This is a genomic window from Acinetobacter sp. YH12255, from assembly GCF_013417355.1.
GTDB classification, from domain to species: Bacteria; Pseudomonadota; Gammaproteobacteria; order Pseudomonadales; family Moraxellaceae; genus Acinetobacter; species Acinetobacter pseudolwoffii.
This window is the reverse complement of record NZ_VPEC01000008.1, coordinates 57,672-103,571: the sequence shown is the minus strand read 5'-3', so window position 1 is coordinate 103,571 and position 45,900 is coordinate 57,672. Positions and strand designations below refer to the sequence as shown.

Genomic DNA, 45,900 nt, shown 5'->3' with positions numbered 1-45,900 from the left:
GAAAGTTGGGTGTATTTCTTCATTGTGTGCTTTCCAATTGCGAGTTGAAAAAGTCCAATGATTCTACGAATACACCTAACTTTTTCAACTAACTACAAATGTGTCGCACTTGAGATTTGAATCTGCGTATTACAAAACTTACAAAATACAACATTTAACAGATTTGAAATATTTCCTTAATCTTACTGTCTTATTTGTAATCGATACTTGGCACCAATAGAGCGGTACATGTTTCAACACATGACTGAAACTTGTTTTAAGACGATGAATAAAAAGTCTTTATTGGAGCAACACATGAAAAAAACGTTATCTGCATTAGCAATTGGGGCAACAATTTTAACACCAGTCATGGCAGCTGCTGCTGATGTTAAAGTGTATGGTCGTGCACATGTATCTTTAGACTATCTTGATGATGGTGCAGATTATAACGAAGTAGGTCTTTCTTCAAACTCTTCACGCCTAGGCTTTAAAGCTGAACAAAAATTAGAAAATGGCATGACCGTTTTTGGTCAAATCGAACAAGAAATTAACTTCTCAAGTGGTGAAAAAGGCGATAAAGCTGATTTTGCGACTCGTGATACCTTCGTTGGTTTAAAAGGTAATTTTGGTCAAGTTAAAGTAGGTCGTTTTGACAGCCCATTCAAAGTGGCACGCGGTCCAGTGAATTTCTTTGGTGACCAAGTCGGTGACCTGCGTAATGTTACACGTGTAGGTGAGCAGAAGTTCGATGAGCGTAATGACAATACCATTGAATATAAATCACCAAAATTTGGCGGTGGTTTCCAAGCTGCTGCAGCGCTTTCACTACACCCAGGTACAAAAGTAGATAAAGTAGATGGCGAAGGCAAAGAAGATACCAAGGCATATGATGTTGCTTTAACGTATAAAGAAGGCCCTATAGATGTTGCAGTTGCCTACGAAAATTATGAAGAAAGTGCTGCAAACTCAAAGTTTGAACGTGATGCAATCCGTTTAGCAGGTGCATACAAGTTAACAGATGCCTTAAACGTAGGTGCATTCTTCCAAATGGCTGAAATCGACCAAGCATCTGATTTAGATTCTAAAGTTTATGGTATCGCAGCAGATTATAAACTTACACCGAAAACAACGCTCCGTGGCCAATTTTTTGAACGCGATGTAGATGCTGCTGAGAGCAATTCAACATTAGTAGCGCTAGGTGTAGAACACCGCTTAGATAAAGTGGTACGTGTTTACGCTAACTTGGCAACCGTTTTAAATGATGAAAAAGTGGCGTTAACACCTTGGCAGCAAGCTCGTTCAAATAACGTAGCAGGTGCACCAGGTGAAAATGCAACGGGTCTTTCTTTAGGCTTCCGTTACGACTTCTAAGCTTTACCCTCCTCCAAAAGCTTAAAAAGAACATGCTTCATGCATGTTCTTTTTTTTTGCGTGTTTTTATTGAAAAAATAGTAAAAAGATTGCGATACAAAGCTACAACCCCCTTCTAACAACAGGCTTACACAGTTTGACTGATTTATCCTTATATTTTAAAACCAAGCATTTCTATCAGATTAAAAAATATAAAACCACACAAATCAGAATAAAAATAATTTACATTTAAATAGATAAATATAACTGTTTTAGTCGGATTTAAAATCTGAAAATTTACAAAAAATAATAAAAAATATTTAGAATATTTTTTGTTTAATTTAATTATATTTCATTTATTTTCAATATCTTATAAATATATTCTTATTTAAACTGTATCGTCTATTTATTTTTTAGTTACAATAGATTAATAATATACAACAAGTCACAGACAGGCTTAGTCGAATGAGCTTAGTTCCCAAAAATCTAAACCAGAGAGTAGTTAGAGAAATAACTGCCATTTTAATTATCAAAGTTATTTTACTGATGATCATTAAAAACATCTGGTTTGATGCACCTACGATTCCTAAAAATTTTGACAACCAAGTCGCCGAGCGTATCGCCGGCAATCCTTCCCAAATCCAGGAGACACGTTGATGATTTCTGAAAGCGTGGTCGATCTCTCGCGGTTCCAGTTCGCCATGACCGCGATGTATCACTTTATTTTTGTTCCACTGACTTTAGGCCTGGCTTTTCTGCTTGCCATTATGGAAACCACCTATGTGATTTCCGGCAAAGAAATCTATAAAGACATGACCAAGTTCTGGGGAAAACTGTTTGGTATTAACTTTGCCTTAGGGGTAACCACAGGCCTGACCATGGAGTTCCAGTTCGGAACCAACTGGGCTTATTACTCGCATTATGTCGGTGATATTTTTGGTGCACCGCTGGCGATTGAAGGTTTGATGGCCTTCTTCCTTGAATCGACCTTTATTGGCTTGTTCTTCTTTGGCTGGGATCGCCTGTCCAAAGTGCAACATCTGGCAGTTACCTGGCTGGTAGCTTTAGGTTCGAACATGTCTGCGCTGTGGATTCTGATCGCCAATGGCTGGATGCAAAACCCGGTTGGTTCTGTATTCAACTACGAAACCATGCGTATGGAAATGGTGGACTTTGCCGCACTGATCTTTAACCCGGTTGCTCAGGTAAAATTCGTACATACAGTGTCTGCAGGTTATGTCACAGGTGCTATTTTTGTACTGGCCATTTCAAGTTATTACATGCTGAAAAAACGTGACTTGCCGTTTGCACGCCGTTCTTTTGCCATTGCAGCCATCTTCGGGCTTGCGTCTACACTTTCAGTGATTTTACTGGGTGATGAATCAGGTTATGAGCTGGGCGATGTCCAAAAAACCAAACTTGCGGCGATTGAAGCAGAATGGGATACGCATCCTGCACCAGCAGCATTCACCTTATTTGGGATTCCAAATGCAGAAACCCAAACCACTGACTATGCGATCAAGATTCCTTATGTGATGGGTCTGATTGCAACCCGCTCCACCACTGAACAAGTGACTGGAATTAAAGATCTGATTGCTCAGCACGAACAGCGGATCCGTAACGGTATGGTGGCGTATGAACAGTTAGAGCTGCTCCGTGCAGGAGATAAATCACCTGAGCTTAAAGCGGCTTTTGATGAATCACAAAAAGACCTCGGTTATGGCTTGCTGCTGAAAAAATACACACCAAATGTTGTTGATGCCTCTGATGAGCAAATCAAAGCAGCGGCTAAAGACACTATTCCACACGTACCAAGTCTGTTCTGGGCCTTCCGTGCCATGGTCGGTTCTGGCTTCTTGATGCTGCTTCTCTTTGTTCTGGCTACCTTTGCGGTTGCGAAACGCAATGCTGAAAACAAACCTTGGTTATTAAAATTTGCCTTATTTGCACTGCCTTTACCTTGGGTGGCTGCACAAACCGGCTGGTATGTAGCAGAAGTCGGTCGTCAGCCTTGGACGATTGGTGAAGTCTTACCAACTCATCTTTCAGCCTCCAGCTTAAGTACTGGCGATGTATGGGGTTCAATCCTGGCATTGGCAGCCTTCTACACGGTGTTATTGATTATCGAGATGTATCTGATGATCAAATTCTCACGCCTTGGTCCAAGTTCCCTGCATACCGGTAAATACCACTTTGAAAAGCTTGCAGCAGAAAAGGCAAATGGGGAGACTCAAGCATGATCGAATATGAATTACTCAAAATAATTTGGTGGGTGCTGGTCGGCGTATTGCTGATTGGCTTCGCCCTCACCGATGGCTTCGATATGGGCTCTATGGCGATCATGCCATTTGTGGGCAAAAATGATAACGAGCGCCGTGCTGCAATCAATACCATTGCCCCGCATTGGGATGGTAACCAGGTCTGGTTCATTACTGCCGGGGGGGCTTTATTTGCTGCCTGGCCAATGGTTTATGCAACAGCCTTCTCTGGCATGTACTGGGCATTATTACTGGTACTGTTTGCCTTATTCTTACGTCCGGTCGGCTTCGATTACCGCTCTAAACTGGAAAATACCAAATGGCGTACTTCCTGGGACTGGGGCTTGGCGATTGGTGGTGCAGTTCCGGCATTAGTCTTTGGTGTAGCGTTTGGTAATATGTTCCTCGGTGTGCCTTTTACCCTGGATGAAACCGTACGTTCTACCTACACAGGAAGTTTCTTTGCCCTGCTGAATCCATTTGCGATTGTGTGTGGTCTGGTCAGTTTATCGATGTTATGCGCACATGGTGGTGCATGGCTGATGCTGCGTACTGATGGCGACCTGCGTCAACGTTCTGCCAAAGCGACACAAATCATGGGTCTGGTCTACTTGGCGACTTTCCTTGCTGCGGGTGCATGGTTGTATTTTGGAAACATCCAGGGTTATAGCCTGGTGATGCCTTTTGACACCAATGGTGTTGCCAACCCATTAGCAAAAGAAGTACTGACCAATGCCAATCCGGGCTGGATGAACAACTATTCAACTTATCCAATTACAATGGCAGCTCCAATTGCCGGCATTCTAGGGGGATTCATCATTGTACTGGCTGCAGGTAAAAACAAGGCTGGCTTGAGCTTCCTGGGTTCTTCTCTGGCAGTCGTCGGTGCAATCTTGACTGCCGGTTTTGCCCTGTTCCCGTTCCTGATGCCATCCAGCTTAAATCCGACTGTCAGTCTGACGATGTGGGATGCGGTATCCAGTAAAAACACCTTAACTGTCATGACAGTTGCAGCTTGTATTTTTGTTCCATTGATCCTGATCTATACCACTTGGTGTTATTACAAGATGTGGGGCGTGATTACCAACAAACATATTGAAGACAATTCACACAGCCTGTATTAAGGCTGTGCACTAAGGAGACAAAATTATGTGGTATTTTGCCTGGATTCTGGGTGTACTGATGGCGTGTTTTGCCAGTGTGATTGCTGCAATTTATATGGAACAACACCAAGACCTGGATGAGGAATAAAATATGACCGAAGCTGCGCTTGAGAAAACCGTTGTAGACAAGAAACCAAACAAATTTGCGATGATGATTTCCTGCCTGCTGGCTTTTCCTCTCGCCGCAGTGTTATTGGTTCATCCCTCTGCAATGCTGGATGCCAACGGTGAATATAGCCATAGTGCCATGATGTATATCATGATTGGTATTTCTGGAGGCTTTGTACATGGTGTCGGTTTCGTACCTCGCCACTGGTTCTGGAAATGGCTATTTAGTCCATTTTTGGCTTGGCCTTTGATGATCTGGGGCTATTACACCTGGTTTTTCAGTTAAATTTTAAGACTAAAGAGGCCCTCGATTGAGGGCTTCTTTATATCGTTTATCCATTTCTGCTTTTTGTTGTATGGTTATATCACTCTGCATTTGGAAGCAATTTCCACATTGAGCATGAATATAATGAAGATACTTTTCTTTACCCGCATATCTTAACAATATTTGTAAAACCGGAACACATCCGACTTTTAGAATAATTTATCGATGGGTATGAATCGACATCACAATTCCCATACCTGCGAGCATTGAGATCACCGCCGTTCCGCCATAACTCATGAGCGGCAATGGGTCTCCAGTCACCGGTAAGATACCACTCACCATGCCCGAGTTTAAAAATACAAAGAAGAAAAAGGTCAGTCCAATAGCTCCGGCATATAAACGTCCAAAATTATGAAAACTGTTTAAGCCAATCATCAAACAACGAATAATAATCGCAGTAAATAAACTAAATAGCAGAAACACACCAATAAAACCGAATTCTTCGGCATAGGTCGACATAATAAAGTCGGTATGATGCTCGGGCAGATAACCCAAATGCGATTGTGTCCCTTCAGTATAACCTTTGCCTGTGGAACCACCTGAACCAATGGCGATTTTGGACTGAATGATATTCCAGCCTGCACCCAATGCATCCGACTCCGGATCAAACATCGTGGTGATACGTTTCTTTTGATACTCTTGTAGTACAAACATCCATAAAACCGGTGCTGCTACAGCCAGTGCTGCTGCCGCACCAACAATCAGACGCCACGACATCCCACTTAAAAACAAGACAAAAACACCCGGAACCACCAAACCAATATTCAAGTCAGGTTGGAGTGCAACCAAAACAAATGGTATAGCCAGTAAAATTAATGCACCGACAATATGTACAAATTTGGGAGGAAATGGCTTACGTGCAAAATACCAGGCCATCATCAAAGGCATGGCAAATTTCATTACCTCACTCGGTTGCATACTCCCAATACCAGGCAAAGTAATCCAACGCGTTGCACCCAGGCGTTTTTCACCAATCACAAACACCAAAAGCAGCATGAATATGCCAAAGGCATACAGGTAGGGACTGATCGCCTGATAGACTTTCGGTGGAATCTGCGCACAGATAAACAGCAGCACAAAACCAATCCCGAAACTGATCGCCTGACGAACAACCATCCCGGAATCTTCAGAGGTCGCGCTATACACCACCATCAACCCCAGGATTGCATTGAGAACCAGAAAGCACAACAACCAGGGATCAAGGTGCAACTTGGTCCACCGGGAGGAATCTTGCGGGTTAATACTACGTCCATCACGCAAAGAATGACGTAAAAACCGATACTGCTGTGAAGGTATCATTGGCCAAAAGGTGAAAAAGAATGATGGCAAAATTATAAGTGAAAGCTATAGGGAATAGATCGCTATAGCCAGATTTATTCTGCTTTTATTTAAATTTTATCGAATATATTTTTAAGCCTGAGCTTGTAAAATCAGCTTGGCCAGTTCCAGATCATCCGGATAGGTAATTTTAATATTATCGGAACGCCCTTGCACCACACTCACCTGCTCACCGATATGTTCCAGTGCGCTGGCTTCATCGGTAATGTTAGCACCATCCTGCAAAGCCTGTTCAATCGCCCGTTTTAATGTGCCCAGCTTGGCCATTTGCGGCGTTTGTGCCTGCCAGAGCATGGAGCGATCCACCGTTTCCTCAATATCAGAACCGGTGACTACACGCTTAAGTGTATCTCGTACCGGAATCGCCAGAATCGCAGCCCGATCCTGTGCAATTGCCGTATTGACCAACTGTTGAAGACAATCCAGACTGACACAAGGGCGTGCCGCATCATGCACCATGATCCAGTCATCTTCAGAGGCCATTGCAGATAAATAATTTAATGCATTCAGCACCGAATTCACTCGCTCTGCGCCGCCCAAACAAAAATGTGCTTTTTCCAGATCGGAAAATGGCAGAGTTTTTGCGACATTGTCCTGTGTACCAATCGCCAATACATAACCAGTCAAAGGCAATTGATTCAGACGTGCAACGGTATGTTCAAGAACAGTTCGTTGTTGAAGCGTCTGATATTGCTTGAGTTCTGTTTTAGAAAAACGGCTACCTGAACCTGCAGCAGGAAGAATGACCCATAATTTACGGGGTATTTGTTGGCTCAGGTGACTCATTGGTTCGCAGATCTACTTTAGAATTTGGATTAAGATAGATGGGTTTATATTGAGTACTGATCGTGCTCATTTGAATAAAAGTTTCACGTGGCTTAATCAGGCCAAGATCTAAACGCGCATGTTCTTCGATGGCTTCAATACCATTCTTTAAATCGTAGACTTCTGCCGCCAGAACGCGATTACGTTCTTTCAGCTCATCATTCAATTCCATTTGCTGCTGGATTTTCTGGGTCAGCTGCTGATGATCATGATAACCACCTTCACCAAACCAGTATAAATATTGAAACCCTGCGATCAAAATGATCGCAAGGCCCAACAGTACTTTACTCGCAGTCGAGTCGAATACATTTAACATTGACATAAGTCGCTTAGTTCAAACCTTTAAACTCAGCTTTACCGCGATATGCAGCATTAGTCAATTCTTCAATACGAAGTAACTGATTATATTTCGCTACACGGTCAGAACGGCAAAGTGAACCGGTTTTGATTTGACCTGCTGCTGTACCTACTGCAAGATCCGCAATGGTTGAATCTTCAGTTTCACCTGAACGGTGTGAAATCACAGTAGAGTAACCATTTTCTTTGGCAAGATAGATCGCATCTAAAGTTTCAGTCAAGGTACCGATCTGGTTATATTTGATCAGGATCGAGTTAGCTACTTTTTCGTTGATACCACGTTGCAGGATTTTAGGATTCGTTACGAACAGGTCATCACCTACCAACTGGATCTTGTCGCCAAGAATCGAAGTCAGGTAAGACCAGCCTTCCCAATCCGACTCATCCAAACCATCTTCAATTGAAATAATTGGGTATTGGTTTACAAGGCCAGCCAAATAGTCAGAGAACTGGTTGCTGGTGAACGCTTTGTTGCCTTCGCCCGCAAGAATGTACTGACCATTTTTGTAGAATTCTGAAGATGCACAATCCAGCGCCAGCATAATGTCAGAACCTGCTTTGTAGCCAGTTTGACCAATTGCTTCAAGAATAACCGTGATTGCTTCTTCGTTAGAACGAAGGTTTGGTGCGAAACCACCTTCATCACCCACAGCAGTGTTTAAACCTTTTTTGTTTAAAACTGATTTTAAAGAATGAAAGATTTCAGCGCCAGCGCGTAAAGCTTCAGAGAATGAAGTGAAGCCCACTGGCTCAATCATGAATTCTTGAATATCAACGTTATTGTCTGCATGTGAACCACCATTGATGATGTTCATCATTGGTACAGGCATGGTCAAAATCGAGTTGTTGCGAAGGTCTGCAATATATTGAAAAAGAGGAATTTTCTTTTCATCAGCAGCAGCGCGTGCAGCAGCCAAAGATACAGCTAAAGTTGCGTTTGCACCCAGTTTTTCTTTGTTTTCAGTACCGTCTAAAGCAATCATCGTGTTATCGATGTCTTTTTGTTCGAATACAGATTTACCAAGCAAAGCATCACGGATTAAGGTGTTTACATTATTTACCGCAGTTTTAACACCTTTACCTAAGTAACGTGCTTTATCGCCATCACGAAGTTCTAAAGCTTCACGAGAACCAGTTGAAGCACCAGATGGTGCACATGCACGGCCAACTACGCCAGATGCTAAGATTACGTCTGCTTCGATGGTAGGGTTACCACGAGAGTCCAAAATTTCACGTGCACGAATGTCAACGATTTGGCTCATGAACTATTCCTCAGTTGATTAATATGAGCTGCCTTTAGGGCAGCGCAAGAGTGATAAACTCAGTGTGTATCTAACTTTTCGAAACCTTTGACCAAGGTATCCAATTCTTTTAGCTGTGCCAAGAAAGGCTCAAGTTGAGACATGCGCAATGCACATGGGCCATCACACTTGGCTTTCTCTGGATCAGGATGTGCTTCCAGGAACAAACCTGCAAGACCGGTTGCCATACCTGCACGCGCCAATGTGGTAATCTGGGCGCGGCGTCCGCCAGCAGAATCGGCACGGCCACCTGGAGTTTGCAAGGCATGGGTGACATCAAAGAACACAGGCACATTCATTTCTTTCATGATATCGAAGCCCAGCATGTCTACAACCAGATTGTTATAGCCAAATGCTGAACCACGCTCACAAATGATCAGTTTGTCATTTCCTGCTTCCAGACACTTATGCAAAATATGACGCATTTCGTGTGGTGCAAGGAATTGTGCTTTTTTGATGTTGATGATGGCATCGGTTTTTGCCATGGCTTCCACCAGATCCGTCTGACGACTCAAGAAAGCCGGCAGCTGGATAATGTCCGCCACTTCTGCAACAGGCGCCGCCTGGTACGGCTCGTGTACATCAGTGATGATTGGTACATTAAAGTGTTTTTTAATGTCAGCTAACCACTCGAGACCTTTGTCGAGGCCTGGGCCACGGAACGAGTTCAAGCTTGAACGGTTGGCTTTATCAAAGCTGGCCTTGAACACATAGGGAATACCCAAACGTGTACAAATATCGACATAAGTCTCAGCGATCTCAAAAGCCAAGTCTTTAGATTCAAGTACATTCATTCCGCCGAATAATACAAATGGCAAATGATTTGCCATTTGTATATCGCCCAAACGTACAATTTCTTGTGGTTTTAATTGCGACATTTAAACTTCCTAGTTGTGTCCTACACACCGATTATTGAGTTTTTTGGTACTGCTTTTTCGCAGCATCAATGAAACCGGCAAATAATGGATGACCTTCACGTGGTGAGCTGGTAAATTCCGGGTGGAATTGTACCGCAATAAACCAAGGATGTTGAGGAATTTCAACTGTTTCTACCAGATGCTGTACCGGTGAATAACCAGAAATCTTCATGCCTTTTTCTTCAAGCAATGGGATATAACGGTTGTTCATTTCGTAACGGTGACGGTGACGCTCAATGATTTCTTCAGAACCATAGATTTCAGCTGTTTTTGTGCCTGCAACCAGTTCAGATTTTTGAGCCCCTAGACGCATGGTGCCACCCAAATCAGAGTCAGCAGAACGTTGCTGAACTTCACCGCGCTCATCTAACCATTCAGTGATCAAGCCAATCAATGGAGATTTGGTCGAACGGTTAAATTCAGTCGACGTTGCATCGCTAATGCCCACAACATTACGTGCATATTCGATTACAGCCAACTGCATACCTAAGCAAATACCAAGGAAAGGTACACCGTTTTCACGTGCGAATTGAATCGCCTGCATTTTGCCTTCAGTACCACGTTCACCAAAACCACCTGGAACCAGAATCGCATCGGCATCTTTCAATACTTCGTTCACGTCCTGGCTTTCAAGTTCTTCTGCATTGACATAGTCAATTTGGACTTTAACGCGGTTTTTCACCCCGGCATGTAAAAGTGCTTCGTTCACAGATTTATACGCATCTGGAAGTTCTACATATTTACCGACCATCGCTACACGAACGGTGTATTCTGGGTTCAATAATGCTTCTACCACGTTATCCCAATCGGTTAAATCCGCTTCAGGAAGGTCGTTATAACCAAAACGTTCGCAGATTAAATCATCAACATTCTGTTCGTAGAAAGTACGTGGAATCTGATAGATCGAACGTGCATCTTTACATACCACAACGGCACGTGCTTCAACGTTGGTAAATAATGCAATTTTACGGATAGTATCTGCATCTACATCGTACTCGGTACGGCAGATGAGAATGTCTGGCTGAATACCAATCGACAGAAGTTCTTTAACAGAGTGCTGTGTTGGTTTGGTTTTTAATTCTGCTGCAGACTTAATGTATGGGAGTAACGTTAAGTGCATTAACATGGTACGTTTATGACCAAGTTCAACCATTAGCTGACGTACAGATTCCATGAATGGGAGAGATTCAATGTCACCTACTGTACCGCCGATCTCTACAATCGCAACATCATAGCCTTCGCCTGCACGCAGGACACGCTCTTTGATATTGTCAGTAATGTGTGGAATAACTTGCACAGTACCACCCAGATAGTCACCACGGCGTTCTTTGTTCAGAACATCTTGGTAAACACGACCTGATGTGAAGTTATTCAGTTTGGTCATTTTCGCACGACGCAAGAAACGTTCGTAGTAACCCAAATCTAAGTCTGTTTCAGCACCGTCTTCTGTAACAAAAACTTCACCATGTTGGAATGGGCTCATCGTCCCTGGATCGACATTAATGTATGGATCCATTTTTACCATGGTCACTTTTAAACCACGAGCTTCTAAAAGTGCAGCAACAGAAGCAGCTGAAATACCTTTACCTAGTGATGAAACTACACCACCAGTAACGAAAATAAAATGGGTCATTGGGTTTCTCGTACAATCGAGCCTAAATCGGCCTGCAATGTTGCGCAATTTTACTTTACCTTGTACCTAGAAAGCAAAGTCAATCCGCATCAATTCAAAGAACAATAAACAATTGACTATTCTAACAGCAATTCCAATAAAAAATTACTGTAAGTTCATATGATTTCTATCTTGTAATTTGCTGCTATAATAGTGTAATCCCCTCCACACTTTTCTGTTTGATGCAATGATGATGAAGAAATTTTTACTCTGTACCGTAATCCTGACTGGCCTGAGCTTGACTGCGTGTGTAAAAAAAGAAGCACCTAAAGAAGAAGAACAAGTTGAGGTTAATCCAGCACCTGAAGTTGTAACGCCTGAACCAGCACAATTTGAACCGCTTGAGCCGGTAGAAGAAGCGGTAATTGAAGAAGTTCCAGAGACAACTGTGGAAATTCAACGTGAACAGACAGCTAACACGACGACTGAAATTCGTCGTGAAGTGAAGAAGCCTGAACCTGTTGAAGCTACACCAGCTCCAACAAGAACGCCGTCAGAAAACAATCCAGCTCCAGAGCCTTCAAAACCTGCAGCAACGCCTAAATCAAACTCTGATTCAAACAAATCTGAAGAAGACGCTGTGGCTGATGCCATTGCAGCAGCGATGCCAGCGCTTGATTAATCAAGAGAATTCATCAAAAAAACCCAGCTTTTGCTGGGTTTTTTTATTACTCTTTTTTAAGCAGATGTCGGTGCAGAATTACGAGACAAGTGCATCAAATAGTCTGCCATTAATCGCGTAGCCCACGATTCTGTTTGCATCAGACCTTGATAAAATCCGCAATGACTGCCTTTTTTGGTGGTAATCACCATGATATTCGACATTGCCCGAATTTTTTCTTTATAAGGTTCCAGATTCTGGATATGACACACCGGATCATCTTCCGCATTTAAAATCATTAATGGAACTTTAATGTTTTCAAATACATAAATTGGATTCGTGGCCTTACTATAACTCTCATAGTCTGAAAAACCGGCCAGTTGATAATAACGCTGTTCAAACTCCGATAAGTCTTTTACCTCCAGCAATTGCTTCCAGGAAGGATAAATTTGCCAGGTTTCCTGATAAGGATGAATAAAGCGTTTGATTAGTTTTTTGGCCATGACTTTGCTATAAAACGGATGTACATGGGCAAATCCGGTTTCGGTGTTATAGCCTGGACATAAGGCAAAAGCCGCTTTTAACGGTGTTTGTGATCCCTCTTCTCCGAGATAACGCACCAGCAAGCCTGTACCCGCAGAAGATCCGACCCCATACAGCTCAGACTGAGGAAATCTATCCTGTATATACAGCAGTTGTTCACGTAGATCTTGGGTCGAGCCGAACAGGTTCATTTTAGCTACAGGCATGGGCAGGTCTGCATGCCCACGGCGCAAACACAAGGCCACTCGCCAACCGGTATGTTTATGCAGATCCTGTACCAGTTCACGCATCGACTCTGGAGAGCCGGTGATGGTATGTAACAAGACAATGGTCGGTGTATTTGCTGGTAAATCCAGCCCATACCAGGCAATACCGGTAATCCCGCCATCCGACATTTTTAGCTGTTCAAGTACATCATATTTAAGTTTAATCGTATGTTTTTTAATAAGATCCAAATATAGAATATGTGCGTGTGCATTGGCTAACCACGGCGTAGGACGATATTTTTGTTGCAGCTGCGGTAAGCGTTCAATGAGTCCTGAAAAAACACCATTTGGATGGTAATACAGGGTCGGTTCATCTGCGCCACTGAAGCGATCCAGATATTCGCTGGACAGCTGACCCAATTTTTTAAGCAACATTTTCATCTGTCATCCTCTCTAGTTCGACTAGCTGTGATTTACAAACTTCATGCCGACTTGAATCAATAATTCGAATTAAGTTTTAACTTGGAATGACTGCATCCGTTGGCCCATTTGTACCGCTAAGGCTTCAAGTCCAGACTTAGGCCGGATCATCACTTCAAAATCAATGATCTGACCTTCTTCATTAAACTGAATCATGTCAACTCCCTTGAGTTTTTTATCGCTTACCTGAGCAGAAAACTCAAGTACGACATTGTTACCATCTTCACTTATAAATTCACGGTGATAAGTGAAGTTTTCAAAGACTTGGATCACATTGCTCAGAATAAAAAAGACCACCTGTTTGCCAGGATAAGGATGAAAAGCCACAGGTGAGCGAAATACAACATCCTCAGCAAGTAACTCATTCAAGATAGACATATCGCGGGTTGCTAACATCTCATGCCAACGATCAATGGATTTTTTTGTAGTTTCGATGCTCATTTGAGGTTCCTTTTTTGTTTTGATATTTTAAATACAGAGCGCTCCCCCTTTATTAAAGGTAAGAACTACTGCTTCACAAGAGAGATTCTTTCTTATAAATCCTCTCCTTTAATAAAGAAGAGGAAAAAAAGCAGGTTTTAATATTTTTAGATCACCGCTGCCAATTCAGCCCCCTGACGAATGGCACGTTTAGCATCTAACTCACCCGCTTCTTTGGCGCCACCAATCAGGTGTACACTTTTACCAGCAGATTTTAACTCATCAAACATGGCGGTATAAGATTCCTGACCAGCACAAATAATGACATTATCCACTTCCAACACCATTTGCTTATCATTGACGGTGATATGCAAGCCCTGATCATCAATCCTGTCATAGCTGGCACCCGCAATCATTTTCACGTCACGATGTTTAAGCCCTGTGCGGTGAATCCAGCCCGTGGTTTTACCCAGACTAGAACCCACAGAAGCAGCTTTTCGTTGCAATAAGTAAATTTCACGGGATGATTTTTCCAGAACTGGAGTTTTTAAACCACCGACCTGATCATATTTGGTATCGATGCCCCATTCATCATAGAATTTTTCTGGATTGATACTGCCACTTTCCCCTTCATGGCTCAGAAGTTCCGCGGTATCAAAACCAATACCTCCCGCACCAATAATCGCCACACGCTGTCCCACAGCTTTACGCTCTTTTAACACCTCGAGATAAGATAAGACTTTTGGATGATCAATCCCCGGAATATCCAGTTGACGCGGGGTTACCCCTGTTGCCACGACAATCTCATCAAATGCTGACGCTTCAAGTTCTGCAAAACTGGCAGTATGATTTAACTTTAACTTGATGCGTGGCTGCAACTCGATTTGACGTTTAAAGTAGCGCAAGGTTTCATAAAATTCTTCCTTGCCCGGAATGGTTTTGGCAATATTAAATTGTCCCCCAATCTGTGCAGCCGCATCAAATACCGTGACCTGATGACCACGATTCGCTGCATAGACTGCAAAACTTAAACCGGCAGGACCTGCCCCAATCACGGCAATATTTTTCGCTTCGCCAACGTCTTTGAAGATGAGTTCGGTTTCATAACAGGCCCGTGGATTGACCAGACAGGTGGCAATTTTCATCGAGAAAATATGATCCAGACAGGCCTGATTACAACCGATACACGTATTGATCTCATCGCTACGACCCTGTTCAGCTTTAAGCACAAACTCAGAGTCAGCCAGCATTGGACGCGCCATGGAAATCATATCGGCATCACCAGAAGCCAGTACATACTCAGCCATCTCAGGTGTATTGATGCGGTTAGAAGTAATGAGAGGAACTTTTACCAGACCTTTGAGCTTGCGGGTAACCCAGGTAAAGGCTGCACGAGGAACCTTGGTGGCAATTGTCGGAATACGTGCTTCATGCCAGCCGATGCCGGTATTGATAATCGTGGCACCGGCTTTTTCAATGGCTTTAGCCAGTTGTACCACTTCATCTAAAGTTGAGCCACCTTCCACCAGATCCAGCATAGACAGACGATAGATAATAATAAAGTTTTCACCGACCATTTCACGGGTACGGCGCACGATCTCGATCGGGAAACGAATGCGGTTTTCATAGCTGCCGCCCCATTCATCATCACGATGATTGGTTCGCGCTGCAATAAACTCGTTAATCAAATAACCTTCCGACCCCATAATTTCTACGCCATCATAACCGGCATACTGTGCCAGCTTGGCACAATTGGCGAAGTCATCAATAGTTTGCTGAACCTCAGCTGAACTCAAGGCATGCGGCTTGACCGGGTTAATGGGTGCCTGAATCGGAGAGGGTGCAACATTTTCTGCCTGATAGGAATAACGGCCCGTGTGCAAAATTTGCAGGGCAATTTTCCCGCCTGCATCATGCACCGCTTGGGTAATCACTTTATGCTTTTCAGCTTCTTCGACACTGTCAAGCTTGGAGCCGCCCTGAAACGTCACCCCATGATCATTGGGTGAAATACCACCCGTCACGATTAAGGCTACGCCACCTTTGGCACGCTCTGCATAAAAAGCTGCCATCCGCTCATATCCGCCGGGTGCTTCTTCAAGCCCCACGTGCATTGACCCCATCAGCACCCGGTTTTTGAGTGTGGTAAACCCTAAATCAAGCGGGGCAAGTAAATTCGGATATTTAGACATTTCAACTCCTTAGCGTGCTGATGTGCTGGCTATTTTTATTCAGCTGATCAGATATTGCATTTATCGATCAGAATTATGCAACTTGTTGCACTAATATATAAATCAGAATTGATTTTTATGCAACATGTTGCATAATAATCCCGAGTCATTTTTTTGAGACGTTTATGTCTTTATCGCATGTGCTACTGACCAGCCTGATTGAAAAACCCAGTACCGGAATAGAACTGGCGCGGCGCTTTGACCGCTCAATGGGATTCTTCTGGAATGCGACCCACCAGCAAATCTATCGAGAGCTAAATGCCATGTCAAAACAGGGCTGGATTTCAACACTCGAAGAAGAAGATGCACATTCACGTAAAAAAACCTATCAGGTTGAACTGCCCGGTCGTGAAGAATTGGCTCACTGGATGATACAGCAAAGTCCACCGGCACAGTTGCGCGAAGAATTGATGGTACGCTTACGTGCCGAAGCGCAGCTTGGTGGCAACAACACATTAGCGGAACTGGAACGGCATTTAGTCCTGCACAAAGAAAAACTCAACACCTATCAGCAAATTTTTGCCAAAGACTTTGCCCAAGCTGATGAAAATGATCGCACCCTGTATATTCATAAAATGATTTTACAACTCGGCATTGATCAAGAACTTGGCTGGATTCACTGGCTGGAAACCGTTATTCCGCGACTCAAACAGTTTAAATAAACGATCGGGATAAAAATAAGGAGAATATTCATGCCCTTTTATCGCATGCCAGACGGCGAACAGCTGTTTGTACGTGAATACGGTCAGGGTCAACCGGTTTTAGTGTTGTCTGGTCTGGGCATGTTGAGCTGGCAATGGGCGGCCTTTTTATATCCGCATAAAAACAGGTTTCGTTTTATTATTCCAGAATGGCGTGGTTTCGGTGCATCCAAAGACTGTAAAATTCCAGCAAATCTGGATGCAATTAACTGTCATTGGCAGGATGTGTGCTCAGTGGTAGATCAGCTCAAGTTCGATCGAGTCATAGTCATTGCCTACTCTATGGGGGCAACCACACTTATGCATGGTCTGCACTCTGATCATTTCGCTAAACGGATCACGGCTTATTTGCATATTGATCAGACACCCAAAATACCGGTAGATGATACTTGGGCTTTTGGTCTGTTTGGACCAAAACATGACGAATTTAGGGGGATTTTGCAGCAACTGTCTGTTCTCCTCGCTGCACATCCGCAAATTCAATTTATTCGCGATCTAGATCAAACAGTACGCCAACAGATTGGCGCATTATGGCTGCGCTTTATCCAGCTGCAAAACAGTCATCCCTATAGTCTTAAAGCATTTGAGTTTTTACTGCATCAACCTCGCTTTCAAAGTTTATTACTGCCATCCAGCCGTGTGGACTACATGGCCTGGTATATCAACAATTATCTGTATCATCGAGAAGATTACCGTGAAGCATTAACCAAACTTCAATGTCCGGTGACTTTCTTTAGCGGCGCGCAATCCCGGCTCTATCCTTTTGAAGGACAGCGCCTGATTGCAGAAAGCCTGCCTCAAGCCAAACAGGTGATTTTTAAAAAATCCGGTCATACGCCCTTGCTGACTGAACCGCTAAAATTTTCCAGAGAACTCGGTGTCTTCTTGAAAGAGAATTCACAATCGAGTACTTCAGCAGTTTAAATATTCAGGAGAAAAATAATGAAAAAACTGGTGGTCTTTTCAGGTGCGGGTATGAGCGCAGAAAGTGGCATCAATACCTTCCGTGACAGCGATGGTCTTTGGGAACAGTATCGGATTGAAGATGTCGCCACTCCGCAGGCCTGGGCCAGAGATCCGCAACTGGTGCAGTGCTTTTACAATGCACGCCGAAAAAATATTCTGGAGGCAGAGCCAAATACTGCACATCTCCAGATTGCGCAACTGCAACAAGATTATGATGTGCATGTCATTACCCAGAATATCGATGATCTGCATGAACGTGCCGGCAGCAGCAAAGTGATTCATCTTCATGGCAATATCCGACTGGCTAAAACCTCAGGTCCAGATGCACAAAGTACGACCCAATTCTATCCGGTTGAAGAAACTGAATTAGATTTAAACAAGCACTTTTGCACAGCAGGTTATCCACTGCGTCCACACGTGGTCTGGTTTGGCGAAGCCGTTCCTGCCTACGCAGAAGCCCAAAGTTGTGTACAAGATGCCGATATTTTTGTGGTGATTGGCACCAGTCTGCAAGTTTATCCAGTGGCGGGATTGATTCATGACATTCCGGCATCTTGCCAGGCCTATTATATTGACCCCAAAGCAGACCAACAACAATTGCCGGTACAATTTCACAAGATCACCCAAACGGCCACTCACGGTATGCAACAGTTGATCCAGCTCCTAGAAAAATAATTTCATCACAAGACATATGCTGTGTCATGTTCAATGATGATTATTCAGGTATTTAGAAAACGTAGCGACACTTAATCATATTGGTTACAGCCTAAATACATCTAACTCTTACTGTCTATAGCATACACCTCGTGATTTTCTAAAGTGAAATAACCGTATCTAAGGCGCCACACTTAAACCAAATTTCTTCAAATTTGGATATTCATATGGGGCATCTTCAGCTGGATAACGTAATGACTCGAGCCCATAAATTTGTGCAATATTCCATAAAATACTTTCACCCGCAGGTAGAGTTTGTGGCTGAATTTTATAAATTGAATCCTGATAAGCGCTATCACTATCAACAAATTTCCAGCCCTGTTGCTTAAACGAGTCAATAATGTCTTCTAGCCAAGCCGCATTAATGGCTCTTACATGAAGTAAAAGCACATGCTTGGGTGAACGTCCTAATGTTTGTTGTGCTAAATTATCGTAATACTGTGCTCGATCAAGCAAATGAAACAGATAAGCTTGTTTTAATTTATTCAGGCTTTCTTGATCTTGTGCTTGCTGATACTGCAAAAACAGTTGATTGTAATACCAATCACTCGCATCGATGCTAACAGCTCCCGATTGATAATGATGGGTTATCAGCCATTGTCGTACTCCTTCCCTTTTTTCTAGCGTATTTCCCTCTTTAAGAAATGGAAATCGGTAACGTGGTACAAATCCGGGTAATGTAGAAAATATTTGATGTCCTTGCTCTATGTCTTTTAAATAATTTTTCAAGCTAATCTCATCTTTATTTAGGTTAAGATGTAAATTTCCATGATTGCCTATTCGATGCCCCTGTTTCCCCCACTCTGAAATCATCTGCAACCCTTTTTCTGTGCTAATTTTACTGACGCTTGGATAGACAATAGCCAAAATTCGCTTTTGTTTTAGGGTATTTAGAATGTCATTATTGATATGACAAGCATCTGGGTTATTGGCTGGGTCTAGTCCATCATCGAAACTGAGGGCGATCTGTTGAGCAAAAGCCACATGAGAAACACAGAGACATAGGCTTAAGACAATTTTTTTAATCATAAATGAGTGCTAGAGCTTAGAAAATAAATATCTTTTAACCTAATAATTATTCAAACTGATTGAACTTTACATCGACGGCTAATACGAAATTTATTTATTATCTAAGCTTATATATTGAATGGCAATTTTTTTAATGAATCACCACTTAGCTGTGGTGTAATGAGATTCCAGACATTATAAATGAGCGCCTATGTATCACATTATCGAGTGTGTTGGCTTTTAAATTTTAGTAACTTCAATATTTTTTTAATTGACAGAACGTAACAATCAATTTTTAATCAGCAGATTGTTGCATAAATGGAATTTTGGAATGCTGACTGATCTTGATGATTTTTACTGCTTTGCACAGGTGGTGGAACATGGCGGCTTTAGCGCAGCTGAACGTGCAACAGACATCCCTAAATCCAAGCTTAGCCGTCGTGTCCATAACTTGGAAGAACGTCTAGGTGTCCGCCTGATTCAACGCAGCTCGCGTCATTTTGCGGTTACCGATATTGGCATGAACGTTTACCGCCATGCACAGGTCATGTTAAATGCAGCACAGGCAGCACATGATCTGGTCGATCATCTTAGTACCGAACCGCGTGGTACGATTAAAGTCAGTTTGCCGGTTTTAATTGCCCAGAATGAAATCGCCAAAATCCTGCCAAACTTCCTCAAGCAATATCCAGAAATTAAAGTTCAGATGATGATCACCAATCGCCGGGTCGATATCATTAATGAAGGCTGTGATCTGGCACTGCGGGTACGCTCCAATCTGGATGACGATCCGAATCTGGTCATCCGTCAGTTTGAAAAAATTGAACAGCATCTGTTTGCAAGTCAAGGTTATCTCAATCAGTTTGGTGAGCTAAAAACCCCCGAGCAACTGGCTGAACATAAGATTCTGACTATGGCAGAAGATCATACCGAACAATTTCTGACCTTACAAAACGAGCAGCAAGAACAAAAGAAAATTCGGGTCAGTCCAACTGTATTGGGTTCAGACCTCAATATGTTGGCGCAACTTGCGGCTTCAAGCTGCGGGGTGACCTTATTGCCAGATAACGTGGTAGAGCAGTATGTGGCACGTGGCGAACTGGTACGGGTTTTACCTGACTGGAAAGCACCGCATGGTATTTTTCATGCGGTTTATCCCTCACGTCGCGGTCTGCTGCCTGCAGTCCGGGTATTTATTGACTATCTGGTCGCAGAATTAAACCATAGCTAATAAAAATATGGACAAAAAAATAGCTCATTCTTGGGGAAAAATGAGCTAGAGAAACAGGTCACTACAGCACAGTGAATAAAAAAGGAAACTTTGTAACTGATTCTCAGTCTAACCAGACTTCTATTTTCAAACCATTGTTTTGCTGTAGTGTTTTGTGTATTTTTGTCAGCAAAAACGATGAACTTGTAAATTTGGCAAGTCAAAAGTTTTTAACAGAAATCCCGTCAAAATTTTAAATTTCCGGATAATCACCCGTGCCTTCAGGCCATGGAGAGAGTAATTCAAATCCGGTTTCGGTCACATAAACCATATGTTCCCATTGTGCAGACCACGATTTATCCGTGGTAACCACAGTCCAGCCATCTTTTAGTTCTTTGACACGAGCTTTACCCATATTTACCATCGGCTCAATGGTAAAGACCATACCCGGCACCAGCTTGATGCCTTGACCCGGCTGTCCATAATGCAGAATATTCGGTTGTTCGTGATAAACCTTGCCGATGCCATGACCGCAATACTCACGCACAATCGAATAGCCTTCACGCTGTGCAACGGTTTGAATTGCATAACCAATATCGCCTAAGGTAGCTCCCGGCTTCACTGCATGAATCCCGGCCAGCATCGCTGCATAGGTGGTATTGACCAGACGTCTGGCTTCTGGAGATGGCGTTCCCACATAATACATCCGGCTGGTATCACCGAAATAACCATCTTTGATGATCGCCACATCAATATTGATAATATCACCATCCTGCAACACGGTTTTTGAGGATGGAATACCGTGACAGACTACTTCATTCGGCGAAATGCAGGTGGTCTTGGTATAACCGTAATAGCCAATATTAGCCGGTGTTACTTTTAGAGTATTGATAATAAAATCATGACAGAGATCATCCAGATATTCGGTCGTGACACCTGGCTTGACATGCTCCCCGATCATCGCTAAAACTTCTGCGGCCAAACGCCCAGATATCCGCAATTTTTCTACATCTTGCTCAGTTTTAAGACTAATCGCTGGAGCTCGCATATATCTATCCTCACTATGAATATCTGAATTATAGTCCCTTTTTTGTTACATATGTCACAGTTAGTGGATTTCATCACCGCAATTTTTCTGGAAATCAGAATTTCAACTGTTGCTTATTCATACAAAAAATAATCTGAGAATTTTAAAGAAAATTCAGATCAATCCATACAGTGGGCTTAGATCATCTATTTTTTAGCTGATTATCAATCAGATATTTCTACCAAAATTTGAATGAATGGTTATCTGAGCAGCAAAATCAATAGATTCAAGGTCTGCAGCCTTAAAATAAACTCCAAAAAGATGGACATATACACTAAAATCGCTTTCTTTTGTTCTATTGATCTCCCTTTATGACAAGTCTGCGTACCCGGGATATTGTCGCCCTAGGTTTTATGACCTTTGCACTATTTATTGGTGCGGGCAACATTATCTTCCCACCGATTGTGGCTCAACAAGCCGGTGAACACGTATGGCTCGCTGCTTTAGGCTTCCTTATTACAGCAGTCGGCTTACCCGTGATTACCATTATTGCGTTGTCTCGCGTTGAAGGCTCCATTCAGGCACTAAGCTCGCCTCTTGGCAAAGCAGCCAGCATTTTACTGACTGTAATCTGTTACTTAGCTGTTGGCCCTTTATTTGCGACACCACGTACCGCAACCGTTTCTTATGAAATCGGTTTTTCATCTTACTTTGGCAATGAATCTGGCAGCCTGCTCATTTACAGCATTATCTATTTTGCTGTGGTGACCATCGTGTCTTTATATCCAAACAAGATTCTGGATACCGTCGGCTATTTCCTGTCGCCACTTAAAATTATTTCTTTGATCATTTTGGGTGTAGCAGCCGTGATGATTCCTGCCAGCAATCCGCCTGCAGCGATCAATAATTACGTTACCAGTCCAGTGACTGAAGGCTTCGTAAATGGTTATTTAACCATGGATACTTTGGGCGCTTTAGTTTTCGGTATTGTGATTGTTAAAGCCATTACTTCACGTGGTGTAACCGATAAAAAACTGATTACCAAATATGCAGTGAATGCCGGCATTATTTCTGGTATTGGTTTAACTCTAGTGTATTTAAGTCTGTTTAAACTTGGACTGGGTAGCCATGAGATTGCACCGAATGCAGCCAATGGTGCCATTATCCTGCATGCCTATGTACAACATGCCTTTGGTGATATGGGTGCTTATTTCCTGTCTGGCATGATTTTTATTGCCTGTATGGTGACTGCGATTGGCCTGACCTGCGCCTGTGCCGAATATTTCTCCAGTTTGACTAAAATCCCATACAAGATTTTTGTATTTATTCTGGTCGGTTTCTCACTGCTTATTTCAAATCTGGGTTTAACCAAACTGATTGCCGTTTCGGTGCCCGTATTGAGCGCGATTTATCCACCTGCAATTAGTGTGATTTTATTGAGCTTCTGCGCTAGCTTCTTCAAAAAACTGTCCCATGTGATTGCACCAGTGACGCTAGTGGCCTTTATCTTCGGTATTTTTGATGGAATAAAAGTTGCTGGTTTTGAATTGCCTGCCGTACTACAAAATTTGCCGCTCTCAGAACAGAATCTGGCCTGGTTTATTCCATCCATGATTGTATTGCTGATTGCAGCTGTGATTGATCGTATTAGAAACTAATCTTTCTAGGCTGTCTGATAAAGATCGTATTTTTACCCAAAATCCGGTTTTAGCGTGATCAATAATTGTCAGGTTTTACCCAAACGGACTTTTATTGTTTCTTACAGACAATATCAAATCATCGCTGTGTGTCTATTTACTCGTGCTTTTTCCAGAAAGTGTGATTCATAATTAGGCTCGAATGATCCTATTTTTAATATAAATATAAATAATTTTTTGAATTTTAGCTTTTAGATACATGTTGTTGCTGACTTAAACCATCTTGCCCCCTGACTTATACACAGTCTTACATTCTATTGATTAACACTACATATCTTTGGCGTAGAATTTGCATTTTCTATCTGCTCACATCAAACAATTGCTAGCTATTGTTTTCATGACGATATGGAGGTGTAATCTGAATATATAATGCTTTACTAATCAATTGATTATGTATTTTTACGACTAAAGAAGGCCATTTTGACCCTGAAAGTGCAGCCCGATGGTTGCAAAGGCTGATATTAAACAGTACAACTGTATGTTCAATTCTGACTAACTTAATCTGCTTTAGTCTTCAATAACATAAATAAATGGGAGGGATGGAGATGTTATCATTACATTTCAACAAGCAAGTCTTCATTGACGCTCTTAAAGCCAACGACACCAATCTGGTGACATTTATATGCACTACTTTTGCACTTATGCTGACTTTAACCGTCCATTGCTTAATTCAAGGTAATTTAAAACTTGAATACTTTGGTTATGCGCTGATCGTCTCAGCTGCTTTCTTCCTATGGGCTGCCATAGACCAGAAATACCGATAATCAAATTTTAAATTAGCCCAGATGGATGATGTGGCCAGTCATCCATCTGGTAAAAAAACCAAAATATTACTTTTAAGAATAATTAAAATAGCCCACCAAATGCGCCATAGAGTAAAATCCCCGTTCCTCCAAGTTCTGCAATAATTAATCCCAGCATTGCCAAGCTCATCAGACTGCCAGGTAGATGAAACCGACCCAGTTGATGCGGTTGCTTAAACTGATTGGTGGTATCTTGCAGGAAACCATGCAGCATATAAGCTGCAATCGAAAAACTAAAAAATACGATATTCACCAGTACGCAGATCAAATTCATGGCACTGGATAAATCGGAATAATATGCCAGAACTGCCAGAATTAGCGTCGCTGGTGCATATAGCAGACTGCTACGATGGGCAATATCCACATAATAATGTGCGCGTGACTGTGGTGATTGACGGATCTGCCAATACTTCCAGACCCCGGTAAACATCCCAATCCACAAGAATATTCCACTAAAAATAATGGCGATTTTAACGGCCAGTGCAAGTTCCATTGATAGCATAAGCTCATTCCATATCTATTATTTTACTGACTTTTAAGTCATGCTTTGCGCAAGCATCCCTTCAAAAACTGTATAAAGTTAAAGCTTCATCAGGAAGCTAAAATCATAGTGTATCGTATGTCTGAATTTGAAACATTGACTCTACAGTGCCAGGATGGCTATCACTTAAGTGCACGCTTTTATGCGGCTTCTTCAGAATCTGAAAAACGTCCGGTATTGGTCTGTCCTGCCACAGGTATTACCCAACAGTTTTATCATCATTTCTGCATCTGGTTGCAAGCTCAGGGCTATGCGGTACTGGTCTTTGACTTTCGGGGAATTGGTGAGTCACTCGCAGGCCCTTTAAAACAGTCCAAAGCCAGTATTGTGCAATGGGGTCAACTGGATATTCCCGCCGCGATTGATGCTTTATTAGCACGTACTCATGCAGAAAAAGTGATTTTGCTGGGGCATAGTGCTGGTGGTCAGCTTCTGGGGATCGTACCGAATTATGACAAAGTTGCAAAAGTGGTGGCTGTTGCTGGCTCAACCGGACATGTCAAAGGACTTAAAGGTAAAACCAAACTGCTGGCGCCGGTCATGTTCAATCTCATTTTCCCACTGGCCCGTATGAGCAAAGGATATGCTCCAACTCAAGCGATTGGCATGGGCGAAAATCTGCCTAAAGATGTGGCGCGTGAATGGGCACAGTTCTGTAGCAAACCGGGCTATGTCATGAATGCAATGGGTAAAACCCTATTACCACGCTCAGATTTTCATGCTCAAATCACCTGCCCGATTATTTCGATCTGGTCATCGGATGATGAAATTGCAACAGAAGCAAATGTAAAAGATTTACTGCGTTTATACCCCAATGCAGACACTCAGATGATTGAGCTTCAACCTAAAAGATATGCGCATAAAGCCATTGGCCATATGCTGATGTTTAAAAAATCACATCAAAACTTATGGCCGGTGATTGAACAACAATTGACGGTTTAAATCAGATTTAGATGGTTATTTGCAAGCTGCTATGTTCTAATACACTCAGTTTGAGATGAGCCTCTTACAGTATATGGGCTTGACCTATATACGACTAGCCCCTAACCATGGGGCTTTTTATTGCATGTATGATTTTAAAAACGTATTAACATTTAGCCGAAAAATGCAATGATGCTTTGGATCACCACAGCATTCACAATATCAATAAAAAATGCACCACACAGCGGTACAATTAAAAAAGCTTTATGTGATGGACCATAGCTATTGGTCACCGCCTGAATATTGGCAATCGCTGTCGGTGTTGCCCCCATACCAAAACCACAATGCCCTGCCACTAATACTGCTGCATCGTAATTTTTGCCCATGATTCTAAAGGTCACAATTGCGGTAAATAAAATCAATACCGCTGTCTGCGCCAATAAAATGGTAATGAGCGGACCTGCCAAATCGGCCAGTAACCAGAGTTGCAGTGATAGTAAAGCCATAGATAAATACAGGGATAAAGACGCATTGCCAAATACATCGATTGCACGGTCGAAGATATCGACTTTCAGCACATGCTCCAAGACATTACGCACAATCACACCTGTGCCTAAAGCCCATACAAAAGTGGGCAATTCAAACCATCTTCCCTGACTGAAGTCTGTCATCTGATTGGCGACAAAAATACACAGGGCAAACATCCCCAAAGTCGACACGGCATTACTGGATGTAATCAATCGGGTTTTCTTTGGATATTCAAAGGGCGCAGTGTTGATGTGCGATTCGAGCTGCTGTTCATTAGTCTCTTGCGCTACTGTTTCAGCCAGTTGGTTGCGTTTAATCAGGAACTTGGCAACTGGACCGCCCACAAGTCCACCAATAATCAAGCCAAAGGTAGCACTTGCCATACCAAGGACAACTGCTCCCTGGATCGCATATTGAGTTTCCAGAACCTCGCCCCAGGCACCGGCGGTACCATGACCACCCGTTAAGGTGACGGAACCGACAATCAAGCCAATCAGTGGATCAAGTCCAAGCGCTGTGGCTAAACTCATACCGACAGCATTTTGCACGACTACAAATAAAATGACACAGACCAAGAAGGTCAGGAGCGATTTTCCACCTTCTTTCAGTTTCAAAAAGTCTGCACTTAAGCCAACAGAAGTAAAGAACATCAGCATCAGGATGGTTTGAATTTGTGCGTCAAATGTGGCACTGATATTAAACAATTTATAGAAAATAAAGGCCGTAATCGCTGCGACTAAACCACCGATTACAGGTTCAGGTAAGTTATAGTTCCTAAAGAAGCTAATTTTACTAACAAGATACCGCCCAATAAAAAGAAAAAAAACAGCAATTACTAGAGTGCCAAAGGCATCTATTTCATAAGTCATAACATTCCCTATTGGCTTTATTTTCATACAGTTTTGGGAAAGAGAGATGAAAAATCAATCACAGAAATGTAATGCAAGTTACTGTTTCTAATAATTGTTTAATTTATAGCCTGAATAGACGCAATTAACGTGATGGAATATCATAAACCCAGTTGCGCGCTTGCTGATCTGTGGTGCTTTCACAGATGTAATAATCATGATCCCAAGCGTCAGGATGGAAAATTTCTTTTTTTGTGTAAGTCACATTTTTAGACTTTTCGACACAGACAAAGTTATCGCCTTGGTCTTTAACTTGCGTTCCATTGAGGAAACCACCAATACATAAAAATCGGGATTGTTTGGGCATCTTACTTTAACCACTTTTCGATCGAATATAAAAATTTGATATTACTTTAGTAGTTTAGCTGAAATACGAAGATTACAATTATTTATCTTATATTTTAAAACAACCTAATTCTTTATTTTTCAACTTTCTGTTTTTGAGCCAGTCTTTATACGAATCATAATTCCCCTCCACACTCAGCATTTTATCCAAACATGTCTGCATTGTTTCTACACAATAACTCCCAGATCTCTCCAAATATCCTTTTAGAACTGCTTCTTCATAATCTAAAATCATAAAACTTGCATTATGATAGTGACGTATTTGACATAAAATTTTTGATAGTGGAATAAATCTAATTATCTTGTTATTACCACTCAACACCATTCCTACTAATCTTGCATTGCTATTAGGTTCAAAGTTATATATTGCACCACCGCTCATTCCATTATGATCATAAGCCGTGCCAGTAAATATATGTGCACATTTTTCATAATCTATATATGGATGTCCATACTCATCAAACAAACAAATACCAATATCATGATGACGCAGTAAGTTAGTTGCATGAGTATAACCTTTTGGTACTTCTTCAAATTCAAATAGATTACTCTCTAATGGATAGCCTGAAGCAGCCAGTATTTGACCTTCAAAAAATTTATTTGAAGATAGAATTTCAGTACATTCCCCTTTTTGAGTTATATCAACATAGTTATCTGGTTCAAAATTATTATGTGGATTAAACATTTCAATAAAAACAACATCCGTATAATCTTGCCAACCCTCCACTTCAGGAATTAACTCCCCAATAAACCAAACTTTTTTTGGCATTAAAAAATCATTAATGCTTTCTACAGTTTTTTCTTTAGACCTTATCCAAAAAGGTGAACTATTTTGCAATGGATTTTCAATAGTTTCTTTAATCACATGGTAAGCAGTTAAAATAAAATATTTATTTCTATATTTAAAAAGTATTCCACTCCCACCCCCGCTCATATAATCAACATAAAACCCATCACTCCAGATATCTGCATTACCTACATAATTAAATAAGAGCCTTCTAGGGCGTGTCATCAATTAACTTGAGGAAAACCACCTTGTCCCCATTATATTTTTATGACTAAACGCTATGCATTAAGAGATGATCAGTGGGAACTGATTAAAGATCTGTTACCTGGACGAATAGGTGCTGTTGGAGTAACGGCCAAAGACAACCGACTATTTGTTGAAGCGGTATTGTATCGGTATCGTTCAGGTATTCCGTGGCGAGACTTACCAGAACGCTTTGGTGATTTTAGAGTCGTACATACCCGTTTTAGCCGTTGGGCTAAAACAGGTGTGTGGCAGAGAGTCTTTGAAGTGCTGTCACATGACAGTGATAATGAATACGCCATGTTAGACTCCACTATTGTACGTGCTCATCAACACAGCGCTGGGGGGAAAAAATCAGGCGATTGGACGCAGTAAAGGTGGCTTAAGCACCAAAATTCATGCCCGGACTGATGCTTTAGGCAACCCGACAGGATTTTATCTCACTGATGGGCAGGCCCATGACTTAAACGGTTCAGATGTGTTGCTGGACTTATCGTTGAGCCAGACCTGGCTTATGGATAAAGCCTACAACTCCAGGGATCGGGTCATTGATCCAATTTTAGAGGCGAAGGGTCAGGTTGTGATGCCAGCGAAAAGTAATTCTATTGATCAGCGTGATTATGACCGACATCTCTACAAGGCAAGACATCTGATCGAGAACTTTTTTGCCAAACTCAAGCAGTATCGTGCTATTGCCACACGCTATGATAAATTAGCTCAAAACTTCTTATCAGCGATTTATTTGGCTTCAACAATCATCTGGCTTAATTGATGACACGCCCTAGATGACATAGCAACTTTTGATTTCTGATTATTTAAAAATTTTCCTTTATTAATTTTTTTTACCATTTAATTACTCAAAAAATAAGGGCTGATAAATCAGCCCTTATCTTATATTGCTTAACGCTTAATTTTCAAGCAAATCATAGATTTGCTCTTGCGCTAGGGAAAAGCCTTTCGGCTTTTCTTAATCCTAGCTCATTAAGTCAATTGAGCAGCAGCAATTTTCTTCGTATCAACATTCGCAGCAGCGTTAGTATATTCGCTCATCTTGTCGAAGCTTAAGTATTGATAGATGTCAGCTGACATGCTGTCAATTTGAGCTGCATACTGTTGGTATTCTTCTGGAGAAGGTAATTTACCCAATACAGCAGCAACAGAAGCAAGTTCAGCAGAAGCCAGGTAAACGTTAGCCCCCTGACCTAAACGGTTCGGGAAGTTACGTGTAGACGTCGATACACAAGTTGTGTTCGGAGCTACACGTGCCTGGTTACCCATACATAATGAACAACCTGGCATTTCAGTACGCGCGCCAGCTTTACCATAAATATTATAGAAACCTTCTTCCATCAACTGATGTTCGTCCATACGCGTTGGCGGAGCAATCCACAAACGAGTTGACAATGCACCACCTGGAACTTTCTCTAACAATTTACCAGTCGCACGGAAGTGACCAATGTTTGTCATACAAGAACCAACGAATACTTCGTCAATTTTCACGCCTTGAACGTCAGAAAGAAGTTTTGCATCATCTGGATCGTTCGGGCAGCAAAGAACAGGTTCTTTAATGTCAGCTAGATCGATTTCATACACTTTCGTGTATTCAGCATCCGCATCCGCTTTAAGCAGTGATGGATTCGCTAACCATTTTTCCATGTTCTCAACACGACGAGCCATTGTACGCGCATCGCCATAACCTTCAGAAATCATCCACTTAAGCATAGTGATGTTTGAACGAAGGTATTCAGCAACTTTCTCTTCAGAAAGCGTGATCGAACAACCAGCAGCTGAACGTTCAGCAGAAGCATCAGACAATTCGAATGCTTGCTCAACAGTCAGGTCAGTTTCCATTTCTGTCAAATCGATCTCAAGGATACGACCAGAGAAGATGTTTTTCTTACCTTTCTTCTCTACAGTTAAGTCACCCGCTTGAATTGCGTAGTAAGGAATTGCATGTACCAGGTCACGTAGTGTGATACCAGGCTGCATTTTACCTTTGAACTTCACAAGTACAGATTCAGGCATATCAAGTGGCATAACACCAGTTGCTGCAGCAAAAGCTACCAGACCAGAACCCGCCGGGAACGAAATACCGATTGGGAAACGAGTATGCGAGTCACCACCAGTACCCACAGTATCCGGAAGAAGCATACGGTTTAACCAAGAGTGGATAATACCGTCACCTGGACGTAAAGACACACCACCACGGTTCATAATGAAATCAGGAAGCGAGTGTTGCATTTGAACGTCAACTGGCTTTGGATACGCAGCGGTATGACAGAAAGATTGCATAACAAGGTCAGCAGAGAAACCTAGGCAAGCCAAGTCTTTCAATTCGTCACGCGTCATTGGACCTGTTGTATCTTGCGAACCAACTGTGGTCATCTTAGGTTCACAGTAAGTACCTGGAAGTACACCTTGACCTTCAGGAAGACCACAAGCGCGACCAACCATTTTCTGTGCTTGAGTGAAGCCTTTGCCAGTTGCAGCAGGTTGAACCGGAGTACGGAACAATGTAGATACTGGAAGACCTAAAGCTTCACGTGCTTTAGTGGTCAAACCACGACCAACGATCAGGTTAATACGACCGCCCGCACGAACTTCGTCTAGAAGTACAGGTGTTTTAAGATCAGCTTCAGCAATTACAGCACCGTCTTTAGATGCAGAAACTTTCGCAGCAGCATGATCGATTTTAAGAACGATTTCATCGCCCATGTTCATGTTGCCAACATCGATCTCGATCGGTAATGCACCCGCATCTTCCATCGTGTTGAAGAAAATTGGCGCAATTTTAGAACCTAGGCAGTAACCACCGTCTTTTTTGTTCGGGATGTGAGCAATGTCATCACCAAAGAACCAAAGCACAGAGTTGGTTGCAGATTTACGAGATGAACCTGTACCAACAACGTCACCTACGTAAGCAACTTGGTTGCCTTTCGCGATCAATTCTTTGATTTGGTTTAATGGACCAACTTCACCAGGAACTTCCGGGTTGATTCCGTCACGTACGTTTTTCAACATTGCATTTGCGTGCAATGGAATGTCCGGGCGGCTCCAAGCGTCTTGTGCAGGTGACAAGTCATCAGTATTCGTTTCACCAGTGACTTTGAAAACTGTCAGTTTGATTTCTTCAGGAACGTCTGGACGTGAAGTAAACCATTCAGCATCAGCCCAAGACTGCATAACAGCTTGTGCATTTGCGTTACCCGCTTTTGCTTTATCAGCGACATCGTGGAATGCATCAAATACAAGAAGCGTTTTCTTAAGCGCTTCAGCAGCAAGCTCAGAAAGTTCAGCGTTGTCTAAAAGTTCAACTAAAGGCGCTACGTTATAACCACCAAGCATAGTACCTAGCAAGTAAACCGCACGTTCTTTAGAAATAAGTGGAGAGGTTGCTTCGCCTTTTGCCAATGCAGCCAAGAACGCAGCTTTTACATATGCAGCTTGGTCAACACCTGCTGGTACACGGTTTTCAAGCAAATCTACCAAGTATGCTTCTTCACCAGCTGGCGGGTTAACTAGTAGTTCAACTAATGCAGCGGTTTGGGCATCGTCAAGTGGCTTCGGTGGGACTCCGAGTGCGGCACGTTCTTCAACGTGTTGGCGGTAAGCTTCTAGCACAGTGTTATTCCTCTTTTTTAAAAAATTACTTATGAATTCCTGCTTATTCCAAGCTTCACAAATAATATGGACTCCGAAATTTTACTAAATTTCCAGTTAAAAGTTAATGCAACTCAAGTGTTTCTTTGTGATGCTCGTTATTTTATAACTAAATGATGCTCTTAATGATTATTCAATAATCACTTTTAGATCAGATCTCAAGAAACAAGCCTATGAGCAGGCCCTTTTAACTGAATTTAATGCATAAAAAAGGCAACCATGATGTTGCCTGATTTGAAGTTAAAAAGATACTCCACCTTAGTGTACAGTGGTCGAGTTTAAATATTGCTGATATGAATCCCGGCAGCCTTTGAATTTCACCACACATTCATCTTCACACATCGTGCTGTGATTATTGCTGGCAAAGGAAATATCCACCTGATACAGCTTTTTTTCTTGTTCTAGCACCTTCTTTAAAAATACTTTGTCGCCTACGCTCAGGACATAGCGACTACCAGCAATAATGACTACACCATGTTCATCTTCTAAGAGCAGATCAGAATGATGTAAATATCTGACGACTTGCATATTGTGTTACTCCTCGGGTAATTGGAGTTAAATTCATTATTCAATATAAAGATAAGTATTTCTATATTTTAGATTTAGAAATTGTCACAAAGTGTACATTTTGCTTAGGCTATTTTTATTATTCATTAGATGTTTTTTTGTCTTTTATTCGGGTTGATACTTTTTTTAAAGAGATGCTGCATTATGCCCGATTCAGCCATTAAAAAAAACCGTTCCCTAGAACGGTTTGTAATCTGGTAATTCATCATGCGGCGTGGCAATACATTTTTCAGTAAACTCAGCGCGGACTTTTTCACGGGCTGCTTTTACATCTGCCTTAATCTCTTCGGCTGGAAGTGCGTAGACTTCATCAATAATGTTCAGAATAAAACCTTTGGTGGTTTCATCATCGATCTTGAGGGCATGCTCGATTGCTTTCTCTTTCTCAATCGCATTCTGACGATCCAGCATAATGGTCCGCGCGGCATTCCCCACACTTCGACAATAACCTTGCCACTGCTCTTCAGGGGTTAAGGGTTTCTTCTCGGCACAACCGGCCAGAGCCAGCATAAACGATAAAGCCAATAACTTTTTCATGAGTTTCTCCTTCCGAGGGGCAATATAAAAGATCGGGGAAGATTTGTCATTTAAAATGCCAGTATGACTCTAAATTTAAAAAAGCCCATCAATGGGCTTTTGTTTTTTAAATACTTAACCGCATGAAGCCTGAATAATTTTTTTGCTGGCAGGATCTACGGTTACTGTCACACGCTCTTCACGATAATCCATGGTGACTGCTTGACCCGGCTCGACCATACGTACAATCTGCGCCTGGGTTTTCTGTTTGATTTGCGCTTCAGTCAGGTTGGACTGACCAACCAATGTCATCGCCTGATCGGCAATACATTTAGGCTGGTTCATATGCAGCAACTCCCACTCTTCTACCACCTGTCCATTCTTTAAATGACAATATCCAACCTGGCCATTACTTTCATTACGTATTTCAAGCTTGCCACCCTGATTGACACAATAAGTGCTCGCCGGATTTGGCATACCTATTTTGGGCGCTTCCGTTTCTGATTGTGGTGTAGTGGTACAGGCGCTTAAAGCAACCGCCAGCAAACCGAACAGCATTGTTTTTTTCATGAGCGTGTATTCTTCTTCAATAATTCTGCACTAATTTAGCATATTTCCATACCTTTTCTAGGCACAAGTCTGTGTACATTGTTAATCAAACACCTTCAATAAAGTTTAAGAATAAAAGTATTGCTAAATTCAGTATTGCTAAATTCAGTATTGCTAAATTCAGTATTGCTAAATTCAGTATTGCTATCTTGCCAACTATTTGATTGCTGAAGCTAGAGATGCGTGGAATCTGTTTAAATTGAGACGAATACTAATTTAGCGTTCTCAATTAAGTAATTCTTCATTCCATTATCAACACAATGTCATTACATAAAGTTTAAATAACTGCATTTTTAGATTTGTGATCTTTGCCAGATTGATTTACTATTTGATTGAATTTTAAACTTTCTACTGGCATGACAGACGATCTCCAACTCTCCCTCAAGGAATATCTTGCGACAGTTCAGGAAGTGGTCAAACTCACTTTCGATACGCCGGTATGGGTCAAAGCTGAGATTCGCAACCTTAGTACCAAAGCAGGTCATTATTATCTGGAACTGGCAGAAAAAGAGGCTGATAGCGATCAGGTCATTGCCAGTTGCCGAGCCACCATCTGGAAATTTAGCGCCCAGAAAATTGTCACTCAATTTGAACGTGAAAGCGGGATTGAATTAAGTCGTGATCTCAAAGTTCTGATTAAAGTCAAAGCCAATTTTGATCCACAATATGGTTTTTCTTTAAATATCGTCGAGATTGACTCGGGTTATACCTTGGGTGATATTGCCCGGCGTTATCAGCAGATTATTGACAGGCTAAGCGCTGAAGGGCTGATTCAGCGTAATAGAAACCTGCCCAGCCCTTTTGAGTTGAACCGAATTTTAGTGATTGCTCCCGAAAACGCAGCAGGTCTCGGAGATTTCAGAAAAGATGCCGATGCACTACATCGTGCGCAAGTTTGCGAGTTTATCTATCACACTGCGACTTTTCAGGGAAATTCTGCCCCGCAAAGCATTATGCAGAGTCTGGCACAAGCTCTGAAACAATGGGCGAAAACCTATGACACTGCGCCAGATTTAATCGTCATTATTCGGGGTGGCGGAGCAGTCAATGATCTGGCTTATTTAAATGATTATGATCTGGCTGCCCTGCTCTGTAAACGCTCGGTTCCGATTTGGGTGGGCATCGGACATGAAAAAGACCACACCATTCTGGATGAGATTGCGCATCGCTCCTTTGATACTCCGAGTAAAGTCATCGCCGGAATTCGCAATCATATAGTCGAACTCACACAAGATGTCTTGAATTATTTACAGCGGATTCAGCGTTTATCTCAACAGCAAATTCAGGCCTACCAAAATCAGAATGATCAATTCTTAAAACTCATTCAAAGTCTGGCCAACAGCCAAATTATGGATGCCCTGCAACGTCTGCAACAGATCAAGGCCAATACCTCCAGTCTGGCTCAGCAACATACCCAACTAATCAATCAGCAGCTAGATGCCCTGATGCGGGAAACGCTATTGCAAAACCCACGACATGTTTTATCGAAAGGTTATGCCATCGTACGTCAGCAAGAACATGTGGTGGGTTCTATCAACCAGATTCAGCCCAGCGATCCGGTTCAGGTAGAACTGCAGGATGGCATTTTTTCAGCACAACTTATACAGGTACTTCCCCATGACTCATGATACTTTAAGCTTCCAGCAAGGCTATGACATCTTGAAAAAGAATGCGGAATTGCTCGAATCTCAGCAAGAACCGGACATTGATAATCTGATGAAAATCGTGGAAGAATCCATGAGCGCCTATAAAGCCTGCAAGGCACGTGTTGAAGCGGTGCAAAGTGCGCTAAATGACACATTTAAAGATTAGTGATTGAATGACTCTAGTTGAGTAGCTCAGGCTATTTAAGCATCTTTATATCATAAAAAACCCTCAAAAATGAGGGCTTTTTTCAATTTAATTTACGCTATGAATATCCAGTTCCTCATTACTTGCCAATACGACAGAGGCTAAAATTGGCACCCCCAGAATAAAGGGTACAGCGAAGATCCATAAAACCACAGTCACTTCTGGATCAAAGAAAAATTGAATCGAAAGCGCAGTCAAAATAAGTACAGCGAATAGAATCATTGCAAAACGGATTATAAATTTAGTTGCCATGCGAACATACTCTGATGAGTGAAATTGTACTTTCAATATACACCTAATTTTATTAAGGCTTTATTGATTTTCAATTTATTATGATCTGATTTGATTGATTTTTTATATTTTAGCGCTGATTTATTGCTTCATTCATTTTTCTTAAGGATGTAACAGAAACATAATTTCAGCCATATTTCACAACTTTTTTGCAGCCCATTGCGCTTAAATTCTGATATTCATTGCTTCTACAGGTGTATACCCAAAGCACTGTACTTCATGACAAAGAAAATCACGAACATAAAAAGCCCAATATTGAATTGGACTTTTTTCTTTACTCTTCAACTTCTATGGGATTACCATCTTCAGGGCGAATATGCCGCGTGCCATCATCTGCAGGATCAACACTTGAACCATCTTTGGTAATCGTGTTGTACAGCTCATCCTCTTTCTTATCATCGATAAACTCTTCATCTTCGAAATCTTGAGGCTCATTGTCATCATCGAAGTTTAACGGCTTTTCTTCATCTATCATGGCGATCCATCACTTCTATAACCCAAAAAATATCATGCTCAAACATTTGATCGTTTCATTCAAGGGTCAAGCATGATCATTTGTGTAACCGGGTCTATATTGCGGTTTTCAAGCCAGATACATATCAATAGATACTAGCGTTCTTTGATAAGTCATTTTTTAATCATTATAAATAAAATACCCTCATCCTCTTGCGAAGCAGTGCTTCTCATCCCAGAAGGATGAGGGTATTTTCAGCATCTATTTAAATATGAATAAATTGAACATTTTTTGATCAATTAAAGATATCTAATGAAATCTAGCAATCATTTAAAAATATTTATCTGTCCTTATGATTAGAAACGCCAATTATAGAACAAGTCAATTGCACGTTCTAAGGACTGACTCGCTTCCAAGTAAAGACGCTGATTCACCTGATAACGTAAAGTCAGTTTGTTCACCGGGGTAAAAACTCCGACGCCATAACGAAGATATAAATCAGGGGTAATATAGCCGGTCACCGACACCTGGGTATCATCCCCTGTTCCTTGTGCATCTAGTGCCAAACCACTCAAGCCAAACGTCCGTCCAATCTGGTTGGTCAGCGCGCGGGTTCCACCCAGGCCCAGACTGATACCTGCTGCGGCAATGGTATTATTCACATCAGATCTGAATCCTTCAGCCTGACTTAAACCGGATGCACCTTCGTTGATACGACCAGTAATCAAGGCATTTAAAGCTTCCTGCTCTGACAAGCCAGCATCATTATAAATCTGAATATTTGGGCTTGAAGCAGTGCCCGTCACCCGTACCCCGACCGTACTTCCCTGAACCGACTTATTGGCATCAACATCCAGCGTCGGATTGGTCAACTCACCATTAAAACGGGCAATGGCACGGTTCAGATCCAGACTCTGACCATAAGCTTCGATTTTCACCCGCTGTGATACCCCGATCGCACCATTGGCACGCATCGCAGTTTCCAGACCCCGCTGTGACAGATTGACCCGGCCCAATAGCGGAATACGGCTATCAAAGCCCTGAAATATCACTTGATTACCCAGAGAAACCGCCACATCAGCCCGAATATCCCAAGGACGGGCCGATTTGAGAATAGCCAGCTGGTCATCACCTTCACGCACCACACGTACATCTGAAGAAAGTCCGACCACAGGTTCTGAGGCTTCAGGCATAGAAATTAGTGCACGTGGCACATCAACCGTACCACTTAGACTCAGCTTTTTATTGAATGGATACATGTCCAAGGTTAAATCGGGCGTAACCACGGCAGTAATTAAAGGTGCCTGACGAATCAGCAGATTTTCACCTTGCAGTTTTAACTGTACTCGCGGATCACCTTTCCAGTCGACTGAACCGGTCAATTTACCCACGCCACGACCACTGTTAAATGCACCATTAATACTGGCAGAATTCTGACGTATCGATGAATACAACTGCACATTGGTCAGATTCACCGGCAAGGAGATCATGCTGATCGAAGCATCTTTGACTCGAACCTCACCTTCCAGCAAAGGATCAGTTAAGGTTCCACTCACTTTTCCGGCATAGGACAAGGTGCCATCCAGATTACGGATGTCCTGAATAAAGGGTTTAAAGACTTTAAGCTGTACCTGATTAAAGGCAATTTCGCCACGCATCGGTTTACTGTCCCGATATGGATCAATAATGACATTGGCATACCCTGTCCCGATATCCGGAGTTTTTACATCCAGTCGAACTTGTAAGCCTTCTGCGACACTTTTTGCCACCAGACCCACTTCATCATATTTTAGGGTAGAACCTAAATAATCCGGGTCTTCCGAAGATAAGCCGACCACACCACTTCGGGTGACCAGACGCGCATCGATTTTTGGTTTAGCACCTTGCGCCCAGGCTGCCTTGGCATAACCGTTCACTTTACCGGTCAATGCCAGCCCTTCAGGCAGGAATGCACTGAAATCATCCAGATCCAGGTTTTGGGTCACAAAGGATACGCTGCCACGGGTTTTATTGACCCGAATCGGTTGATCAAAACACAACTGGCTTTGCTGACTCATCCAGCAATGTGCACCGACAAACAGATCAGACTGGGCCGCATTATAAATCACTGCCGCATTTTGACGCTGTACTAAATGAGCACGCAAAGAGTCAAAATCACCTTTTTGAATCTGACCCAGCCAGTTATTTTGTGCATTAAAGCCACCGGCCAGCTGCACAAAGAATTTTGACAGTTTATTTTCTGCCTGAACTTTAAGGATATGCGCCGCACGAGTACCGGCAAGTGATATTTCCCCGCGTACAATTTCCCGTGAACCGCTACGCAAGCGATCCATTGTGGCAGTTAATAAGGTTGCTGTGGTCTGCGAGGTCGGCAACTGCCCGCGGACACGAATTTTTTGCACACTCATCAGGTTTTTAAAGGCAAAATTATCAATCGAAAGATTTGCCGAAGCCTGCAAACGTGGCTGCGCCTGCATATTGATATAGCCCTGCGCACGACCTCTTAAGCCCGGATATAACTCATACAATGCTGGTGCGTTGACTTTGAGTTGCAGATTCTGCGCATTGCCGGTGGCCTGAATCTGGTTGCTGGCATAAGACAGGAACAGGTTATTGGCTTCAAACTGCTCTGGAACAAAACCACGCTGATTTGAATTAATAATGACTGATAAATTACCTGTGCCTCGTACCGGCTTGTTATTTAACATACCGGCCAGATTCAAACGCTGGATCTGAATGCGTTTTAAGGCATCTGACCAAACCCCTTGGGTTTTTACATTGCCCGACAACTCGCCTTTCAGGTTGGCATTAAAATATTGCGGCTTAAAGTGGATTAATGAAGCGTTAATATCCCAGTCAATACCATTTGCCAGATTCACCAGACCATTGGCATTAATCTTGCCAGCGATACCATCATGACGCAATTCATTGACTCTCAATACTTCTGGTGTACCTGAAACACGCAGTTTCAGGATTCCCTGACTGGCTTGCAACTGACTGGCATTTAAAGCCCCATCATAATTGACTGCATAGCCTCTAAAACCACCGCCGGCTTTTTCATTATGGAATAATAAAGCAATGGTACTGTTACCGGTCAGACGTACTGTTTCGTTCTGTTCTGCCAGGCGCCCAGTCAGGTCTACATTAGACAGTTTAATAATCTGCTGATTGGGTTGTGCATAGCCATTGGCCTTGATCTGGCCATTTAAACGGTCTATCGGTGAAGCCGCAGCCAGACTTCGGGTATTTAAGTCTTTGGCGTTTAATAATGCAGTCCATTTCAACTGGCGTTTTTCTTGTGGCAGTTCAATTCGCGCATGACCGCTTAAGCTACCTGCCTGTGCATTGGCGCTATAATTGAAGCTCGGCACATTTAGAATATTATTTTTCAGATCCAGTTTGGCCTGATACATGCCTGCTGGCAGAAGACCTTGTTCGTGCTGTTCGACTTTGGTTGCCACATGAATATTCTGCTGGCCTTCGACCAGTGCCAGTTTCACATCGCCAGACTGACTGCTGAGCCAGCCGACATAGGGTACGGCGCGGTCGATATTTTGCCAGGCAACATCCAGAAGAATCGGTTGTGCTTTATTGTCTTTAACCGGATTCTGATCCAGTTTGATATTCCAAGTTTCATAACGGTCAAAATCTACCAGCGCCGTCAGATGCAGGCCATTTTCCAGATTGCCTTTTGAGGCAATATTGCCATCCAGGCTTGGTGGTAAAAAGTCTTGTACGACTTGCGGGATACGTTCATGCTTAGGATCAATTCCGTTTAATCGTCCGTTCAGATCCCAGCTTACCTGTTCGTTCCAGCCCACTGTCCCGGCAAGGCTAACCGCACCTTTCATCAGCTGGCCATTCAGATCGGTAATGTTGAGCTGATTGACCAGATCGGTATACATCACCGCGTTATACTGGCCTTGTGGAATATTTTCACCGCTCAGGTCGGTACGGACGTTCAAGTCCAGACGATCGATATCTCCATTGAACTCGGCAATCCCGTCTTTCGTAAACAGTTTCTGCTCAGTCAGAATCGGCCAGTTATAATCCTTAAATTTTAACTCGCCACGCATCGGCACCTGGGGCCGCATTGGATGTACGATGGCCCAACCGGTTAATAAATCGGGTGTATTGGTCGCTACGCCTGCCTGAATCGTATCCAGCGTGCCACGCGCCCGAACCTGAATATCATGAATATTCAAGCTGTCTCTTAAAGAAGGCAGATTGACGATTGCGCGGGCATCCAGTGGATATTTGCCTTCAAACTGCATTTTACCCGTCGCTTCACGCACCGAGAGATAACCCATATCCATGCGGGAATCTTCAAAGTTTAATTCGGTACCAGACCAGAGCGCATCATTTAATTCGATATTATAAAAATCAACTGCCGTGGTTTGGGTTTTAATCATCAGATGATCAAGGAGCAGATGATCGACGCGCAGCACAAAAGGCAAACGGATGGCATTGAACTTGAAAGGTTCGCTGCTAGACGGAGTTTTATTAATAATTTGCAGGTTACGGACATCTGCTTCATTCAGATGAATTTCTTTTTTGATGATCGCCCGCCAGCCCAGTTTTACATCAGCACGATCAATTTTGACATCGACCGGTTTCAGGCTGACCAGCACATTTTTAAGAATAATTCCACGCCATAAATTTCCGCCTTCATATTCATAATGAATAATTTGCTGGCGTTGTAATACCTGATCTAGCAGGAACTTACTGCCCTGATTGGTCGAAAACAGCAGCGCCAGCACAGAGAGCAGGAAAATGAGTGAGAAAAGTACCGACAACAGGATACTTCTCAATATACGGCGCTTTTTCGGCACAACGCTATCTTGTGGTTGTTGTTCTGGCTGTGGTTGGTTCTCGACCATGATGTACCCAAATAACTATTTTTAAAAAATGATGTTTTATAGCTGCGAACCAATAAAGAAATGCAGACGAATTGGGTGATTGTCATCAGACAATCCAGTCGCCACATCGATACGAATCGGTCCAATCGGTGAGGCCCAACGTATCCCCACACCCGCACCATATTCGGTCGGATTACTGAACTCTTTATTATAAGCATTTCCGGCATCTGCAAAAACCGCAGCACGCCAGCCTTCCCTAAACTGATAGTTATACTCTAAGGAAGCAACCCCTAAGGCCTGACCACCGACTTTAAAGCCTTCAATTTCCGGAGAAAGACTCTTGTAATCAAAACCACGAATGCTCTGGTCACCACCGGTGAAATATCTCAGGTTATACGGCACTTTGGCAAAATCTTCAGTGAAGATATAACCGGCATCGGCACGTCCAACAAACTGATGATCTGCATTTTCACCCAATGAATAGATAAAACGCCAGCCTGCATTTACAATCGCCATATCTGCATCAGACAATAACGCCTCACTACCCAGCTCGACTTTGTAGGTCTGCTTGAAACCCTTGGTCGGATTGACCCGACGATCGGTATCGGTACGTGAAACTTCATAACCGACCAGTAACGACTGCTGTTCATCTTCGGTATTAAAGCGAAACGCTTCCGGAATCTGGTTAAAATCAACAGAACCATTCTGCTTCAAGCGATCCAGACGGTAACGCGCTCCAAAAGTACGCTGCCAGTTACCCAGCGGGTTTTTAATAATCCGGTCTACACCCAGCACTGCCGATTCAATTTGCAGACCTTCACCTTGAGCCACGCCATCACGTTCTTCGCGCTCATAACCACCGACAATACTGACATAATCATTCAGCGGATGGTGATAAGGAATGTTATAACGACCATCGATGGACTGCCGGATACCGGACAACTCGAGGTTGGCATCAAAAGAATGTCCGCGCTTATTTACAATGGCGCGGCGGTACTGACCACGTAGACGGATATTGGTATCTGTTCCATAACCCAGACCCAGTTCAGCACTGTTTAAACGGTCTGCATTTAAAGTCACAATCACTGGAACTTTCTTCTCTTCCCGCGCTTGTGCCTTTAAATGCTCCTGCTCATTTTCTTTGGTCTGCTGCTCGACCCGCAAGCTTCTTAAATTTGGATTTTCCTGATCGCGGCTACCGGCAAACTGGTCTTCATCGACGACATTTTGAGTGACTTCTTTAGCAGATGCCACTGAGCGATCAGGCTGTATCGCAGTCGCCTGATCTTCAGAAAGTTTCTGTTCTTCTATCAGGCTTTGAATATCCGGTGCCAGCTCCAGCTCCCTGTCAACCGGATCAGGGCGAATTGCGTCCACCAGGGTATAGTTAAAATAGCGCGAGTTGGTCAGGTTATTGGCCAGGCTATTCACTCGCCAGAAGGTATAGTCTGCACCATCTTTCCAGGTGACCAGACTTTCGAGTACATCACGATCCAGCGGAAATTCCTTTTCAGGATCACTCATTCTAAACTCGACATTGCCCAGCTTGTAACGCTCGCCTGTCTCGAAACGTAGATTTACATCGGCCGTATTTTGTGGCTGTGAAATCTTGACATCATGCAAGCGCCAGTATGAATCAAAATAACCGTTGTTATTGGCGGCAGTATTAATCCGTTGTTTGGTCTGTTCATAATTGCCGTGATTGAAAATATCGCCCTCTTCCTGCTCAGGCAAAAGACTGATGACCTGGAATTGCGGCTGTTCCGCACCCGCTCCGCTAAATTCCAGATTTTGTGTAGTGATCAGCACAGGTTCATTCGGGGTGACAAAAACCCGAACGCGACTATCAGAGATTTTTTCAAACCTGAACTGGGCATTGTAATAACCGACTGCCTGTGCCGCCTGTCGGGACAAGGTTCGCAGTTGTGGCAAAGCGGAATTAAAGTCGCCAAAAGACTCCTGGGTAAAACTGGACAGTTTGGCTTTGACATTATTTCTTAAATTCAGATAGCCTTCAGGCTCAGCTCTACGATTCAGCATACCATTGCTTTGCGCAATACCTTCGCCGTTCATAATCACCACATCCGCACTAATTCGCGGAACTCTCGCGGTCATGATCTGACGTGGCGGACGGATTTTATAAAATAGTCGTTTAAAAATATTGGGACGTTTCTCATCTTCAGCAACAAGTGGCCCCGTTACTTCTGGCAAAGTCATGCCGGCTTCATTATTTTGTACAATAATCTGGCTGTCTGCCTGAATCGATTGCATCAACTGGTCGACATTTACAGGTGCCTGATTGATTTCAAGTAACTCTTGCTGACTGATATCTGCTACGACTGTTTCAGCGGTCTGGGTATTGCGATAATTTTGTGCTTCCTGCTTGGCTTGCTCGGCCTCACGATAAATTTCATTCGCCATGTTCTGGTCAATGGACTGGATCGGCAGCTCTTCCAGATCATCGAACTGGATCGGTGTAAATACGTCCAGACCGGAGCCTGCATTTTGCTGTTGCTCCAGCATCAACATGCTGTCGACAGATGCTTCCGGCTGTATCGCTTCTTCAATTTTTTCGGTGGCTTCATTTTCAGATGTGACCAGTCCCTGTCGCATCGCTTCTTTGGACAGTTCATCTACCATTTCTGCCTGAGAAATGGCCACAGGTGTTTCAGGCTGTTCGATTTGTGCCATGCTCTGATGGGATAACATCATAAAAAAAATGCTCATACACAACTGTGCCCCACTCTGAAGTGGTATAAGCGACCCCATACTGCGATGAAGCATCGTTTTTTTAAATTTTTTCTTTGCAGGCATGGCAAACTCGAAACGAATACATTCTTTAATTGATTATTTGACCGAAAAATATAAGCTAAAGAGCTTAATTGATTGGTTTTTACCTTTACATGGCTGAAAGTATCTTACATGATTTTTCTCAATGTTTACGCATAACTGACATTTCTTAATAAAACTTAATGTAGCACGCTCTATATGAACAAAAATGAACATTTGTTAGCTTCTCGGCGCTTTTTACCGATGTTTCTGACGCAGTTTTTTGGTGCATTAAACGATAATGTATTTAAACAAGCGTTACTCCTAGTCATCACCTACGGCTGGATTCAGCAACAATCGGCCAGCATCAGCACCTTGAATAATCTGGCTGCTTTGCTGTTTATCCTGCCTTATTTTATTTTTTCAGCCACCGCCGGACAAATTGCCGATAAATACGAACGTTCACAGCTGATTCGCTATTTAAAGATTCTGGAAATTGTGATTATGTTGTTGGGAACGGTGGGTTTCCTGCTTGGCAACCTCTGGATTCTGTTATTTGCCTTGTTCCTGATGGGAACCCAGTCCACCTTCTTTGGCCCAATCAAATATGCCATTTTACCGGAAGTGCTAAAACCCAATGAGCTGATGTCTGGCAATGCCCTGTTTCAGTCCGGAACATCGCTGGCAATTTTATTCGGTATGATTCTGGGTGGTGCGGTCATTGCTGCATCTTCTGGTAATCTGATCTGGATCAGTTTAACAGTCGTTGTGATCGCCCTGATTGGTTATGGATCGAGTCGTTATATTCTCAAACAGAATATCCCTGCGCCAGAACTGCAAATTGACTGGAATTTTTTCCGTACCAGCTTGCAAACATTAAAATATGCCCAGGGTTTGCCATTAGTCTTTACCATTTTATTGGGCAACTCATGGTACTGGTTTTACGGCGCAACCTATCTGACTCAAATCCCTCAACTGACCTTGCAAAATCTGCATGCCTCTGAAAATGTTGCCAGCCTGCTCTTAACTTTCTTTTCTGTCGGAATCGGGCTAGGTTCATATTTATGCCGTAAAATTGGCGGCAGCAAGGTCAATATCAAGATGGTGCCTTTTGGCGCAATCGGTCTGGTGATCTTTGCCCTATATCTGGCCGCGAGTCTGGCCTTTGTTCCAGCACGTACCGGTGAATTAATCGGTCTGGCTGATGTGTTTCAGCAAGGCTGGAGTTATTACCATGTGATGCTGGCAGTGACCTTACTCGGGATTAGTGGCGGTTTTTATATTGTACCGCTTTATGCCATGATGCAGGCGCATTCTCCCCGCTCACATCGTGCGCGTGTGGTTGCAGCAAATAACATTCTGAATGCCGTTTTCATGGTATCTTCTGCTATATTTTCGATTATTATTTTAAGTATTTTAGAGCTTGATCTTAAAATACTTTTTTGTATTACCGCAGTGTTGAGCGGCCTGTTTACCCTATGGCTGCTTTTCCGACTCAAACCCATGATCAAAACCGCGAAAACACCCTTGGAGGATTAATTCATGCGTCAATATACAGGTGTCGACAAGCTGATTCATTCTTTTGATCAGGCATTACGCAGTCTCGTCCCGGGCACGACATCGGCACAACGTGAAAATCCAGCCCAACCGGTAGAAACACAATTGACGGTGAGCGATGCCCGTCATGTGGCAGGTTTGATGCGGGTCAATCATAGTGGTGAAGTGTGTGCACAGGCGCTCTATCATGGTCAGGCCATGACGGCGAAACTTCCGAATGTGCGTCGTGAGATGGAACAGGCGGCAGTTGAAGAACAGGATCATCTGGCCTGGTGTGAAGACCGCTTGAAAGAA

At 42.8% G+C, this 45,900-nt stretch carries 42 protein-coding genes (1 of these 42 cut by a window edge); 19 read left to right on the top strand and 23 right to left on the bottom strand.

Annotated features, from left to right (window positions below):
* Positions 1-294 precede the first annotated feature (294 nt).
* From FTV30_RS05405 to FTV30_RS05380, 6 genes are all read left to right on the top strand, one after another.
* The gene (locus FTV30_RS05405; RefSeq protein ID WP_180001154.1) at positions 295-1,350 is read left to right on the top strand and encodes a porin; all 1,056 of its coding nucleotides are present in this window, start codon (positions 295-297) and stop codon (positions 1,348-1,350) included.
* 444 nt (positions 1,351-1,794) lie between these two features.
* On the top strand, positions 1,795-1,986 hold the full coding sequence (gene cydP / locus FTV30_RS05400) for a cytochrome oxidase putative small subunit CydP (RefSeq protein ID WP_004645265.1): 192 nt from the start codon (positions 1,795-1,797) through the stop codon (positions 1,984-1,986).
* Positions 1,986-3,569, top strand: coding sequence for a cytochrome ubiquinol oxidase subunit I (locus FTV30_RS05395; protein WP_074383198.1), 1,584 nt, complete (start codon positions 1,986-1,988; stop codon positions 3,567-3,569). The genes cydP and FTV30_RS05395 overlap by 1 nt, the downstream gene beginning before the upstream one ends.
* Positions 3,566-4,711 (top strand): cytochrome d ubiquinol oxidase subunit II, encoded by a 1,146-nt coding sequence (gene cydB / locus FTV30_RS05390; RefSeq protein WP_100329576.1) that lies wholly within the window; start codon positions 3,566-3,568, stop codon positions 4,709-4,711. Before FTV30_RS05395 ends, cydB begins: the two co-directional genes overlap by 4 nt.
* 25 nt (positions 4,712-4,736) lie before the next feature.
* On the top strand, positions 4,737-4,838 hold the full coding sequence (cydX, locus tag FTV30_RS05385; RefSeq protein WP_004278713.1) for a cytochrome bd-I oxidase subunit CydX: 102 nt from the start codon (positions 4,737-4,739) through the stop codon (positions 4,836-4,838).
* A 3-nt stretch (positions 4,839-4,841) separates the two neighbouring features.
* The gene (locus FTV30_RS05380; RefSeq protein ID WP_005170606.1) at positions 4,842-5,144 is read left to right on the top strand and encodes a cyd operon YbgE family protein; all 303 of its coding nucleotides are present in this window, start codon (positions 4,842-4,844) and stop codon (positions 5,142-5,144) included.
* Between the two features lie 198 nt (positions 5,145-5,342).
* Here FTV30_RS05380 and rodA read toward each other — a convergent pair whose 3' ends face one another.
* The 6 genes from rodA to FTV30_RS05350 all read right to left on the bottom strand — a co-directional run bounded on the left by rodA (position 5,343) and on the right by FTV30_RS05350 (position 11,554).
* On the bottom strand, positions 5,343-6,482 hold the full coding sequence (rodA, locus tag FTV30_RS05375) for a rod shape-determining protein RodA (RefSeq protein WP_074383200.1): 1,140 nt from the start codon (positions 6,480-6,482) through the stop codon (positions 5,343-5,345).
* A 111-nt stretch (positions 6,483-6,593) separates the two neighbouring features.
* Complete coding sequence (gene ispD, locus FTV30_RS05370; RefSeq protein ID WP_005097091.1) at positions 6,594-7,307, bottom strand: 2-C-methyl-D-erythritol 4-phosphate cytidylyltransferase; 714 nt, start codon at positions 7,305-7,307, stop codon at positions 6,594-6,596.
* The gene (locus tag FTV30_RS05365) at positions 7,276-7,668 is read right to left on the bottom strand and encodes a septum formation initiator family protein (protein ID WP_005097092.1); all 393 of its coding nucleotides are present in this window, start codon (positions 7,666-7,668) and stop codon (positions 7,276-7,278) included. The genes ispD and FTV30_RS05365 overlap by 32 nt, the downstream gene beginning before the upstream one ends.
* 7 nt (positions 7,669-7,675) lie before the next feature.
* Positions 7,676-8,965 (bottom strand): phosphopyruvate hydratase, encoded by a 1,290-nt coding sequence (eno, locus tag FTV30_RS05360; RefSeq protein ID WP_100329577.1) that lies wholly within the window; start codon positions 8,963-8,965, stop codon positions 7,676-7,678.
* A 59-nt stretch (positions 8,966-9,024) separates the two neighbouring features.
* Positions 9,025-9,882 carry a 3-deoxy-8-phosphooctulonate synthase gene (gene kdsA / locus FTV30_RS05355; RefSeq protein ID WP_005106657.1) on the bottom strand — a complete coding sequence of 286 codons (858 nt, stop codon included), beginning with the start codon at positions 9,880-9,882 and terminating at the stop codon, positions 9,025-9,027.
* 31 nt (positions 9,883-9,913) lie between these two features.
* A complete protein-coding gene (locus FTV30_RS05350; RefSeq protein WP_005097095.1) occupies positions 9,914-11,554 on the bottom strand; it encodes a CTP synthase in 1,641 nt (546 codons plus the stop codon).
* Positions 11,555-11,780: 226 nt separating this feature from the next.
* Here FTV30_RS05350 and FTV30_RS05345 point away from each other — a divergent pair, with 226 nt between their 5' ends.
* Positions 11,781-12,215, top strand: coding sequence for a hypothetical protein (locus tag FTV30_RS05345; protein WP_005097096.1), 435 nt, complete (start codon positions 11,781-11,783; stop codon positions 12,213-12,215).
* A 56-nt stretch (positions 12,216-12,271) separates the two neighbouring features.
* Here FTV30_RS05345 and FTV30_RS05340 read toward each other — a convergent pair whose 3' ends face one another.
* The 3 genes from FTV30_RS05340 to FTV30_RS05330 all read right to left on the bottom strand — a co-directional run bounded on the left by FTV30_RS05340 (position 12,272) and on the right by FTV30_RS05330 (position 16,035).
* Complete coding sequence (locus FTV30_RS05340) at positions 12,272-13,384, bottom strand: YheT family hydrolase (RefSeq protein WP_005097097.1); 1,113 nt, start codon at positions 13,382-13,384, stop codon at positions 12,272-12,274.
* A gap of 69 nt (positions 13,385-13,453) precedes the next feature.
* Complete coding sequence (locus FTV30_RS05335; RefSeq protein ID WP_005097098.1) at positions 13,454-13,864, bottom strand: nuclear transport factor 2 family protein; 411 nt, start codon at positions 13,862-13,864, stop codon at positions 13,454-13,456.
* Between the two features lie 146 nt (positions 13,865-14,010).
* Entirely contained in the window at positions 14,011-16,035 is a 2,025-nt protein-coding gene (locus FTV30_RS05330) for an NADPH-dependent 2,4-dienoyl-CoA reductase (protein ID WP_005097099.1), read from the bottom strand.
* Between the two features lie 164 nt (positions 16,036-16,199).
* On the opposite strand from FTV30_RS05330, the gene FTV30_RS05325 reads away from it, so the two are divergent.
* Genes FTV30_RS05325 through FTV30_RS05315 form a run of 3 tightly spaced genes read left to right on the top strand, consistent with a single transcriptional unit; the run spans position 16,200 to position 18,416 of the window.
* Entirely contained in the window at positions 16,200-16,736 is a 537-nt protein-coding gene (locus FTV30_RS05325) for a PadR family transcriptional regulator (RefSeq protein ID WP_100329579.1), read from the top strand.
* A 30-nt stretch (positions 16,737-16,766) separates the two neighbouring features.
* Complete coding sequence (locus FTV30_RS05320) at positions 16,767-17,699, top strand: alpha/beta fold hydrolase (protein ID WP_180001153.1); 933 nt, start codon at positions 16,767-16,769, stop codon at positions 17,697-17,699.
* A gap of 18 nt (positions 17,700-17,717) precedes the next feature.
* The gene (locus FTV30_RS05315; protein WP_074383202.1) at positions 17,718-18,416 is read left to right on the top strand and encodes an NAD-dependent deacylase; all 699 of its coding nucleotides are present in this window, start codon (positions 17,718-17,720) and stop codon (positions 18,414-18,416) included.
* 159 nt (positions 18,417-18,575) lie between these two features.
* On the opposite strand, the gene FTV30_RS05310 is transcribed toward FTV30_RS05315, so the two are convergent.
* Complete coding sequence (locus FTV30_RS05310) at positions 18,576-19,484, bottom strand: polysaccharide deacetylase family protein (RefSeq protein WP_180001152.1); 909 nt, start codon at positions 19,482-19,484, stop codon at positions 18,576-18,578.
* Between the two features lie 310 nt (positions 19,485-19,794).
* Between FTV30_RS05310 and FTV30_RS05305 the strand changes: the two genes are divergently transcribed.
* The gene (locus FTV30_RS05305; RefSeq protein WP_005097107.1) at positions 19,795-20,694 is read left to right on the top strand and encodes a LysR substrate-binding domain-containing protein; all 900 of its coding nucleotides are present in this window, start codon (positions 19,795-19,797) and stop codon (positions 20,692-20,694) included.
* A gap of 232 nt (positions 20,695-20,926) precedes the next feature.
* Here the strand turns inward: FTV30_RS05305 and map are convergent, their stop codons facing one another.
* Positions 20,927-21,721: a type I methionyl aminopeptidase gene (gene map, locus FTV30_RS05300; RefSeq protein WP_074383204.1), complete on the bottom strand. Its 795-nt coding sequence runs from the start codon at positions 21,719-21,721 to the stop codon at positions 20,927-20,929.
* A 350-nt stretch (positions 21,722-22,071) separates the two neighbouring features.
* Here map and brnQ point away from each other — a divergent pair, with 350 nt between their 5' ends.
* Together brnQ and FTV30_RS05290 are read left to right on the top strand one after the other, a co-directional pair.
* Positions 22,072-23,358, top strand: coding sequence for a branched-chain amino acid transport system II carrier protein (gene brnQ / locus FTV30_RS05295; protein ID WP_180001151.1), 1,287 nt, complete (start codon positions 22,072-22,074; stop codon positions 23,356-23,358).
* Positions 23,359-23,942: 584 nt separating this feature from the next.
* Positions 23,943-24,161 (top strand): hypothetical protein, encoded by a 219-nt coding sequence (locus FTV30_RS05290; RefSeq protein WP_005097112.1) that lies wholly within the window; start codon positions 23,943-23,945, stop codon positions 24,159-24,161.
* An 82-nt stretch (positions 24,162-24,243) separates the two neighbouring features.
* Here the strand turns inward: FTV30_RS05290 and FTV30_RS05285 are convergent, their stop codons facing one another.
* Entirely contained in the window at positions 24,244-24,702 is a 459-nt protein-coding gene (locus tag FTV30_RS05285) for a hypothetical protein (RefSeq protein ID WP_005097113.1), read from the bottom strand.
* Between the two features lie 117 nt (positions 24,703-24,819).
* Here FTV30_RS05285 and FTV30_RS05280 point away from each other — a divergent pair, with 117 nt between their 5' ends.
* The gene (locus FTV30_RS05280; RefSeq protein ID WP_100355333.1) at positions 24,820-25,683 is read left to right on the top strand and encodes an alpha/beta fold hydrolase; all 864 of its coding nucleotides are present in this window, start codon (positions 24,820-24,822) and stop codon (positions 25,681-25,683) included.
* A gap of 152 nt (positions 25,684-25,835) precedes the next feature.
* Here FTV30_RS05280 and gltS read toward each other — a convergent pair whose 3' ends face one another.
* The 3 genes from gltS to FTV30_RS05265 form a co-directional block, all read right to left on the bottom strand.
* Entirely contained in the window at positions 25,836-27,059 is a 1,224-nt protein-coding gene (gene gltS, locus FTV30_RS05275; protein ID WP_180001150.1) for a sodium/glutamate symporter, read from the bottom strand.
* A gap of 124 nt (positions 27,060-27,183) precedes the next feature.
* Entirely contained in the window at positions 27,184-27,405 is a 222-nt protein-coding gene (locus tag FTV30_RS05270; RefSeq protein ID WP_180001149.1) for a hypothetical protein, read from the bottom strand.
* A gap of 87 nt (positions 27,406-27,492) precedes the next feature.
* Positions 27,493-28,455 (bottom strand): hypothetical protein, encoded by a 963-nt coding sequence (locus tag FTV30_RS05265; protein WP_257228901.1) that lies wholly within the window; start codon positions 28,453-28,455, stop codon positions 27,493-27,495.
* A 42-nt stretch (positions 28,456-28,497) separates the two neighbouring features.
* Between FTV30_RS05265 and FTV30_RS05260 the strand changes: the two genes are divergently transcribed.
* A protein-coding gene (locus FTV30_RS05260; RefSeq protein WP_373683706.1) for an IS5 family transposase occupies positions 28,498-29,245 on the top strand; the annotation gives its coding sequence in 2 pieces (ribosomal slippage) (positions 28,498-28,829 and positions 28,828-29,245; 750 coding nt in all).
* A 209-nt stretch (positions 29,246-29,454) separates the two neighbouring features.
* On the opposite strand, the gene FTV30_RS05255 is transcribed toward FTV30_RS05260, so the two are convergent.
* The 4 genes from FTV30_RS05255 to FTV30_RS05240 all read right to left on the bottom strand — a co-directional run bounded on the left by FTV30_RS05255 (position 29,455) and on the right by FTV30_RS05240 (position 33,786).
* A complete protein-coding gene (locus FTV30_RS05255) occupies positions 29,455-32,094 on the bottom strand; it encodes a bifunctional aconitate hydratase 2/2-methylisocitrate dehydratase (protein WP_159138306.1) in 2,640 nt (879 codons plus the stop codon).
* A 297-nt stretch (positions 32,095-32,391) separates the two neighbouring features.
* On the bottom strand, positions 32,392-32,661 hold the full coding sequence (locus FTV30_RS05250) for a hypothetical protein (RefSeq protein ID WP_005097192.1): 270 nt from the start codon (positions 32,659-32,661) through the stop codon (positions 32,392-32,394).
* Positions 32,662-32,877: 216 nt separating this feature from the next.
* Positions 32,878-33,237, bottom strand: coding sequence for a hypothetical protein (locus FTV30_RS05245; RefSeq protein WP_005097193.1), 360 nt, complete (start codon positions 33,235-33,237; stop codon positions 32,878-32,880).
* A gap of 114 nt (positions 33,238-33,351) precedes the next feature.
* The gene (locus FTV30_RS05240) at positions 33,352-33,786 is read right to left on the bottom strand and encodes an I78 family peptidase inhibitor (protein WP_074383210.1); all 435 of its coding nucleotides are present in this window, start codon (positions 33,784-33,786) and stop codon (positions 33,352-33,354) included.
* A 395-nt stretch (positions 33,787-34,181) separates the two neighbouring features.
* On the opposite strand from FTV30_RS05240, the gene xseA reads away from it, so the two are divergent.
* Both xseA and xseB read left to right on the top strand, forming a co-directional pair.
* Positions 34,182-35,453 carry an exodeoxyribonuclease VII large subunit gene (gene xseA / locus FTV30_RS05235; RefSeq protein ID WP_180001148.1) on the top strand — a complete coding sequence of 424 codons (1,272 nt, stop codon included), beginning with the start codon at positions 34,182-34,184 and terminating at the stop codon, positions 35,451-35,453.
* On the top strand, positions 35,443-35,637 hold the full coding sequence (gene xseB / locus FTV30_RS05230; RefSeq protein WP_005170556.1) for an exodeoxyribonuclease VII small subunit: 195 nt from the start codon (positions 35,443-35,445) through the stop codon (positions 35,635-35,637). Before xseA ends, xseB begins: the two co-directional genes overlap by 11 nt.
* Positions 35,638-35,724: 87 nt before the next feature.
* Here the strand turns inward: xseB and FTV30_RS05225 are convergent, their stop codons facing one another.
* The 4 genes from FTV30_RS05225 to FTV30_RS05210 all read right to left on the bottom strand — a co-directional run bounded on the left by FTV30_RS05225 (position 35,725) and on the right by FTV30_RS05210 (position 44,094).
* Positions 35,725-35,928 (bottom strand): hypothetical protein, encoded by a 204-nt coding sequence (locus FTV30_RS05225; protein WP_005097198.1) that lies wholly within the window; start codon positions 35,926-35,928, stop codon positions 35,725-35,727.
* Positions 35,929-36,241: 313 nt separating this feature from the next.
* The gene (locus tag FTV30_RS05220; RefSeq protein ID WP_005097200.1) at positions 36,242-36,442 is read right to left on the bottom strand and encodes a hypothetical protein; all 201 of its coding nucleotides are present in this window, start codon (positions 36,440-36,442) and stop codon (positions 36,242-36,244) included.
* Positions 36,443-36,777: 335 nt separating this feature from the next.
* On the bottom strand, positions 36,778-41,301 hold the full coding sequence (locus FTV30_RS05215; protein ID WP_180001147.1) for a translocation/assembly module TamB domain-containing protein: 4,524 nt from the start codon (positions 41,299-41,301) through the stop codon (positions 36,778-36,780).
* Positions 41,302-41,337: 36 nt separating this feature from the next.
* Positions 41,338-44,094 carry an autotransporter assembly complex family protein gene (locus tag FTV30_RS05210; RefSeq protein WP_180001146.1) on the bottom strand — a complete coding sequence of 919 codons (2,757 nt, stop codon included), beginning with the start codon at positions 44,092-44,094 and terminating at the stop codon, positions 41,338-41,340.
* Positions 44,095-44,268: 174 nt separating this feature from the next.
* Between FTV30_RS05210 and FTV30_RS05205 the strand changes: the two genes are divergently transcribed.
* Positions 44,269-45,588 carry an MFS transporter gene (locus FTV30_RS05205; RefSeq protein ID WP_180001145.1) on the top strand — a complete coding sequence of 440 codons (1,320 nt, stop codon included), beginning with the start codon at positions 44,269-44,271 and terminating at the stop codon, positions 45,586-45,588.
* A gap of 3 nt (positions 45,589-45,591) precedes the next feature.
* A protein-coding gene (gene coq7 / locus FTV30_RS05200) for a 2-polyprenyl-3-methyl-6-methoxy-1,4-benzoquinone monooxygenase (protein WP_100355338.1) crosses the window boundary here: on the top strand, positions 45,592-45,900 show its start. Its footprint extends 327 nt past the window's final position; the window shows 309 of its 636 coding nt (coding positions 1-309); it begins with the start codon at positions 45,592-45,594; the stop codon falls past the right edge of the window.

Excerpts from the sequence above, each read along its gene's own strand:
- FTV30_RS05405 (WP_180001154.1), top strand. The coding sequence starts at position 295 with ATGAAAAAAACGTTATCTGCATTAGCAATTGGGGCAACAATTTTAACA.
- cydP (WP_004645265.1), top strand. The coding sequence starts at position 1,795 with ATGAGCTTAGTTCCCAAAAATCTAAACCAGAGAGTAGTTAGAGAAATA.
- FTV30_RS05395 (WP_074383198.1), top strand. The coding sequence starts at position 1,986 with ATGATTTCTGAAAGCGTGGTCGATCTCTCGCGGTTCCAGTTCGCCATG.
- cydB (WP_100329576.1), top strand. The coding sequence starts at position 3,566 with ATGATCGAATATGAATTACTCAAAATAATTTGGTGGGTGCTGGTCGGC.
- cydX (WP_004278713.1), top strand. The coding sequence starts at position 4,737 with ATGTGGTATTTTGCCTGGATTCTGGGTGTACTGATGGCGTGTTTTGCC.
- FTV30_RS05380 (WP_005170606.1), top strand. The coding sequence starts at position 4,842 with ATGACCGAAGCTGCGCTTGAGAAAACCGTTGTAGACAAGAAACCAAAC.
- rodA (WP_074383200.1), bottom strand. The coding sequence starts at position 6,482 with ATGATACCTTCACAGCAGTATCGGTTTTTACGTCATTCTTTGCGTGAT.
- ispD (WP_005097091.1), bottom strand. The coding sequence starts at position 7,307 with ATGAGTCACCTGAGCCAACAAATACCCCGTAAATTATGGGTCATTCTT.
- FTV30_RS05365 (WP_005097092.1), bottom strand. The coding sequence starts at position 7,668 with ATGTCAATGTTAAATGTATTCGACTCGACTGCGAGTAAAGTACTGTTG.
- eno (WP_100329577.1), bottom strand. The coding sequence starts at position 8,965 with ATGAGCCAAATCGTTGACATTCGTGCACGTGAAATTTTGGACTCTCGT.
- kdsA (WP_005106657.1), bottom strand. The coding sequence starts at position 9,882 with ATGTCGCAATTAAAACCACAAGAAATTGTACGTTTGGGCGATATACAA.
- FTV30_RS05350 (WP_005097095.1), bottom strand. The coding sequence starts at position 11,554 with ATGACCCATTTTATTTTCGTTACTGGTGGTGTAGTTTCATCACTAGGT.
- FTV30_RS05345 (WP_005097096.1), top strand. The coding sequence starts at position 11,781 with ATGATGATGAAGAAATTTTTACTCTGTACCGTAATCCTGACTGGCCTG.
- FTV30_RS05340 (WP_005097097.1), bottom strand. The coding sequence starts at position 13,384 with ATGAAAATGTTGCTTAAAAAATTGGGTCAGCTGTCCAGCGAATATCTG.
- FTV30_RS05335 (WP_005097098.1), bottom strand. The coding sequence starts at position 13,864 with ATGAGCATCGAAACTACAAAAAAATCCATTGATCGTTGGCATGAGATG.
- FTV30_RS05330 (WP_005097099.1), bottom strand. The coding sequence starts at position 16,035 with ATGTCTAAATATCCGAATTTACTTGCCCCGCTTGATTTAGGGTTTACC.
- FTV30_RS05325 (WP_100329579.1), top strand. The coding sequence starts at position 16,200 with ATGTCTTTATCGCATGTGCTACTGACCAGCCTGATTGAAAAACCCAGT.
- FTV30_RS05320 (WP_180001153.1), top strand. The coding sequence starts at position 16,767 with ATGCCCTTTTATCGCATGCCAGACGGCGAACAGCTGTTTGTACGTGAA.
- FTV30_RS05315 (WP_074383202.1), top strand. The coding sequence starts at position 17,718 with ATGAAAAAACTGGTGGTCTTTTCAGGTGCGGGTATGAGCGCAGAAAGT.
- FTV30_RS05310 (WP_180001152.1), bottom strand. The coding sequence starts at position 19,484 with ATGATTAAAAAAATTGTCTTAAGCCTATGTCTCTGTGTTTCTCATGTG.
- FTV30_RS05305 (WP_005097107.1), top strand. The coding sequence starts at position 19,795 with ATGCTGACTGATCTTGATGATTTTTACTGCTTTGCACAGGTGGTGGAA.
- map (WP_074383204.1), bottom strand. The coding sequence starts at position 21,721 with ATGCGAGCTCCAGCGATTAGTCTTAAAACTGAGCAAGATGTAGAAAAA.
- brnQ (WP_180001151.1), top strand. The coding sequence starts at position 22,072 with ATGACAAGTCTGCGTACCCGGGATATTGTCGCCCTAGGTTTTATGACC.
- FTV30_RS05290 (WP_005097112.1), top strand. The coding sequence starts at position 23,943 with ATGTTATCATTACATTTCAACAAGCAAGTCTTCATTGACGCTCTTAAA.
- FTV30_RS05285 (WP_005097113.1), bottom strand. The coding sequence starts at position 24,702 with ATGCTATCAATGGAACTTGCACTGGCCGTTAAAATCGCCATTATTTTT.
- FTV30_RS05280 (WP_100355333.1), top strand. The coding sequence starts at position 24,820 with ATGTCTGAATTTGAAACATTGACTCTACAGTGCCAGGATGGCTATCAC.
- gltS (WP_180001150.1), bottom strand. The coding sequence starts at position 27,059 with ATGACTTATGAAATAGATGCCTTTGGCACTCTAGTAATTGCTGTTTTT.
- FTV30_RS05270 (WP_180001149.1), bottom strand. The coding sequence starts at position 27,405 with ATGCCCAAACAATCCCGATTTTTATGTATTGGTGGTTTCCTCAATGGA.
- FTV30_RS05265 (WP_257228901.1), bottom strand. The coding sequence starts at position 28,455 with ATGACACGCCCTAGAAGGCTCTTATTTAATTATGTAGGTAATGCAGAT.
- FTV30_RS05250 (WP_005097192.1), bottom strand. The coding sequence starts at position 32,661 with ATGCAAGTCGTCAGATATTTACATCATTCTGATCTGCTCTTAGAAGAT.
- FTV30_RS05245 (WP_005097193.1), bottom strand. The coding sequence starts at position 33,237 with ATGAAAAAGTTATTGGCTTTATCGTTTATGCTGGCTCTGGCCGGTTGT.
- FTV30_RS05240 (WP_074383210.1), bottom strand. The coding sequence starts at position 33,786 with ATGAAAAAAACAATGCTGTTCGGTTTGCTGGCGGTTGCTTTAAGCGCC.
- xseA (WP_180001148.1), top strand. The coding sequence starts at position 34,182 with ATGACAGACGATCTCCAACTCTCCCTCAAGGAATATCTTGCGACAGTT.
- xseB (WP_005170556.1), top strand. The coding sequence starts at position 35,443 with ATGACTCATGATACTTTAAGCTTCCAGCAAGGCTATGACATCTTGAAA.
- FTV30_RS05225 (WP_005097198.1), bottom strand. The coding sequence starts at position 35,928 with ATGGCAACTAAATTTATAATCCGTTTTGCAATGATTCTATTCGCTGTA.
- FTV30_RS05220 (WP_005097200.1), bottom strand. The coding sequence starts at position 36,442 with ATGATAGATGAAGAAAAGCCGTTAAACTTCGATGATGACAATGAGCCT.
- FTV30_RS05215 (WP_180001147.1), bottom strand. The coding sequence starts at position 41,301 with ATGGTCGAGAACCAACCACAGCCAGAACAACAACCACAAGATAGCGTT.
- FTV30_RS05210 (WP_180001146.1), bottom strand. The coding sequence starts at position 44,094 with ATGCCTGCAAAGAAAAAATTTAAAAAAACGATGCTTCATCGCAGTATG.
- FTV30_RS05205 (WP_180001145.1), top strand. The coding sequence starts at position 44,269 with ATGAACAAAAATGAACATTTGTTAGCTTCTCGGCGCTTTTTACCGATG.